The 52,083-nt window shown below is 36.7% G+C and carries 43 protein-coding genes, 1 tRNA gene, 1 riboswitch and 1 other annotated feature (1 of these 46 running past the window's edge); of the genes, 18 read left to right on the plus strand and 26 right to left on the minus strand.

Annotated elements, in window-relative coordinates; genetic code table 11:
• The 14 genes from LKE05_RS06580 to LKE05_RS06645 all read left to right on the plus strand — a co-directional run.
• Positions 1–399 carry the final stretch of an alpha/beta hydrolase gene (locus tag LKE05_RS06580; protein WP_308456316.1) on the plus strand. It extends 399 nt beyond the left edge of the window, so the window shows 399 of its 798 coding nt (coding positions 400–798); its start codon lies off the left edge, out of view; the stop codon is at positions 397–399.
• A 157-nt stretch (positions 400–556) separates the two neighbouring features.
• A complete protein-coding gene (locus tag LKE05_RS06585; RefSeq protein ID WP_147514896.1) occupies positions 557–1,195 on the plus strand; it encodes a redox-sensing transcriptional repressor Rex in 639 nt (212 codons plus the stop codon).
• Between the two features lie 12 nt (positions 1,196–1,207).
• Complete coding sequence (locus tag LKE05_RS06590; protein ID WP_308456317.1) at positions 1,208–2,023, plus strand: Asp23/Gls24 family envelope stress response protein; 816 nt, start codon at positions 1,208–1,210, stop codon at positions 2,021–2,023.
• A gap of 20 nt (positions 2,024–2,043) precedes the next feature.
• Entirely contained in the window at positions 2,044–4,008 is a 1,965-nt protein-coding gene (uvrB, locus tag LKE05_RS06595; RefSeq protein ID WP_022229053.1) for an excinuclease ABC subunit UvrB, read from the plus strand.
• Between the two features lies 1 nt (position 4,009).
• Entirely contained in the window at positions 4,010–4,390 is a 381-nt protein-coding gene (locus LKE05_RS06600; protein WP_022229052.1) for a hypothetical protein, read from the plus strand.
• 15 nt (positions 4,391–4,405) lie between these two features.
• Positions 4,406–7,228 carry an excinuclease ABC subunit UvrA gene (gene uvrA / locus LKE05_RS06605; RefSeq protein ID WP_308456318.1) on the plus strand — a complete coding sequence of 941 codons (2,823 nt, stop codon included), beginning with the start codon at positions 4,406–4,408 and terminating at the stop codon, positions 7,226–7,228.
• A 36-nt stretch (positions 7,229–7,264) separates the two neighbouring features.
• Positions 7,265–7,495: a binding site (T-box leader), on the plus strand.
• A gap of 62 nt (positions 7,496–7,557) precedes the next feature.
• The gene (gene thrS, locus LKE05_RS06610; protein ID WP_022229050.1) at positions 7,558–9,306 is read left to right on the plus strand and encodes a threonine--tRNA ligase; all 1,749 of its coding nucleotides are present in this window, start codon (positions 7,558–7,560) and stop codon (positions 9,304–9,306) included.
• A gap of 60 nt (positions 9,307–9,366) precedes the next feature.
• A complete protein-coding gene (yunB, locus tag LKE05_RS06615) occupies positions 9,367–10,017 on the plus strand; it encodes a sporulation protein YunB (protein ID WP_308456319.1) in 651 nt (216 codons plus the stop codon).
• 15 nt (positions 10,018–10,032) lie between these two features.
• A complete protein-coding gene (ligA, locus tag LKE05_RS06620; RefSeq protein ID WP_147514902.1) occupies positions 10,033–12,018 on the plus strand; it encodes an NAD-dependent DNA ligase LigA in 1,986 nt (661 codons plus the stop codon).
• Positions 12,015–13,190, plus strand: coding sequence for a M20 metallopeptidase family protein (locus LKE05_RS06625; RefSeq protein ID WP_308456320.1), 1,176 nt, complete (start codon positions 12,015–12,017; stop codon positions 13,188–13,190). Before ligA ends, LKE05_RS06625 begins: the two co-directional genes overlap by 4 nt.
• A gap of 51 nt (positions 13,191–13,241) precedes the next feature.
• Positions 13,242–13,940 (plus strand): DUF6873 family GME fold protein, encoded by a 699-nt coding sequence (locus tag LKE05_RS06630; protein WP_308456321.1) that lies wholly within the window; start codon positions 13,242–13,244, stop codon positions 13,938–13,940.
• Between the two features lie 46 nt (positions 13,941–13,986).
• Positions 13,987–14,062: riboswitch (Fluoride riboswitch) on the plus strand.
• A 49-nt stretch (positions 14,063–14,111) separates the two neighbouring features.
• Complete coding sequence (locus LKE05_RS06635) at positions 14,112–15,311, plus strand: cation:proton antiporter (protein ID WP_308456322.1); 1,200 nt, start codon at positions 14,112–14,114, stop codon at positions 15,309–15,311.
• A gap of 39 nt (positions 15,312–15,350) precedes the next feature.
• Entirely contained in the window at positions 15,351–16,109 is a 759-nt protein-coding gene (locus LKE05_RS06640) for an alpha/beta hydrolase (RefSeq protein WP_308456323.1), read from the plus strand.
• A gap of 80 nt (positions 16,110–16,189) precedes the next feature.
• Positions 16,190–17,605, plus strand: coding sequence for an aminoacyl-histidine dipeptidase (locus LKE05_RS06645; RefSeq protein ID WP_308456324.1), 1,416 nt, complete (start codon positions 16,190–16,192; stop codon positions 17,603–17,605).
• Between the two features lie 334 nt (positions 17,606–17,939).
• Here the strand turns inward: LKE05_RS06645 and LKE05_RS06650 are convergent, their stop codons facing one another.
• The 13 genes from LKE05_RS06650 to hcp form a co-directional block, all read right to left on the minus strand.
• Complete coding sequence (locus tag LKE05_RS06650; RefSeq protein WP_308456325.1) at positions 17,940–18,083, minus strand: hypothetical protein; 144 nt, start codon at positions 18,081–18,083, stop codon at positions 17,940–17,942.
• A 227-nt stretch (positions 18,084–18,310) separates the two neighbouring features.
• Positions 18,311–18,514, minus strand: coding sequence for a hypothetical protein (locus LKE05_RS06655; RefSeq protein ID WP_308456326.1), 204 nt, complete (start codon positions 18,512–18,514; stop codon positions 18,311–18,313).
• 54 nt (positions 18,515–18,568) lie between these two features.
• Positions 18,569–19,186: a J domain-containing protein gene (locus LKE05_RS06660; protein WP_308456342.1), complete on the minus strand. Its 618-nt coding sequence runs from the start codon at positions 19,184–19,186 to the stop codon at positions 18,569–18,571.
• Positions 19,187–19,930: 744 nt separating this feature from the next.
• Positions 19,931–20,158 carry a DUF7336 domain-containing protein gene (locus tag LKE05_RS06665; protein WP_308456327.1) on the minus strand — a complete coding sequence of 76 codons (228 nt, stop codon included), beginning with the start codon at positions 20,156–20,158 and terminating at the stop codon, positions 19,931–19,933.
• A complete protein-coding gene (locus tag LKE05_RS06670) occupies positions 20,158–20,502 on the minus strand; it encodes a hypothetical protein (RefSeq protein WP_308456328.1) in 345 nt (114 codons plus the stop codon). The genes LKE05_RS06665 and LKE05_RS06670 overlap by 1 nt, the downstream gene beginning before the upstream one ends.
• Positions 20,429–21,106 carry an RHS repeat-associated core domain-containing protein gene (locus LKE05_RS06675; RefSeq protein WP_308456329.1) on the minus strand — a complete coding sequence of 226 codons (678 nt, stop codon included), beginning with the start codon at positions 21,104–21,106 and terminating at the stop codon, positions 20,429–20,431. The genes LKE05_RS06670 and LKE05_RS06675 overlap by 74 nt, the downstream gene beginning before the upstream one ends.
• Positions 21,107–21,213: 107 nt before the next feature.
• Positions 21,214–21,375, minus strand: coding sequence for a hypothetical protein (locus LKE05_RS06680; protein WP_308456330.1), 162 nt, complete (start codon positions 21,373–21,375; stop codon positions 21,214–21,216).
• Between the two features lie 837 nt (positions 21,376–22,212).
• On the minus strand, positions 22,213–22,776 hold the full coding sequence (locus LKE05_RS06685; protein ID WP_308456331.1) for a nitroreductase family protein: 564 nt from the start codon (positions 22,774–22,776) through the stop codon (positions 22,213–22,215).
• Between the two features lie 19 nt (positions 22,777–22,795).
• Positions 22,796–23,770, minus strand: a complete 975-nt coding sequence (gene bsh / locus LKE05_RS06690; RefSeq protein WP_308456332.1) for a choloylglycine hydrolase — start codon at positions 23,768–23,770, stop codon at positions 22,796–22,798.
• An 83-nt stretch (positions 23,771–23,853) separates the two neighbouring features.
• Entirely contained in the window at positions 23,854–27,129 is a 3,276-nt protein-coding gene (locus LKE05_RS06695; protein ID WP_308456333.1) for a rhamnogalacturonan lyase family protein, read from the minus strand.
• A gap of 44 nt (positions 27,130–27,173) precedes the next feature.
• Entirely contained in the window at positions 27,174–28,619 is a 1,446-nt protein-coding gene (locus LKE05_RS06700) for an MFS transporter (RefSeq protein ID WP_308456334.1), read from the minus strand.
• Positions 28,529–28,858, minus strand: coding sequence for a hypothetical protein (locus LKE05_RS06705; protein ID WP_022229431.1), 330 nt, complete (start codon positions 28,856–28,858; stop codon positions 28,529–28,531). The genes LKE05_RS06700 and LKE05_RS06705 overlap by 91 nt, the downstream gene beginning before the upstream one ends.
• 101 nt (positions 28,859–28,959) lie before the next feature.
• Positions 28,960–30,555: a hydroxylamine reductase gene (hcp, locus tag LKE05_RS06710; protein ID WP_308456335.1), complete on the minus strand. Its 1,596-nt coding sequence runs from the start codon at positions 30,553–30,555 to the stop codon at positions 28,960–28,962.
• Between the two features lie 105 nt (positions 30,556–30,660).
• Between hcp and LKE05_RS06715 the strand changes: the two genes are divergently transcribed.
• From LKE05_RS06715 to LKE05_RS06725, 3 genes are all read left to right on the plus strand, one after another.
• The gene (locus tag LKE05_RS06715; protein ID WP_308456336.1) at positions 30,661–31,326 is read left to right on the plus strand and encodes a Crp/Fnr family transcriptional regulator; all 666 of its coding nucleotides are present in this window, start codon (positions 30,661–30,663) and stop codon (positions 31,324–31,326) included.
• A gap of 70 nt (positions 31,327–31,396) precedes the next feature.
• Entirely contained in the window at positions 31,397–32,467 is a 1,071-nt protein-coding gene (gene prfA, locus LKE05_RS06720) for a peptide chain release factor 1 (RefSeq protein ID WP_022229434.1), read from the plus strand.
• Positions 32,468–32,473: 6 nt separating this feature from the next.
• The gene (locus tag LKE05_RS06725) at positions 32,474–33,325 is read left to right on the plus strand and encodes an SDR family oxidoreductase (RefSeq protein ID WP_373367873.1); all 852 of its coding nucleotides are present in this window, start codon (positions 32,474–32,476) and stop codon (positions 33,323–33,325) included.
• A 46-nt stretch (positions 33,326–33,371) separates the two neighbouring features.
• Here the strand turns inward: LKE05_RS06725 and LKE05_RS06730 are convergent.
• The 13 genes from LKE05_RS06730 to rpsB form a co-directional block, all read right to left on the minus strand.
• Positions 33,372–33,461 (minus strand) — tRNA-Ser (locus tag LKE05_RS06730).
• A 67-nt stretch (positions 33,462–33,528) separates the two neighbouring features.
• A complete protein-coding gene (locus tag LKE05_RS06735; RefSeq protein WP_308456337.1) occupies positions 33,529–34,308 on the minus strand; it encodes a ZIP family metal transporter in 780 nt (259 codons plus the stop codon).
• Positions 34,309–34,525: 217 nt separating this feature from the next.
• The gene (gene rhaM, locus LKE05_RS06740; protein WP_022229437.1) at positions 34,526–34,840 is read right to left on the minus strand and encodes an L-rhamnose mutarotase; all 315 of its coding nucleotides are present in this window, start codon (positions 34,838–34,840) and stop codon (positions 34,526–34,528) included.
• 18 nt (positions 34,841–34,858) lie between these two features.
• A complete protein-coding gene (scfB, locus tag LKE05_RS06745) occupies positions 34,859–36,229 on the minus strand; it encodes a thioether cross-link-forming SCIFF peptide maturase (protein WP_022229438.1) in 1,371 nt (456 codons plus the stop codon).
• A gap of 87 nt (positions 36,230–36,316) precedes the next feature.
• Positions 36,317–36,460, minus strand: coding sequence for a six-cysteine ranthipeptide SCIFF (scfA, locus tag LKE05_RS06750; protein WP_117967162.1), 144 nt, complete (start codon positions 36,458–36,460; stop codon positions 36,317–36,319).
• Between the two features lie 114 nt (positions 36,461–36,574).
• Complete coding sequence (locus LKE05_RS06755; RefSeq protein WP_117967165.1) at positions 36,575–36,931, minus strand: TIGR04086 family membrane protein; 357 nt, start codon at positions 36,929–36,931, stop codon at positions 36,575–36,577.
• Positions 36,932–36,992: 61 nt separating this feature from the next.
• Positions 36,993–37,394 carry a preprotein translocase subunit YajC gene (gene yajC, locus LKE05_RS06760; RefSeq protein ID WP_022230525.1) on the minus strand — a complete coding sequence of 134 codons (402 nt, stop codon included), beginning with the start codon at positions 37,392–37,394 and terminating at the stop codon, positions 36,993–36,995.
• A gap of 99 nt (positions 37,395–37,493) precedes the next feature.
• Positions 37,494–38,096: an adaptor protein MecA gene (locus LKE05_RS06765; RefSeq protein ID WP_308456338.1), complete on the minus strand. Its 603-nt coding sequence runs from the start codon at positions 38,094–38,096 to the stop codon at positions 37,494–37,496.
• A gap of 151 nt (positions 38,097–38,247) precedes the next feature.
• Positions 38,248–40,323, minus strand: coding sequence for a heavy metal translocating P-type ATPase (locus LKE05_RS06770; RefSeq protein WP_308456339.1), 2,076 nt, complete (start codon positions 40,321–40,323; stop codon positions 38,248–38,250).
• Positions 40,324–40,325: 2 nt separating this feature from the next.
• Positions 40,326–40,562 (minus strand): hypothetical protein, encoded by a 237-nt coding sequence (locus LKE05_RS06775; protein WP_022230522.1) that lies wholly within the window; start codon positions 40,560–40,562, stop codon positions 40,326–40,328.
• A 301-nt stretch (positions 40,563–40,863) separates the two neighbouring features.
• Positions 40,864–41,544, minus strand: coding sequence for a formate/nitrite transporter family protein (locus tag LKE05_RS06780; protein WP_308456343.1), 681 nt, complete (start codon positions 41,542–41,544; stop codon positions 40,864–40,866).
• Between the two features lie 113 nt (positions 41,545–41,657).
• A complete protein-coding gene (gene tsf / locus LKE05_RS06785; protein WP_022230520.1) occupies positions 41,658–42,554 on the minus strand; it encodes a translation elongation factor Ts in 897 nt (298 codons plus the stop codon).
• Between the two features lie 33 nt (positions 42,555–42,587).
• Positions 42,588–43,325 carry a 30S ribosomal protein S2 gene (gene rpsB / locus LKE05_RS06790; RefSeq protein ID WP_022230519.1) on the minus strand — a complete coding sequence of 246 codons (738 nt, stop codon included), beginning with the start codon at positions 43,323–43,325 and terminating at the stop codon, positions 42,588–42,590.
• A 603-nt stretch (positions 43,326–43,928) separates the two neighbouring features.
• On the opposite strand from rpsB, the gene LKE05_RS06795 reads away from it, so the two are divergent.
• A complete protein-coding gene (locus LKE05_RS06795; protein ID WP_308456340.1) occupies positions 43,929–51,782 on the plus strand; it encodes an S-layer homology domain-containing protein in 7,854 nt (2,617 codons plus the stop codon).
• The last annotated feature ends 301 nt before the right edge of the window (positions 51,783–52,083 follow it).

Genomic DNA, 52,083 nt, shown 5'->3' on the forward strand with positions numbered 1-52,083 from the left:
TATGAAGATACAGATGAAATAGATAAAGAAAGCTGTAAGCCTGATGCGACAATTTTGTGTTACCCTGTAATAGATATGTTCGAATACAGACATGACGGTTCAAGAAAAAACTTGATAGGTGAAAGAGCATTACATTCTGATAAAGAGCTTATGTCGCTTTATAAACACGTCACACCTAATACACCGCCTACATTTATATGGCATACATCATCAGACCAGGCAGTACCGGTAGAAAATTCTTTGATGTACGCCGACGCACTAAGCAAAGTGCAAGTTTCGTATGAAATGCACATATACCCAATCGGTTCTCACGGCTTGGGCTTGGCAGACAGTATACCGCACGTTGCACAGTGGAAAGATTCTCTTGAAAAATGGATAAAACTTAATGATTTAATTTAAGTAACTAATGTCACAATAAGTCAGTATCGGCTTGTTGTGACATTTTTTTATATGTGTAAAATGTCAAAATACAAAAAAATACATTTAAAAAGACTATACAAAACGAAATGAGTGTGATATAATAAATGTTATATAATTAACAAGGGGTTTAGAGGACATGAGTGAAAATGAAAAGAAAGTTCCTACGGTCGTAGTTAAACGTCTGCCACGCTATTACAGATATTTGGGCGAACTTTTAAAGCAGGATATAAAGCGTATTTCCTCAAATGCACTTAGCGTAAAAATGAACGTGACTGCATCACAAATCAGACAGGATTTTAACTATTTCGGCGGTTTCGGTCAGCAGGGATACGGCTATAATGTCGAACATCTTTATAACGAAATCGGTGACATATTAGGACTTAATGACGGAGATACTACTGTTATAGTCGGAGCCGGTAATCTCGGCAGAGCATTGGCAAGTCACGATACGTTTGAAAAAAGAGGCTTTAAACTTGTAGGCATTTTTGATAATGACATTAATATAATTGGTACAAAAATCAATGGTATAGAAGTTATGTCAATAGATAAGCTTGAGGAATTTTTGAATTCGCATAGAGTTGACATCGGAATTCTTACCGTACCGAAAGCGGCAGTAATGGAAACGGCTGAAAAATTAGTTAATTGCGGAGTTAAAGGTCTTATGAACTTTTCGTATACCGAACTTAAATTCGATAAGGACGTAGCGGTGGAAAACGTTCACCTTTCAGATCCGCTTATGACATTGTCATACAAAATCAAGCAAAATCAGAATTAAGGTGTTATAATTATGAGAGTTATCGCATTTGTAGGTCCGAGTGGAACAGGAAAGAGTTACAGAAGTGTTATGGTTTCGCAACAATACGGAGCTGACGCTATAATTGATGACGGCTTGCTTATTTCTCATGGAAAAGTTATAGCCGGCACATCTGCCAAAAAAGAACCGACAAAAATTGCGTCTGTTAAACACGCACTTTTTATGAATCCGTCGCAGGTAAATGAAATAAAAAAAGTTCTTAAAAGGAATAAGATTAAGTGCCTTATGATTTTGGGTACATCTGACGGAATGGTAAATAAAATTGCTAAAAATATCGGTGTTCATGAGGTTGAACAAATTATAAGAATAGAGGATGTTGCAACACCCGAAGAAATGAATATGGCACTTAGAATGCGTACAGTTGAAGGGAAACACGTTATTCCTGTTCCGACATTTGAAATAAAGAAGGAATTTTCAGGATATTTCTTGCATCCGTTAAGAAGATTTCAAAAAAATCTTGATTCGGAAATAACAACCGCCGAGGCTGATAAATCAATTGTCAGACCCACATTCAGTTATATGGGTGACTATATTATCTCAGATAACGTTATAAATTCAATAGCAATACATGAGGCACAAAAGATCAATGGACTAATTAAGGTGCAAAATATAAACCTAAGAAAAACAGGACACGGTGTACATATAGATATGACAGTCATTTTACAATATGGCTGTGATATTTTTTCTGTATGTAAAAATATTCAGCTTGCAGTCAGAAATAATGTTGAACAATATACGTCGATAAATGCAAGAAGAATAAATATACTTGTTAAAAATCTAAGGAAATAACCAGTAAGAAGGGGAGCTGTATGGATAAATTTGAACTTGTTTCTGAATTTAAACCACAAGGAGATCAGCCGCAGGCAATTCAAACACTTGTTGACGGAATAAAAAAAGGCGAGAAATGCCAAACTTTGCTCGGTGTAACAGGTTCGGGAAAAACTTTCACTATGGCAAATGTCATTGCACAAGTGAACAAACCTACCATTGTACTTGCTCATAATAAAACCCTTGCCGCACAGCTTTGCAGTGAATTTAAAGAATTTTTTCCAAATAACTGTGTTGAATTTTTCGTGTCGTATTACGATTATTATCAACCAGAGGCATATATTCCGCAAACCGATACGTTTATCGAGAAAAATTCACTGACCAATGATGAAATAGATAAACTACGTCACAGTGCCACATTTGCTTTGCTTGAAAGAAAGGACGTTATAATCGTAGCAAGTGTATCTTGCATATACGGTTTGGGCGATCCTGAAGATTATAAAAATCTTATGCTTTCTTTGCGTGTAGGAATGGTAAAAGACAGAGATGAGCTTCTAAAAAAACTTGTTTCAATGCAATATGAAAGAAATGATATTAACTTTGTCAGAAACAAGTTTCGCGTCAGAGGTGACGTGGTGGAAATATTTCCGTCCAATAACGGTGAAAACGCTATTCGTGTCGAGTTTTTCGGCGACGAAATAGAACGTATTTGCGAAGTAAACGTAGTTACAGGTGAAATTGTAGGTGTAAGGCAACACGCAGTTATATCTCCGGCCTCTCACTATGTTACAACCAACGAAAAAATGATTGCGGCACTTGCAGGAATAGAGGCTGAAATGCGTGAACAGGTTAAGTATTTCAAAGAACGTGATTTACTTATCGAGGCACAAAGAATTGAACAGCGTACAATGTACGATATAGAAATGATGCAGGAAATAGGATTTTGTCAAGGTATAGAAAACTATTCAAGACATATAAGCGGTCGTGCTCCGGGAAGTGCACCGTATACGTTGCTTGACTATTTTCCTGACGATTATCTTATGATTATAGACGAGTCACACGTTACAATACCGCAGGTGCGTGCGATGTATAACGGTGACAGAGCCAGAAAGGAAACGCTTATTAAATATGGTTTCCGTTTGCCGAGTGCGGCTGATAACAGACCTTTGAAATTTGAAGAATTTGAAGATAGATTAAATCAGGTAATATTCACAAGCGCGACACCGTCAGATTATGAAAAAGAACATTCAACGGTTGTTGCGGAACAGGTTATCAGACCGACAGGACTTCTTGACCCTAAAATAACAATTAAACCTACCGAAAATCAAATTGATGACCTTATCGGTGAAATTAATAAGCGTACCGAACAAGGTTTTAGAACGCTTGTGACAACGCTTACAAAACGTATGGCGGAGGATTTGACCGATTATCTTACCGGTGTAGGTATTAAAGTTCGTTATATGCACTCCGATATATCGACAATCGAACGTGCGGAAATTATCAAAGATTTGCGTATGGGTGAATTTGATGTACTTGTCGGAATTAACCTTTTAAGAGAAGGACTTGATATACCCGAAGTTGCACTTGTTGCGATACTTGACGCGGATAAAGAAGGTTTCTTAAGAAGTGAAATGTCACTTATTCAGACTATCGGTCGTGCCGCGCGTAACAGTGAGGGACAAGTTATTATGTATGCCGATACGGTTACAAAATCAATGAAAAAGGCGATTGACGAAACAGACAGACGTCGAGGTATTCAGCAGAAGTTTAATGAAGAACACGGCATAATACCAAAGACAATTAAGAAAGACATCAGAGATATTATAGAATCATTAAAGCCTATTGAGGACGATACCGAAACCGCAGAAGAAAATATCATAAATTACGAAAAGACCATTGCCGAGCTTCAGGCTAAGATGATTAAAGCGGCTGAAAATCTTGAATTTGAAGAAGCCGCGGCTTTGCGTGACAGAATACGAAAATTAGAAAAAGAAATGAGTGAATAAAATGGATTATGAGCTTAAAAATAAGCTTGTTAAGATAATTTCAAAAAATATTCTCACTCCTGTTATATATATGATTGAAAACGATAATCTACTTGATTTTATATGTTTTTGTGATAGAAATATAAAAATGCAGGAAATATATAATGTAGAACAGCAAATAAAAGAGGTTACAAACAAAAATGTTGAGATAATCGACATTCGTGAATTCGGCGAATCGGAAAGAATTGAAGTGATAAATCAAGCGACTTTAATTTATTCCGAACATCCGCTGATCGAAAAAATATTTGCTCAATCAATGATGGAAGATTTTAAAATTGCTATGGATGAAAGAAAGGACGTTCAGCAGAGATATAAAGAATGCGGAACGTGCTATTTACAGTAAAACAGAGGTAAATCAATGGAAAAGGATATTATAATTAAAGGTGCAAGAGAGCATAATCTTAAAAATATCGATGTAAAAATACCACGAGAAAAGCTTGTCGTACTTACGGGGCTTTCGGGCTCCGGTAAATCATCTTTGGCGTTTGATACAATTTATGCAGAGGGACAAAGAAGATACGTAGAGTCACTGTCGTCATATGCAAGAATGTTTCTCGGTCAAATGGAAAAGCCAGATGTAGATTATATTGACGGTTTGTCGCCTGCAATCAGCATCGACCAAAAAACAACATCAAAAAATCCACGTTCAACAGTCGGTACAGTTACCGAAATATACGATTATTTAAGACTTTTGTATGCCCGAATCGGTATACCGCATTGCCCTAAATGCGGTAAAGAGGTTCAAAGACAGAGTATAGACCAAATTGTTGACAAAGTTATGTCATTGGGCGAAGGTACAAAAATTCAAATTCTTGCGCCTGTTATACGCGGTAAAAAAGGTGAGCAAAAAAAAGTATTTGAAAATGCAAGAAAAAGCGGATATGTGCGTGTAAAGGCCGACGGTGAACAATATGATTTAAGTGAGCCGATAGAGTTAAAGAAAACGCAAAAGCACAACATAGAAATTATCATAGACAGATTGATTATTCGTGAAAATATTGTTCAGAGACTTACCGATTCACTTGAAACAGCCATTGCATTGACAGGTGATGTTGTGCTTGTCGAGGTTATCGGCGGAGAGATTATGTCTTTCAGTCAGAATTTTGCGTGTGATGATTGCGGTATCAGTTTGCAGGAGCTTACTCCGAGATTGTTTTCTTTCAATAATCCATACGGTGCGTGTGATAATTGTGACGGTTTGGGTGCGTTGTCTAAAATCGACCCCGACCTTGTTATAGCAGACGAAAATTTAAGTATAATAAACGGTGCTATTTCAGCGACAGGCTGGGCAAATGCAAATAAAAAAGATTCGATGGCTTATATGTATTTTACAGCCCTTGCAGATTACTACGGATTTGATGTAAATACACCGTATAAAGATTTGCCGAAAGATATACAAAACATTATTCTTTACGGAACAGGCGATACAAACATTCCTATGAATTATGAACGCAGTTACGGCAGCGGTAAATACAGTGCACCGTTTGAAGGCGTTATAACAAACCTTGAAAGACGTTATAATGCCAACACATACGATTATGTAAAGAACGACATTGAACGTTACGTCAATGACGTAACTTGTCCGAAATGTCACGGTGCAAGACTTAATGATGAAGTGCTTGCGGTTACAATTAACGGAGTTAATATATATGAATTTACAACTATGTCTATCCAAAAAGAAATGGATTTTGTAAATTCATTGGAGCTTACCGACCGTGAAAAAATGATTGGCGAACAGATTTTGAAAGAAATCAAGGCAAGACTTAAATTCTTGCTTGACGTAGGTCTTGATTATCTTTCATTGTCACGTTCGGCAGGGACTTTGTCGGGCGGTGAGGCACAGAGAATACGTCTTGCAACTCAAATAGGCTCGGGACTTATGGGAGTGTTGTATATTCTTGACGAGCCGAGTATCGGACTTCATCAACGTGACAATGACAGACTTATCGAAACACTTAAACATCTTCGTGATTTGGGTAATACGGTAATCGTTGTTGAACACGACACCGATACAATGTATGCCGCAGATTATATTGTTGACATCGGTCCGGGAGCAGGTGTAAACGGCGGTGAACTCGTAGGAGAGGGTACCGTTGAAGATTTGATTAAATCACCTCGTTCAATAACGGGTAAATATCTTAGCGGTGAACTTAAAATTGAAGTACCTAAGGAACGCAGAAAACCGACGGGTTGGATTGAAGTGCGTGGTGCAAAAGAAAATAATCTTAAAAACATCAATGTAAAAATACCGACAGGTGTTATGACTTGTGTCACAGGTGTTTCGGGTTCGGGTAAGTCGTCATTGGTAAATGAAATACTTTACAAAAAACTTGCTCACGTTTTAAATCGTGCAAGAACTCATGCCGGCGCACATAAAGAGATAAAGGGCATAGAACAGCTTGACAAAATCATTGATATAAACCAGTCACCGATTGGAAGAACACCACGTTCAAATCCGGCAACATATACAAATGTTTTCGGTGATATTCGTGAAGTCTTTGCATCTACAAATGAGGCAAAAGTGCGTGGTTATAAATCAGGACGTTTTAGCTTTAACGTAAAAGGCGGACGTTGTGAAGCTTGTAGCGGTGACGGTATAAAGAAGATAGAAATGCACTTCCTGGCGGATATATTTGTTCCTTGCGAGGTATGTAAGGGTAAGAGATATAACAGAGAAACTCTTGAAGTTAAATACAAGGGCAAAAATATTTATGAAGTGCTTGAAATGACGGTTGATGAGGGTGTTGAATTTTTTGGAAACATTCCGAAGATAAAGAGAAAACTTGAAACTTTACAGGAAGTCGGTCTTGGATATATCAAACTCGGTCAAAGCTCAACAACTTTGTCAGGCGGTGAAGCACAACGTGTTAAACTTGCAACGGAGCTTTCAAAGAGAAGTACAGGGAAGACGATTTATATTCTTGACGAGCCTACAACAGGACTTCATACTGCTGACGTTCACAAACTTACGGAAGTGCTTGATAAACTTGTTGAGGGTGGTAATACCGTTGTTGTAATCGAACATAACCTTGACGTTATAAAAACCGCAGACTATATCATTGATATGGGACCTGAGGGCGGCGATAACGGCGGTACCGTGATTGCGTCAGGTACACCTGAGCATGTTGCAAAAGTCGAAAAATCTTATACCGGAAAATATTTAAAGAAAATGCTCGAATAAAACCTTGACAAAATAAAAAAAGAGTGTTAGAATAATTTTAAAGCGTAGATGAAGACAGTAGCATTAAGCAAAAGTCACAAGAGAGAGAACGTCATGGGCTGTAAGCGTTCTTTGATGGGCTTGATGTGAATACCACTTCGGAGCTGCGGACTGAACAATTTATATTAAGTAAGTTTTGCCGTATTCCTTACGAAACAAGGACGAACTAAGTGACAGCATTATATGCTGTAATTAGGGTGGAACCGTGTATATTTATGCACCCCTAAGGTATGGATATTATCCGTACTTTAGGGGTGTTTTTAGTTTATAAAAAGAAAGGACTAATAAAAATGGAAATGAATGAACTACAAACACTAAGACATTCAGCCTCGCATATGCTTGCACAGGCTGTAAAAAGACTTTATCCGGATACAAAACTTGCTATCGGTCCGGCTATTGATGACGGTTTTTACTATGATTTTGATACGGAGCATACTTTCACCCCTGAGGATTTAGAAGCTCTTGAAAAAGAAATGAAAAAAATCGCTAAAGAAAACCTTAAGATCGAAAGATTTGAATTGCCGAGAGCAGAGGCTCTTGAATTAATGAAAGATGAGCCATACAAAGTTGAATTGATTAACGATTTACCTGAAGATGCTACAATTTCTTTCTATAAGCAAGGCGATTTTGTTGACCTATGTGCAGGACCTCACGTAAATTACACAAGCAAGGTTAAAGCATACAAACTTCTAAGTGCAACAGGCGCATATTGGAGAGGTAATGAGAAAAACAAGATGTTACAACGTATTTACGGTACTGCTTTCCTAAATAAAGCCGACCTTGAGGCACATCTTGAACAGCTTGAAGAGGCAAAAAAACGTGACCATAATAAGCTTGGACGTGAACTTGAATTGTTTACAACAGTTGATTATATCGGTCAAGGTCTTCCTATTATGCTTCCAAAGGGTGCAAGAGTAATTCAATTACTTCAAAGATGGGTTGAAGATGAAGAACAAAAGCGTGGTTGGCAGCTTACAAAGACACCTCTAATGGCAAAGAGCGACTTGTATAAAATTTCAGGTCACTGGGATCACTATAAAGAAGGTATGTTCGTACTTGGCGATGAAGAAAAGGATAAGGAAGTATTTGCACTTCGTCCGATGACTTGTCCGTTCCAGTATCAAGCGTTTTTAAACAGAGGTCGTTCATACAGAGATTTGCCTATGAGACTTAATGAAACATCGACACTTTTCAGAAATGAGGCGTCGGGTGAAATGCACGGACTAATCCGTGTACGTCAGTTCACAATTTCAGAGGGACACTTGATGTGTACACCTGAACAGCTTGAAGAAGAATTTAAGGGTTGTCTTGAACTTACAAACTATATGCTTACAACTCTTGGATTAATTGAAGACGTTTCATATCGTTTCTCGCAATGGGATCCTGACGACAGAGAAAAGTATATCGGTACAGAAGAACAGTGGAACGAAGCACAAGATACGATGGAGAAAATCTTGAAAGATCTTAACATTGATTATAAAGTCGGTGTCGGTGAGGCTGCATTCTACGGCCCGAAACTTGATATTCAAATTAAGAATGTACACGGTAAGGAAGATACTCTTGTAACAATCCAAATCGACCAAATGCTTGCCGAAAAATTCGGTATGGAATACGTTGATAAAGACGGTACTAAGAAAAATCCGTATATTATTCACAGGACATCAATCGGTTGTTACGAAAGAACACTTGCACTTCTTATCGAAAAGTATGCAGGTGCATTCCCGGTATGGCTTGCTCCTGTACAAATCAAGCTTTTGCCTATTGCGGACAGACATCTGGATTATGTATATGAAATTAAGAAACAGCTTGAGGCAAACGGTATTTTGCGTGTAGAAGTTGATGACAGAAGTGAAAAACTTGGTTATAAACTTCGTGAGGCACAGCTTGAAAAAGTACCTTATATGCTTGTTGTCGGTGATAAGGATATTGAAAATAACACTGTATCTGTTCGTTCAAGAAAAGAGGGCGACAAGGGTGCTATGGCAATAGATGAATTTATCAAAGCAGTTAAAGAAGAAATCGACACAAAGAGAATATAATTGTTAATGTAACGTAAATTTGCTCCCCGACATACTATACAGTGTCGGGGAGGGATTTATATGAGGCTTGGACTTTCACGAACAAGAAACAGAAGTTTAAAAGGTGTAGGAATATTTTTTACACTGTTTTTTTTGATTTTTCTTATATGGCTTATATTCACAAAATTGCAACCGTCTTTTATCGAATATGCAAAGGTGTATTCAAATAACATTGCAAATGAGGTTGTAAACAGTGCAGTAGATGATGTATTTGTTAAAGAAGAATACCAAAGCCTTGCAAAAATTATGGAGAATTCCTCCGAAAATATAAAGGCAATCGAAACGGATACCGCAAAGATCAATCGCTTAAAATCGGCAATAATACAGTCAATGCAGAAAAATATTGATTCACATAAAAGCGATACGGTATATGTACCGCTCGGAAGCTGCAGTAATTTATATTTTCTTGCCGGACTCGGTCCTAAAGTGCCGATACGAATATATCCGGTCAGTATTGTAAATGCTGATTTTAAAGAGAGTTTTGACTCTGTCGGTATTAATCAGGTAAAGCATAAATTGTATTTAGACGTATCTATGAAAATGTCATTCGTGGGAATGATGTTTGCACAATCCGACACTGTGGAAACATCAGTGCTTTTAAATGAAACGATTATTGTAGGTGACACACCGACTTATTACGGAAATGGTGGAATGACTGCATCAGTCGAATAGAAAGGAATTTTATTAATGAACGATATTGAAAAACGTATTGAAGAATTGACAAATGAACTTAATTATCATAACCACAAGTATTATGTTGATGATGCTCCCGAAATTTCTGATTTTGCGTTTGATAAAATGCTTGTAGAACTTGAACAGCTTGAAGAAAAATATCCCGAATATAAAAAGAAAAATTCACCTACAGTAAGAGTAGGCGGAGAAGCTGTTAAAAGTTTTGGTGAAGTTCATCACGACGTGCCTATGTTAAGTCAGCAAAAGGCATTTTCAAAAGAAGAAATACTTGACTTTGACAGACGTGTAAGAGCCGTTGTACATGATGTAAATTACGTTGTTGAGCAGAAAATTGACGGCTTATCTGTTTCTCTTGAATATGTAGACGGTGAATTTACAAGAGGTTCGACGCGCGGTGACGGTATTAACGGTGAGGATGTTACGGAAAATCTGAAAACAATTAAGAGCATACCTCTTACCTTAAAAGACGATATACCTTTTCTTGAGGTAAGAGGAGAAGTATTTTTGTCAAGAGATAACTTTAATAAAATAAACGATATTTTAGAGGCGAGCGAACAACCGCTTTTTGCAAATCCGCGTAATGCAGCGGCAGGCTCACTAAGACAGCTTGATCCCAAAATAGCCGCAAAACGTAATCTTGACATATTTGTTTTTAATATTCAGCAAATACAAGGTAAAGAAATTTCAACACATATTGAAGGCCTTGAATTTTTGAAAGAACAGGGATTTAAAACTATTCTTGATAAAAAATCGTATTCATCTATAGAAAAGGCATATGAGAGAATATTGGAAATAGGTGAGGAGAGAGGTAACCTATATTTTGATATAGACGGTGCGGTAATTAAGGTAAATGAATTGACCGCAAGAGAAATGCTCGGAGATACCGCAAAATTCCCTCGTTGGTCTATTGCATATAAATATCCCGCCGAGAAACAGCAAACGGTTATAAGAGATATTAAAGTTCAAGTCGGAAGAACAGGTGTTCTTACACCTCTTGCAATACTTGATACAGTCCACATTGCAGGCTCAAATGTATCAAGAGCGACACTTCACAATCTTGACTTTATACGTGAAAAGGATATCAGAATAGGCGATACCGTTATTATTCAAAAGGCAGGCGATATAATTCCGGCTGTCGTTGAAGTTATAAAAGAAAATCGTGACGGCAGTGAAAAAGAATTTGAAATGCCTACACATTGTCTTGAATGCGGTGCTTTAATCGTGCGTGAAGAAGGCGAGGCGGCATATCGTTGCACAGGTGTGAATTGCCCGGCACAGCGACTTAGAAATATAATTCACTTTGTGTCTCGAAATGCAATGGACATTGACGGTCTTGGTCCGTCTATCATTGAACAAATGATAGAAAAAGATTTAATCGAAACCGCCGCCGATTTGTATTATGTAAAAGCCGAAGATATAGCCGAAATGGATAAAATGGGTGAAAAATCAGCACAAAATCTTATAAACGCTCTTGAAAAGTCAAAAACAAACCCATTATACAGACTGATAAATGCTTTCGGTATTCGTCATATAGGTGAAAAAGCTGCAAAGATTTTATCGGCAAAATATAAAACTCTTGATAATTTGAGAAATGCGTCTGTTGAAGAACTTACCGAAATAGCCGATATAGGCGGTAAAATGGCACAATCGGTTGTTGAATTTTTTATGCAAGAGCAGTCAATCGCTTTTATTGATAAGCTTGAAAAAGCGGGTGTAAACTGTATAGACGATAGTGAAGATTCTATTATCGACAGACGTTTTGAGGGTATGACATTTGTTCTGACAGGAACACTTTCTAAATATAAGCGAAGTGAGGCAGGAAAAATAATAGAAAATTACGGCGGTAAAACATCATCAAGTGTATCAAAGAAAACAACATATGTTCTTGCCGGTGAAGACGCAGGAAGTAAACTTGACAAGGCAAACAGCTTGGGTGTAACGGTTATCAGTGAAGATGAATTTGAGGAGATGATAAAATGATTGAAGAAAAAGCATTTCAAATAAAGGACGAGCTGATTTCCATACGACGTCACCTCCACAGTACTCCTGAAACTGATTTTGAAGAAATAAAAACATCTTCATTTATTCGCAGTAAACTTGACGATTACGGAATACCTTATACAACCTCAGCTAAAACAGGAACAGTTGCCTTGATTAAAGGTAAAAACAGTAACAAAACTGTACTTTTGCGTGCTGATATAGACGGATTACCTATAAAAGACGAAAGCAAATTTGAAATAAAATCGGAACGCGAAGGATATATGCACGCATGCGGACATGATATTCATGCAACGTGTCTTTTAGGTGCGGCTAAAATTTTAAACGATATTAAAGACGAGTTGAACGGAAATGTCAAACTTGTTTTCCAACCTGCTGAAGAGGGAATAGGCGGTGCATTGCCTATGATTGAGGACGGAATACTTGAAAATCCGCACGTTGACGCAGCTTTTGCACTTCACGTTGAACCGTTAGAAAAAACAGGAAATATCCAAATTAAAGACGGCTCAATTATGGCGTCACCCGACGATTTTAAAATTGTTGTCCACGGTGTCGGCGGTCACGCCTCCGCACCTGAAAAATGCGTAAATCCAGTTACTATCGGCACGGCAATTATAACGGAATTTGAAAAACTAAATGCAACTGTTCTAAAAGATAAGCCGTGTGTTATGACGGTTTGCTATTTTAACGGCGGAACTTGCAATAATGCCATTCCGCAAACTGCTGAAATTATGGGTACGGCACGTTCGCTTGACAATGAAACTCGTGAAATGCTCATAGAATTACTTGATAAAACGGCACATGAAACAGCAAAAAAGCATGGAACAACTATTGATTTTACATTCAATAAACTTTTTCCGCCTGTTGCTAATAACAGTGAAATGAATGATGTCATCAGAAACAGTGCAAAAAAGCTTACCTGCATAAACGAAGTAGTGACGCTTGATAAACCGGCAATGGCGGGTGATGATTTTTCATATTTTGGAGAAAACGTTCCGAGTGCCTATTTTAAATTAGGTGTAGGAAATGTAGAAAAAGGAGCTGTTTATCCGATACATAGTCCGAAGTTTATAGCAGACGAAGACGCTTTACCTATTGGAAGTGCGATTTTGTCACAAACCGCAGTTGATTATTTAGATACTTATAATAATTAGTTTACCATAAAAATATTATGTAAACTAAATTGCTTTTAAGAGGTTTTAAAATTGAAAAAAATAGCAATTATAGATTGCAGAGCAGATGATAAAACTGTATATACTCTTGAAAAATTAAATATCAAAGTAATTCCGACTTTAAAGATTGATAATCTGTATGACTCCGTTGCAACCCACGCAGATATTCAAATTCACTATATCGGAAATAATTGTTTTATATCTGCTCCCGAAACATATGAACATTACAAAAAATATATGCCTAAAAAGTGTACTTTAATTAAAGGACAAAACAATATAGACTCAAAATATCCGTATGACGTGTGGTATAATGCTACGGCTTTAAAAGATTATGTTATTTGTAACAAAGCATATACTGATAAAACGATTCTTGATAGTCACAATAAAGAAATTATTAACGTCAAGCAGGGGTACAGTAAATGCAATATTTGTATTGTAGACAACAATGCAATTATAACATCTGATAACGGAATAGCCAAGACAGTGGCACAAAAGGGGATAGATGTCCTAAAAATATCATCAGGTCATATTGAATTGCGAAAACTTGATTACGGCTTTATTGGTGGAGCAACGGGACTTATAGATAATAACACGCTTGCTGTAAACGGTGACATTAATTCTCACCCCGACAGTGAACAAATTAAGTTGTTTTGCCATAAATATAATGTTGATATTATTTCGCTTAAAGACGATAAATTAGTTGATATTGGAACAATTATAGTAAATATTTAAGTTAGGACTTGATTTTCACAAATAAATCTGATATAATATTCAAGAATTAAATAAAGGGAATGATGTTCTCCCTTAGTATAATACTAAAACCGCTTATTTAAGCTGATGACTTCTGCACTATTTTTTAATGCAGAAACATCAGCTTTTTCTGTATTTTATGGAGGAATATTTATGTTTTTTAGTTTAGCAATCATTTTATTGTTCGGTCTGTTACTTGGCGGAATATGCAAAAAACTGCGATTGCCGTCACTTATAGGAATGTTGGCTGTTGGAATTATAATAGGACCGTATGCACTGAATTTAATTGATACATCAATTCTTGAAATATCCGCACAATTACGCAAAATTGCATTAATTATAATTCTTGCAAGAGCCGGATTGTCGCTCAATATGTCGGAATTGAAAAAAGTCGGCAGACCTGCTATAATGATGTGCTTTGTTCCGGCTTGTTTTGAAATAATAGGTATGATACTTCTTGCACCTAAATTGTTAGGAATATCCGTAGTTGACGCAGCAGTTATGGGTACAGTGGTAGGTGCGGTTTCACCTGCGGTTATTGTGCCTAAAATGCTGAATTTAATAGAGAACGGCTACGGTAAAGATAAAAGCATTCCGCAACTTATACTTGCTGGAGCGTCGGTTGATGACGTGTTTGTTATAGTTCTTTTCTCTGCATTTCTCGGTCTGTCGCAAACAGGAGATATGTCTGCTGTCAGTTTTGTAAAAATCCCAATATCCATTGTATTGGGTATAACTGTCGGTATTTTTGTCGGAATAGTGTTAGGCAAATTTTTTGCTAAAGCACATATCAGAGATACGGTAAAAATAATCATTTTAATGTGCGTGTCGTTTTTGCTTGTTGCATTTGAAGATACTTACGGTGGGATTGTGCCGTTTTCATCGCTTATTGCCGTTATGTGCATAGGTATTTCTTTGCAAAAAGTCAGAAAAGAGGCGACTGAACGTCTTTCTCAGCGATACAACAAACTATGGGTTGTTGCGGAAATATTATTATTCGTGCTTGTCGGTGCAAGCGTTAATATTGATTACGCACTTAAAGCGGGAGTAGCCGCAATTATATTGATATTCTTAGTTTTGCTATTCCGTATGTTCGGCGTATTTATTTGTATGTTGAAAACAAATCTCAACTTAAAAGAAAGACTGTTCTGTATGATAGCTTATCTGCCAAAGGCGACTGTTCAAGCCGCAATAGGCGGAATACCACTTTCTATGGGATTAAATTGCGGTGCAACAGTTTTAACCGTTGCGGTTTTGTCAATAATAATCACCGCACCGTTGGGAGCATTTTTGATAGACTTAACATATAAGAAACTATTGACAAAAAACGCTTTACAAAAGCAAATAAAATGATATAATTGTATTATATTTTATTTTAAGGTGGTTTAGTTTATGAATGTAACATTAAAGCGTGACGGATTAACTTTGCGAGGCGAACTTTTAAAGCCGGACGTTGAAAAATGTCCGATACTTATTATATTTCACGGATTTATGGCGAATATAGGCAAAGATGATAAATCGATGTTTTATCAGATTGCACACGAATGTCTGAATAACGGTATCGCAACAATACGGTTTGATTTTGACGGTCACGGCGACAGTGACGGTGAATTTTGTGATATGAATGTATTAAGCGAAATACTTGATGCCGCTAAAATAATTGATTATGTCAGAGGACTTGATTTTGTTACCGAAATAAATATACTCGGTCATTCTCAAGGTGCTTTGATAGGCGGTATGATGGCAGGATATTATCGTGAATGTATCAGTAAACTTATAATGCTTGCTCCTGCCGCAACAATTAAAGACGATTCTTTAATCGGCTCGTGTTTCGGTACTCCGTATGATATGATAAACGTACCGGATAAATTTCCTGTAAAAGATAATGAGGGTAATCATTATGAAGTCGGCGGTATGTATTTCAGAGTTGCAAGAACATTGCCTATTTATGAAACTACATCAATGTTCTGTGGTAAAACACTGATCATACATGGTACTGCCGATGACGCAGTTGGAGTTATCGGTTCTCGCAGATATAAAGAATGTATGCCGCATAATACCGAACTTGTATTAATTGAAGGTGAAGGACACGGTTTGGATAATTCATTGGATGATATAAAGAAACGTGTTATCGAGTTTTTGAAGAAATAATTATAATCAGAGTTGAAATATACTCTGATTTTGTTTTGTTTATAAAATAAATGTGATATAATATAGTTGAGGTGAAAAAGATGGATTATAATGAATTAGAACCTAAGATAGTATTTCAATATTTCAAGGAAATATCGAATATTCCGCATGGTTCTGGAAATACAGAAGAAATATCAAAATATTTAATGAATTTCGCAAAGGAACATAATCTTAAAGCAATTTATGATTCCGGCAGAAATATTATAATTTTTAAAGACGGTACAAAAGGGTTTGAAAACAGTGGGCCTATTATTTTACAAGGTCATATGGATATGGTGTGTGACAAAGTACCGGATTGCACTATTGATATGTCTAAAGAGGGCTTGACATTGTGTACCGACGGTGAATATTTATGGGCTGACGGTACAACGCTTGGCGGTGACGACGGAATTGCAGTTGCTTATATACTTGCAATTCTTGCTTCAGACGATATACCTCATCCGCCTATTGAGGCAGTTATAACAAGAGATGAGGAAATAGGTCTTTTAGGTGCGGCTGAGCTTGAGACGTCATATCTGAAAGGTAAGCGTTTAATTAATATTGACAGTGAAGATGAAGGCATTTTTACCGCCGGTTGTGCCGGTGCAATGATTTATACTGCCAATATTCCGATAGAATTTGAAAACAGTGACAACAACACTTTGCGTATAGAAATAAGCGGTTTAAACGGAGGACACAGCGGTATTGATATTGGCAAGCAACGTGAAAATGCAATCAAATTATTAGGGAAAATACTTTATGAGTTATCACAAGATTGTAAATTTTCTGTTTGCGATATAAATGGGGGAGTTAGAGAAAACGTCATACCTAAGCAAGCATATGCCGTAATCTGTATAGAGGATACATCGAAATTAAAAGACATAGTCAAAAACATAAAATCAGAATTAATCAATACGGAAAAAGACTTAAAAATAACGTTTTCAGAAACTGAAATCAGCAAAAAACTTTCAAAGCAAAGTACCGAAAAAATAATAACGTTTCTTACAAATACAAAATCTACCGCATTAAAGTTTAACAATAAAAATGAAGTTCTTACATCTCTGAACTTAGGTGTTGTTTCGTTAGCGGATAATACATTTCGAGCAAGTTTTATGATTAGGTCCAATTTGAAGAATGAAAAAGAACAGCAATCGGACATTTTAGATGAATTAGTGTTATCACTTGGCGGTTCATTTGAACATTCCGCAAGCTATCCTGCATGGGAATATGCTGAAAATTCAAAATTAAGAGAAACTATGACTGCTGTATTTGAACGTTTATATGACAGAACGCCTAAAATCGAAACTATCCACGCAGGGTTGGAGTGCGGTATTATTGCCGATAAAATTAATAATCTCGATGCAGTATCAATAGGACCTAATATTTTAGAAATTCATACTCCGAACGAGAAACTTGATATAGCTTCTACCAAACGTACATGGAAATTTTTAATTGAAATTTTAAAAGAATTAAAATAGCTTTTAACAGACAGAAATTCAAAATGAATTTCTGTCTGTTTTTGATTAAGCAAAAATAAGTACAAAAAACATATCTGTGTATAAGAATAATTCTCCTTAAAAATATTTTGATACTGTTTAGACCCACAGGGGCTCTTAGCAATTGTAGCCTCGTTCTAAATAAACCGTCATGCGGTATCTAACTGATTAACAAACTGCAAAGAGTCTGTGACTGGAGCCTTTCGTGAACCGTCAAGCGGTAGGAGCGCACAACCAATCCACAGCATCTTAAACAGTATATCATAGTTCTTGGAGAGGAACTCTAAAAACTACGTAGGGGGTAAAATTCAAAATATCAATCTAAGTAAGATAAATGACGCTTTATTATACTTGGATGTGTATTTTCAAAATTACCTCTCATCAACGGTTTACCTATGCGGTTTCTGCGTTTATTGAAAATGACAAAAACTCCATTTTGACCACTTATTATATTTTTCAAAATGTTGTCAGCCTCCTTTAATGAACTTATTTTAATGAAGATTTCTACCTTTTCATAAGCAAATACCGTTCGTGATATAATTATTGATCAGTTGTCAATTCTTCCTGAATTACCTGCATTTAATTCTGTTAATGAAATCAAAAATACTATTAATACTATCCTAGAGTAAAATTAATTATATGAACACATTCAAAAAGGTCAGTACACATAATGTACCGACCTTTTTCTTATTTTGTTTCCACAAATGAAATATTACCGTTTTTGTACACGAACAATGGTTCGTTATTATTACGATAAACTTCTTTGTCCGGAGCTTTGCCTACGACAGTTTTAACATATAAAATGTTTATAATAGTCGTACCAAAGGGTTTGTAGCTATTTTGGCAGAAATAGCCGTGTTTTTCTCTGTTTGGGCGTTCATCATTATGCAAAATTCAGGATATTCCATCATATCCCACATTGCATCTTCTGATGTGCTTAGGAATTCAGCAATTTTTGAAAAAATAGCCTGCAAGGCATAATTGTTCTCCCGGTTTGATTCCTGCCGGTATTTCGCAATTCACTGTACCATAAGCTGTCGGCACATTAATCACTGCTCCCAAAACAGCTTGTGGAAATGAGATAGTCATATAGTAAACAACGTCTTGACCGGTCCTCGCAAAACCTTTCTTCTGTTTTACTTGAATATTGATAACCAAATCACCGTTTTCTCCACCATTGATTCCGACATTGCCTTTGCCTTTTATTTTTAATACCTGTCCACTGAATATGCCTCTCGGAATACTTATATCATATATGAATTTCTTTAATACCTTACCGGTATTATTACAAATTGTACAATTATCAGTACGATTTTCTTCATTACTGCAAGGACATATTTCTTCATGCTGAACAGTTATCTCCTTTCGGCAGCCGAGAATTGATTCCTCAAAAGCAATTTCTACTGTAGTATATACGTCAGAACCTCGAATACCTTTCTGCTCAGGCTTTTCTGATTTTGTTGTTTCTTTCTTCTTTTCTGTATTCGTCTTACTTCCGACATCACTGAATATAGTACCAAAGTTAAATATAGACTTATGTTTCTTTTCACGATTTTCTGATATAAGCCTATACGCCTCTGATACTTTTTCAAATTTAGCAGTTGCGTCTTTATCATATCTATGCTAAGTTAAAAAACATTTTCGTTTAGAAACACCGAACTGTTAATATTCTGAATAAAACAACTGATTTTATCACTAATACCCGATTCATTACATACATATTGCGTTACCGGAATAGCTAAACAGCGTGAAAGTATAGGAGGCTTAATATCATTGATATTAAGCCTCCTATACTTTTGATACCACCCTTTTTTAGTCCTATAAATCCGTACACAATAATAATACCAACAAATAACATACTTATAAGCATTTTTCTTCTCTCCTTTCTTTTAAACGTAAAAAAGCAGACAAAAATCAATTCAGATTCTTGTCTGCATAAATTTACTTTGTATTTTGTTGTCACTTCATACTTTAATGTTAGTATATCAGAGGTCAGAAATGAAGTCAAGTTATTTTATTGAGTTTGTTCAGGATATTCTTTATATGTATAAAGTATTTGAATATTATTTTTTAAGAGCAATAATGTGTATTTCCCATATATCGCTATTTGATTCAGAGGGTACTTGATAATATAAATTTCCATTATATATATATAGTTATATGTTTAATATCTTGCACAACATTTTTATTAATATTGGTAATGAAAATTTTATTTCCATTACTTTTTGAATAAATAGAGCCCTATCCCACTAAACTATCACCGTTTAATTGATAAGATAAAATCAGAACAACCATATTTTATTGGCTTTACTCTTCTTCAAATCCTTCTTGCCAATTACTGTCGCCTAAAATATATTTATCGATATGAAAACATGAAATATCATAATCTTTAAATCCAGGTAATAATTTATATTTTTCAATAATAGCAACAGCTTCTTCTCTTAGAGAGTATATGCCAATAATTTTTGTTTCTTCATATTCTAAATGTTTTCCATAACTATATGAATGTTGCAGTAAATAAACGCTTTTTTTCATTAGTTTCCACCTCTATCTCCATATTTTTTCAATTTGTTATACTCTGAACCAGGTCCTGTTCTATAGTTATCTTTTCCATATCGTTCGTCCATAACTCGTTTAGCAAATTCTTTACCACTCTCGCCTGCACGTGGTTTCTTACCTTTTGCCCAAGAAGGTATATCAGTAGCTTTTTCTTTGTTGCTAGATTTTGCTTTTTTTGCAAGATACATTACGCCTCCTACAACATCTATAACAACGCAAGTTCCTATTCCTCCAACATATATAATATCACCTATTGGCAAAGGTCCATCTAATCCAGCTAACCAGAATGTACTTCCGGCCCAAGTTTCTACGTCTATCATAATATGTTTTATATCCATATTCTACAGCATAATTTATTGTTTTTTGTTCATCTCCATATATCATATTGTCAACATTCCAAAATTGATCTTCACTTATAAAACGTCTAATGCTACTATCATAATATCTTGCTCTCAGATATGTCATACCGCTTTCATAATCGTAATATTGACCATAGTAGCGTAGTGGATTATTTTCAAAAGAACTTGATTCATTTTTGGTTTGTATTTCTCCCCACGCATCATATGTATAATCAGCGGCTTTATTGCTTGTACTTGTGTAAATAGAAAGTACATCGCCATGTGCATCTTTAAACAAATAACCGGTTGTACCATTTTGTCTCCTTGACACATATCCGTTTACTCCCATTACATTTGTTGCATAATTGTTATTATTTAACGTTTCATTAATAACATTATCACCGTCATAGTAATACTTAGTTGTATTGTCCCCTATTGTTTTACTTGCTCTTAATCCGTCTGAATAATAAGTATAACTTGCTGTTTCACCCACATCATTATTATAATTAACTAACTGTCCCCATGCATTATAAGAATATGTTTCTTTGCCGATATAATTATTAATACAATCATAGCCTTCAGTCAAATTAGTTAACAAGTTCCCATTTTTATCATATGTTAATGAAATCTCCCAATCCGCATAAAAGCTATTATTCCCCAGTTTTCTTGTAGCCCATTGATCAAGATAATACGTTAATCTATTATTTTGATGTCAATAAAGCTCCGATGTTGCAATATATATATATTTCCATCAAGAAATACTTCATAATATTTTGCTTTTTGAATAATAAAGAAAACGTGATCAAAAGTGCAAGTATTTTCTTTAAACTTGTACTTTTCATTTTTTTCTTTCATTTAATCAATTACTTTCCGTTCAATTGCTACATCAATCTGTGAATTTAGTTTACAACTCCTTTTTAATTCACATTTTGTATTATATATATTTTTTTATTTTAACGCACATTTTGTAACATCATTCCTATATTTTTATATTAACATACAAATATTAAATATACAATTAGGAAATATGTAGAATTGTTCTGTTATATTTTAGTTATAATTACTATGAAACAAGAAAATAAAAAAACAGATAAAAATCTCATAATACTTTTTGCATAATTACCTTAATTTGCAATCTGCCCTTTATTATACTTAGATTGATATTTTTTTGACAGGTCTAAAAAAAATAGCTTAACCATGCGTTTTTTAAGATAGGCTATTACCAACTCCTTTTTCTGATTATTTAATAAAATTATCATATAAGTGATATTCAGAATTCGTCCGAGTGTCCAATCTTCAACTAATTTACATATGTTATCAGATTCTACTCCTTTAAAACTCTCTCTGTTCCAACCTGCATTATTCGTTTTAACTTCACAAAAATAATCATCTTTTTCATAAATCTCACCTTTTATTGTAATTGTTTTAGATACTCTTTATAAGTTATTGAACATTTTGTATCAATCTGCACTGCTGATTCCGAAATAACCGTATACACTAAATATTTATACCGTTTTTGATGAAGTAGCCTTGCTTACAAACGTCATAATTGACTCCTCCTTCGTCAAAACTTTTTGCGACTTCTGCTTTATTGTCCGTAAGATTAAAATGCAAAATCTACACAAAATGTGGGTTTGTAGGTCAGATAACCGTCACAGTATATCTATTCAATCTTCGCTTTTGCGACATATATTATATAAAACTGACCGAATTGTCAAAATCAAATTCGTGCGGTTCTTTTTCGGTGTTTTTATGACCTACCGCAAATGCTATTGCGAATTCGTAATTTTGGGGAAAATCAAGTGCTTTTGCGTAGTAATCCTTTTTATCGCCGTACATTGCGTCATATATTATGCCTATAACAAGATTTCCAAGTCCCATTGACTGTGCCGCAAGCGTCATATTGGCTGTTGCAATTCCGGCGTCAAACTTGCTCCATTTAAAATTCTTGTCAGCACTCAATATTAAAACAGTCGGTGCATTATAATAAAAGTTGTTCGGATTACTTTCAATCTTCGCTTTCGTTTCTTCATCTGGAGCAGACGCAAGCATTTTTATTTTTCTGTCTGTGTCAATTTCCTTTAGTATCGGATTGTCACCGTCCACGACCGAAACATGAACCTCCTGCATATTTCTAGCGGTCGGTGCTTGAAGTGCAGCTGTTATAACCGCATTTATTTCTTCCTTTGTAAGTTTTTCGTCTGTGTACGCTCTTATTGAACTTCTCTCTTTTATTGTCTTTAATACTTCATTCATAATACATCTTCCTTTCTCGTTAGTTCCGTATTTTTATTTGTTCACCTTGAATTAACGGATAGCTTATAAGTATATCTGAATTCAAATTTTCTTTATTCATATCAACACCTGTAATTTGATGATTTTCATAAGTGGTGTAATAATATATTCCCTTGTCACCGTTGCAACAAGAAGTGTAAATAGTGTATTCGAACTTACCGTCTGTAACTTCACAACAGCCTTTTTGCTGTTCAACCGCACCAAGAATATGAAAAAACTGACTTACACTTTCCGATTCAGTTTCTCCCGACAATGAATTTGTTTTCACGAATGCCGCTCTTACGAATCTTGACTGTGACGATAAATCACCTGGCAAGCCGATTGCTCCCATACCACGACTGTACATATTCAAATTCAACTTATCCGAAAAATTGTTTTTAGGTGATTTCGGTGACAAATTCATATAGTTGTTAAGATTAAACATCTGCTTGTCAAAAGGCGGATTGTTCGTAAGCACACCGACAGGATTGTCATAAATTTTTATACCGTCTTTAATAGATTCAACGGTTATTGCCTCGTTTTTATCGGCGATTATCCAATGTAACTGTGCCAAAGTCATTTTTTCGTTAAAAGGAATGTTTGTTATATTAATTTTTCCAAGCAACACCCTTGCCTCTTTTACACTTGCACATTTACCTAAAATATACGGTATAAATTCAAATTGCGTGATATTATCCTTACCGTCAATCACTTCTTTATAATCCGCATTGCCGACAAAGTTAAGTCCTGCCATACCAAGACCTTTTTCATTAATTGCGTCATAATAAAGCGGATAATTTTCGGCAATATGAGCCATCCCTATCATCGCGTAATGAGTTTCCATTATGCCCATATTTTTTAGATTGAATTTATAATTTCGAGGTGTTATCGTAATTTCTTCACCATATGAAAATTCATAATCAAGCGTTCTTCCGAAATAAAAATCTTTTGTTTTATACGTTGCTGCAGTACACATAAAATGTTACCTCCGATAAATTATTTACTTATATTATAACACAAGACAACCCAAAAATTTCAGGTTGTCTTGTGAATTTTTTGTTAATTTGCTTTTATGCCGACTTTCATATTGTCAATGTCGGTTGCCCAAGTAAAGTTCTTTTCAACTCTTACCGCCAAGACTTCCATTGCATTAAAATCTGTTGCATTTTCAAAAGGCAAATCTGTTATTTTAGCTGTTTTACTGCCGTCAGAGATGGTGGCGTTGCATACTTTTTTATCAAAGTCAGCCTCAATAACCACGTTATAAACAGTGTCTTTATTAAAGCCTGTACCTACGTCCTTCCAATCTGTTTCAAGAAGTCCGTTTGCTATTCCGCCGTTTGCCGAATATTGCAATTCCGCACCTTTTTGAGTTTTCAATGCAAAGAATGTATTTTTTGATGAATCGGCAAATCTCAATTCACCATATGACTGTCCGCCTGTACACTCGCCGACTTTCCAATCAAGCTCAATTCTTACCGTACCGTTCATTTTATACGGAAGATTATAAATTGCATTTCTGTTTCCTTTTGTACTGTCCTCAAAATGCATTACTTTGCCGTTTGTTCCTTGTGCTACCGCGATATTTGCCAGTTCACCGGGCTTTTTCGTACCTGCCCATTCAAGTTTATCTCCTATATTATACTTTTCATAATCTTCGTTTATATACATTTTCCATGCTACATTATTAGAATCTGTATATTCCGTATAGTCCGCCGTTGCCAATAGGTCAGGTTCTTCTGTCGGAACCGTTGTTTCAATTATTTTCTGATCTTCCTCTTTGCCGTTTTTTAATGCAGCAGCATACTTTGCGGCATTTGCTTTATCATAGAATTGTACAGATCCGATATATATTAATCTGTTGTCTGCGTCCCACTCAACCTTTTTACCGATAGATTCAGCAATAACTCTAAGAGGTATCAACGTTCTGTCATTTACTACTTGTGCCGGAACGTCCATTTCAAACGGAATATCATTAATCGTATATTCGCTCTTATCCAAAGTCATATTTACTATATATCCGTTTCCAGAAAGTGTAACAGTCCTTGTCGAGTCATTATATCCAACGTCCATACCCAAGCTTTCAGCGATAAATCTAACCGGTACTAATGTTCTGTCATCAACAATTATCGGTGTAACGTCACTGTTTTCTGTATCAATTTGTACAATATTATTGCCGACATAGGCATTTGCACAGTCAACTGCCAATTTTACACTTAATGCACCTGTTTTTGCGTTAATGTCATAGGTACCGTGCGAACCTGTCAAATCAGGGTTTGTGATTTTTTTGCCGTCTTTTATAACATATCCCTCAAACATAGGTACTTTTGTTGTTTCAGCACCAAGATAATAGCTTAAATTCGGCGGTTGATTGTAGTGGTTATTTTGTACCGCAACAGACGCTCTGTAATATGAATCATGCATTAATGTATTCAATTTATATGATGTAGGAATTGAAGTCGAGTATATTCTTATTTCCTTTTCATCTGCGGTTTTCCATACAATTTCTTCACGCCAGTCACCGAACAAATCCGCACTGATACAAGGTACTGCCTTTGTACCGCTGTTTGACGCGCAATCATCTGCCGTCATAAGCACGTCAACAGACTTGTCCTCCCAGTTATATTTTGATACGGTTGTACCGTCAAGCAATTCGCTAAGTAAATCACCGTCCCAATAAACCTTGAAATTCATCGGAATAGTTGCGTCGCTGTCAACAGTACCGTCAATTTTTCTGAACTTAAAACCATTCCATGTATCAGCTATATTTTCACCGCTGATATTGGCAGGAATTGTTGCAGTTGAGCCCCATACTTCAAAGCCTTTGTGTGTAGGGTCTATATCCGCCGAACGACTTCTGCCTGTATCTTTATTTTTGCTGTAACCCCATTGAACTTCACCTGTTCTTGCATCGTGATACTCGATATTTGCCATAAGCTGTGATGTTTCGTGACAAGCCCACGCCATATAGCCGTTAAAATCGGGATCTGTTTTTGCAACATCAAACGCATCTCCATGAGCCAATTTTTGAGCATTGCCGTCATTATCATATACCTTTACGGCATACATTTCACTTCCGTCATGGTCAATAGCCATAGGTCCGGACAATATTTCGTCTTTTCCGTCAAAATCAACGTCTACCGTTACAAGATTATGGTTGCACGCACCCCATATACTGTTTACATCATCTTTGTTTTCGGTATTGTGTACCCAATCTTCTTTAAACTTTCCGTCCTCAATATGCCATGCTGCCGCTCTTACGTTATCCCACGCACCACGCACCATAACAACACTCGGTGTTACACCGTCAAGATATGCCAAGCCGAAAAGATAGTGGCTTGCTCTCTTTGTAAGACGTCCTGTATCACTGTATCTGTATGACCAGTCCGAAAGCGGTTCTTTTGACGGTTTTAGGTCTGTTCTGTCTGTTTCCTCAGCTGTTTCGCCGTCATATATCGAAAGAAATTCAGGTGTTGAAACTATGTATTGTCTGTCCTTAAATATTGCCAAATTGCTCTCCGACTTTGAATAATCGGTTATTCCGTCACCGTTCGTATCGCCTGTTGTATTGCCTTTTCCGTCTGTTGTACCCTCGAACGAACGCATTATAACTTCTGCTTTTCCGTCGCCGTCCATATCATATGCAAGGAAGTTTATATCAACTTCATTAATTTCGTTAGGACCTATATCGATTGTCCACATATGTGTACCGTCTGTTTTGTATGCCTCGATAACAGGATATGATGTTCTTGTGTTAACATCCATACTCGGCACTCGTCTTAACAAAATTTCGTATTCTCCGTCACCGTCAAGGTCTGCAACCGCACCGTCATCAATGTTGTATCCTTCACGCTCCGTTACTTTAAAGCCAATATAATTTTTATCCCATGCCGTAGTCGTATACTCTACTCCTGTTTCTTCACCGTTCTCTACTTCTTTGAAAGTATACTCTGCATTTGTACTCGCTCCGGTATGGAAAAAGTTTGTCGTAGTTATCGGCTTGTCATTCAGCTTTTCACCGCTACAATAAAGATTGTATGTCAAGCTGTTTGAATCCGTACCTAAAAAACGCCAGCTTACAAGCGTTCCGTTTTCTCCCGGTACTGCCACCAAACCTCTTGAAAGATTTTCAAACTGTCTTTCATTTTTTGGTCTTTGCTCATACAATTTTTCTGTATCGGCACGTTGTTCTTGATTTACTTCCGCCTCATAATGACCGAGTGTAAAACCGTCGGAATCATTATATGCGTCAAATTTTGCAAACGCACTTGCACTGCTTGCAAGCATTATCGCAGAAACCACCGCTGAAGTCACACGAATTTTGTTCTTCTTCATCTTCATAACACTTCCTTCATAATTTATTTATATTTAGAATTATATCACAAATATTTCGTGTTGTACAGACTTTTTTTGTGCAAATTCATTATTATTAAAGTGATTATAAGTGTTATAGGAAAAACAGTGGCGGCCAAAATGCCCATTTTCAAATTGTCGCCAAGCATACCTGCTATTTTACCTGCAAATGTAGGACCTCCTGCACAACCTACATCTCCGGCTAGCGCAAGGAATGCGAACATAGCCGTACCTCCGCCTTTTATAGAGGTTGACGCATCGCTGTATGTTCCGGGCCAAAGTATGCCTACCGAAAACCCTGATACCGCAATCCCGATTAAGCCGACAATCGCCGATGATGAAAACGATACCGTTAAATATGAAAGCACACATAAACAACCGCTGAAAACCATCATTTTATACAGATTGATTTTTTCTCCGAATTTACCGTAAATTGCTCTTGAAATACCCATAAGTACAGAAAATACCGTAGGTCCTACCAAGTCACCTATTGATTTTGATATTCCGAGTGCCTTTTCAACAAATGCCGACGCCCACTGGCTTACAGTCTGTTCACTTGCTCCGGCACAGCACATAATAAGTAAAAATCCCCAAAATGCCTTTTGCTTTATAAGTTCTTTTAAAGAAAGTCCGTTTTCTTCTTCGTTAATAAGCGGTGCAATAGGCACTTTTAGAAATGTCAATCCGTTTATAACAGGTACTGCCGCCCAAATAAGTGCAAGTATCTTCCAATTATCAATACCAAATACATTAAAGAATATTGTTGATATTACTACTACTCCCGCCGTACCCCAACAGTAAAATGAATGTAGCATACTCATAGTTTTGTCTTTATGTTCATTCGGACAAGCCTCAACTATCGGACTTACAACAACTTCAAGCAATCCTCCGCCGACTGCATAAAGCAACACCGAAATAAATATTCCCATAAAAGAATCATTCATCATATCGGGCAATATTGCTATCGAAATCAATCCCAATGCCGCGAATAAGTGTGCTATAAGTACAGATAGCCTGTATCCGATTTTATCGATAAAAAATGCCGACGCAAAATCTATTATAAGCTGTAAACCAAAGTTGATTGTAATTAATAAGGTTATCTTCGACAGCGGTATACTGTATTGCGATTGAAACGTAATAAACAACAGCGGTACGAAATTGTTTACTATCGCTTGAACTATGTACCCGATAAAGCACGACCGTATTGTACTGTTATAATTAACTTTCATACTTTCACCTCTTAATTTTTTATAATTATAACATAAATTATCATAGTCTTTATATGTCACCGTAACAGTTTGCGTTCCGACTTTCATATTATCAAAGCCCGATATTTTATATCCGCAGACTTCTTTTTCAGTGTTATCTTCATATAGCATCTTTACAGACAAACTGTTTTTATCAAATTCTTCACCGATTTTATAATTCGTCTTTTCTGTTGTCGTATATATTCTAAGTGCATTTTCAGCCACAATACATCAGTACCCATATTTATCGCTTTTGCTATCCACTCGTCATCATCACCGAATACCCAATCAATGTTGTTCTTTTCGTCGGGGTTCTCCACAGGTGTTATCAAATTATATCCGTTTTTCTTTAATTCATACGCAAGGTCTGAACCGCTGTCACTGTATCCGCCCTCTTTCATAGTCTTTCTGATATTACCCACCTGTGGCGGCTCTTTTACTTGATATAAAATTGCTATATTCATAATATTCATCCCTTTATCGTTTGATAATTTTATTATAATCTTCTTACAATACACTGTCAACACAAAAAAACTGCCGATTTTATGTCGGCAGTTTTTCTGTTTTAACCTAATATATTTTTTAAATCTTCTTCAGGTGTTGTAATTTTTGCAATATTGTAGTTTTCTACCAAGTATCCCAATACATTCGGTGATATAAATGCTGGGAGTGTAGGACCAAGACGGATATTTTTAATACCGAGATGAAGAAGTGTAAGCAGAATACATACAGCTTTCTGTTCGTACCATGAAAGTATCATTGAAAGCGGAAGTTCATTTACTTCACATTCAAATGCCTCCGCAAGTGCAATGGCTACTTTAATCGCACCGTATGCGTCATTACACTGTCCCATGTCCATAATTCTCGGCAAACCGCCTATTATTGTACCTAAATCAAGGTCGTTAAAACGATATTTACTGCAAGCAAGCGTTAATATAATGGTATCGTCAGGCGTTTGCTTTACGAAATCGGTATAATAGTTTCTTCCTACACGTGCTCCGTCACAGCCACCTACCAAGAAGAAATGCTTTATAGCGCCGCTCTTAACTGCGTCAATAACTTTATCCGCAACGCTCAATATTGTTCCGTGTCCGAAACCTGTTGTCACGCTTGTTCCGCCGTTTATACCTGTAAATTGCTTATCCTCGTCATATCCGCCCAGCTCAAGAGCCTTTTCGATAATCGGTGTAAAGTCTTTATCGTCACCGATATGTGTGATTTCAGGATATGATACAACTTCTGTTGTAAACACTCTGTCCGAATAGCCGTCCTTTGGCGGCATTAAACAATTTGTTGTAAACAATATCGGTGCAGGTACATTTGCAAATTCTTTTTGCTGATTTTGCCATGCCGTACCGAAGTTACCCTTTAAATGCTTATACTTCTTTAATTCCGGATAACCGTGTGCCGGTAACATTTCTCCATGTGTATATATATTAATACCCTTATCCTTTGTCTGCTCCAAAAGCAATTTTAAATCAAGCAAATCATGTCCCGAAATTATGATAAAAGGACCTTTTTCGACCTTTAAATCAATAGTAATCGGTGTCGGTGTTCCGTAAGTTCCCGTATTCGCTTTATCAAGCATTTCCATACACACAAGATTAACTTTTCCCAATTCCATAACTATCGGTAAAAGCTTATCCATTCCCCAATCTTCGCCAAGTGCAAACAATGCTTTCACAAAGAAATGGCTGACTTCATCATTTGTATAGCCAAGTACCATAGCGTGATAAGCATATGCCGCCATACCTCTTATACCGAAAAGTATAAGTGATTTCAAACTGCGAATATCTTCATTATCTGTCCAAATATGCGACAAATCATATTCGTTATTTGTTCCACACGGTGACGCACAAGCAAAACATTGCGGAACAAGTCTTTCTCTTTCTGTGCAAACTTTTTCAATCAATTCATTAAGTGTCTGCTCATTAAAGCTGACATTTGTAAGAGTTGTAAAAAGTCCTTCTATTATAAGTTTTAAAACGTTTCCTGTCGGTACAACATCACCTGTTGCACGAACAAGTCCGATAAGTTCACCTGTCAATTTATCCTGCAAAGCGGCAACATCTGCGTTTTTACCGCATACGCCTACCTTACCTGTACAACCGGAACATCCTGCTGTCTGTTCACATTGAAAGCAAAACATTTTATTCTCCATATATAAATCCTCCTCGCTAATACCTCATGTATTGACTTTGTGAATTCAGTATAATATAATCTTATAAAAAAATATGTTGTTGCAACAACAAAATAAGAGGAATTTATGAATTATTTATTTTTAACAAAAACAGCATTTTTTAACGGACTTTCCGAGAATGAAATTAAGACGATATTAAATTGTCTTGGTGCATATCAAAAAAGTTTTAAAAAATCTGAATTTATTTATCACAGCGGTGATACTGTCAGTGATATGGGGCTTGTTTTGTCGGGCAGTGTAAATATTGTCGTCAACTATTATTGGGGCAGCAGTAATATATTTGGTCACATAGGTCAAGGTGAAATTTTTGCCGAAACTTATGCGACCATTCCGAATAAAGAAATGCTATGTGATGTGGTTGCAGCAGAGAAAACGGAAGTTCTGTTTATTAATGTAGAGAAAGTTCTTTCCGTATGTGAAAATCAATGTTCTTTCCATAACCGACTTTTACGAAATCTTCTAAAAAATTCGGCACAGAAAAATATATCCCTCGCCACAAGAATGATGCACACTGCGTCAAAGTTCATTCGTGACAGATTATTGTCGTATTTTTCAGAACAGGCGATTTTAAACGGCAGTAATACATTTACTGTCCCATTTTCACGTCAACAGCTTGCCGATTACCTCGGAGTTGACCGCAGTGCAATGTCAAACGAGCTTTCAAAAATGAAACGAGACGGATTAATTGACTACCAAAAAAATGATTTTATACTTATAAGTAATGATTTTTAATTTTTGTGTTGACACCTATGGTAAAATATTATAAAATATTAGATATGTAGTAAAATAAGGAGTTTTAATTATGTTTGATAAATTAGAGGCGCTTGAAGAGCGCTTTCAGCTTGTATCAGAGAAGATAAGTGACCCTGATATTATCGCCGACCAAGAGTCATGGCGTAAATACTGTAAGGAACATTCGGACCTTACACCGATTATTGATAAGTACAGAGAATTGAAGTCAGCAAAGCAGACTGTTGCAGATGACAAGGAAATGCTTGACGCAGGACAAGACAAGGAATTTGAAGAAATGATACGTCTTGAAATGGCAGAGGCAGAAGAAACAATCGAAAGAGCAAGCGAAGAATTAAAAATTCTTCTTCTTCCGAAAGACCCTAACGACGAAAAGAACGTTATTATGGAAATCCGCGGCGGTACAGGCGGTGACGAAGCCGCACTTTTTGCCGCAGACCTTATGAGAATGTATTCAATGTATGCCGAGTCAAAAAATTGGAAAATCGATATTCTAAGCTCCAACCCAACTGACATTGGCGGTTACAAAGAAGTCAGCTTTTCAATCGAAGGTCAAGGCGCATACAGCAGACTTAAATTTGAAAGCGGTGTACACCGTGTTCAGAGAGTTCCGGAAACAGAATCAAGCGGAAGAATTCATACTTCTGCCGTTACGGTAGCTGTTTTACCGGAAGTTGAAGAAGTTGAAGTTGAAATTAATCAGAACGATCTTAGAATTGACGTATTCCGTGCAGGCGGACCTGGCGGACAGTGTGTAAACACAACTGACTCCGCGGTAAGAATTACACATATTCCAACAGGAATTGTTGTTTCGTGTCAAGACGAAAAATCACAGCACAAGAATAAAGATAAAGCTATGAAAATTCTTCGTTCGAGAATTTATGATGTTATGGAAGAACAACGTCATAAAGAAATTGCAGACGAAAGAAAATCGCAAGTCGGCAGCGGTGACAGAAGTGAACGTATCAGAACATACAACTTCCCTCAAAGCCGAGTTACCGACCACAGAATTAATCTTACATTATATAAACTTGAACAAATACTTGACGGTAATCTTGATGAAATTATTGATGCACTTGTTACGGCTGACCAAGCCGCAAAACTTGCAGGTCAGAATGATTAAGGAGATATAAAAATGGATTTACACGAAAATTTAAAAGGTAAAACAGTTGTTATAACAGGCGGCAGCGGTATTTTATGCCGTGAATTTGCTTACGCATATGCTAAACAAGGTATGAATGTCGCCGTTTTGGGACGTACACTTTCAAAACTTGAAGAAGTTCGTGATAAGATAAACGAACTTGGCGGTAACGGTCTTGCTGTTGTATGCGACGTTGTTGATAAGGACAGCGTTATCAACGCAAAGAAAGTTGTAAATGATACTTTCGGAAAAGTTGATATACTTGTAAACGGTGCAGGCGGTAATCACCCAAAAGGTACTACAACAAAAGAATATTTTGAAAAAGGCGATATTGAAAATCCTGATGTTGTTTCATTTTTTGACTTGTCAAAGGAAAACTTCAATTATGTATTTGACCTAAATATTGTAGGTACTCTTATTCCTACACAAGTATTTATAGTTGATATGCTTGATAATCCTGGTGCTAACGTGCTTAATATCGCGTCAATGAGTTCGTACCACGCAATTACAAAAGTAAGTGCATATTGTGCCGCAAAAGCCGCTATTTCCAACTTTACAGAATGGCTTGCAGTACATTTTGCAAAAAGCGGTATCAGAGTAAATGCTCTTGCACCGGGCTGGTTTGAAACAGTGCAGAATAAAACACTTTTGAGAAATCCGGACGGCTCACTTTCGGAACGTTCAAAGAAAGTTCTTGCTCATACTCCTATGGGACGTTTCGGTGTTCCGGAGGATTTGACAGGTACATTGTTATGGCTTACCGACAGTGCTCAATCAGGTTTTGTTACAGGTGCTACAATCCCTGTTGACGGCGGTTTCCAAGCATATTTCGGAGTTTAATAAAAAAGAAAAGCTTAAAACCTTTCGGTTTTAAGCTTTTTATTATTGGAGGAAGGGATGGGATTCGAACCCACGAACGGCGTAAGCCGTTACAGCATTTCCAATGCTGCGTCTTCAACCACTCGGCCACCCCTCCATACTTGCAGTATTCTATCATAAATTTCGATAATTGTCAATATTAAATAAAAGCAAGTAGTAAATATTTACCCAAGTGCCACATCAAGGATCATCATAAGTGTAAAACCTACTGCAAACATTACAGTACCGATATTTGAGTGGTCACCATGTGACATTTCGGGAATTAATTCTTCTATTACAACGTACATCATCGCCCCTGCGGCAAAGCTAAGGAAATACGGCAACACAGGTATTATAAATCCTGACGCAACGACAGTAAGCACTGCGCCTATAGGTTCAACCACACCTGAAAGCACACCGTATAAAAACGCTTTTCCTTTACTCATTCCCTCCGCTTTAAGCGGCATTGATATAATTGCTCCCTCCGGGAAATTCTGAATTGCAATACCGATTGCCAAAGCCAACGCACCCATAGCCGATATTTGCATATTTCCTGCAAGATAACCTGCATATACAACGCCCACAGCCATTCCCTCTGGAATATTGTGAAGTGTAACAGCAAATACAATCATTGTTGTCTTTTTCAATTTACTTTTCGGACCTTCAGCTTTATCGGTATCCATATGCAAATGCGGTATTATATGGTCCATTGCCAGCAAAAACAATATACCTATCCAAAATCCCACAACCGCCGGTACAAATGCAAACTTCCCCATTTCCGCTGCATAATCCATTGACGGTATAAGCAAGCTCCACACAGACGCGGAAACCATAATCCCTGCCGCAAATCCTGTTAAGGCACGCTGTACCATCTTATTCATCATTTTCTTCATAAACAGTACGCAAGACGCACCAAGTGTTGTACCGATAAACGGTATCAATATTCCTCTTATAACTTCGCCCATATATTCCTCCATAATAAAATTACATAGGTTAGTTTTAGCTAACCTTATTATCAGTTTATCATAATTCACACTATCTGTCAATACAAAAAGAACAGTTCATAACGAACTGTTCTCTCTGCAAATAAGGGGGTTATTTACCGACTGACTATCGGTTTTAATGTATTTTGTGAGGTCATTAAATATTATCGCCCTTATTTTCTAATTTATACACATTTTATCAATCCAAATGGAATACAAGGTGTAAATCTTCTGAAACAGGACTGTTATCAGGATTTGTTTCCATAATGTCAGCCATAAAGTCCCACCATTTTCTATTGATGGCGGTATCGGCACCCTTTGCCCAAAGTTCTTCATCTTCGATTTCGATATAACCGTAAAGAACCATTGTTTCTTTGTCAAGGAATATTGAATAATTCTTACCGCCGTGTTCGTGAATCATATCCTTCATTTCCGGCCATAACTCATTATGTCTTTTTTCGTACTCCTCAGCCATACCGTCGTAAAGTTTCATTTTAAAACCCTTGTGTATCATTTCTTTTTCCTCCTTAAATTAACTTAATTTTTTATGTGCCTCGATTGCTATTGAACATTCAAGACGCTTTTTTTCAAATTCACAAGCAAGCTCATAAGGCTTGTTTATATCACCGTTAAAGTTATACGCATTCGCACTGCAACCACCGCTACAATAGAATTTTGCAAAACAATTCTTACATTTTTCTTTAGTATACACATTTGAGCGTTCAAACATCTTCTCGATATTTTCATCAATTTTATTTTCATTGACATTACCCATAAGAAAATCCTTGTTACCGACAAATTGGTGACACGGATAAATGTCTCCGTTCGGTGCAACCGCAAGATATTCGTGTCCTGCACCACAACCTGAAAGACGCTTTATCGCACACGGACCTTGGTCAAGGTCAACCATAAAGTGGAAGAAGTTAAAACCTCTGCCCTCGTCATATCTCTTTACATATTCTTCAGTAAGCTTATCATATTCGGCACAAACCTTTTCGATATGCTCACTTGTAAGTGCGTAGTCCTCTGTTTCAGGTGCAACAACCGGTTCAACGCTTGTCTGCTTAAAGCCTAAATCCGCAAGGTGAATTACGTCCTTTGCAAAATCCACGTTATACGCCGTAAACGTACCGCGAACGTAGTAATTATTTTGATTTCTGCTTTCAGCCAAGTCTTGGAACTTAGGAACAATTGTATCGTAAGAACCGCTGCCGTCTACACGATAACGCATTCTGTCGTTAGTTTCCTTTGTACCGTCAATACTCAAAACAACGTTTGACATATTTTCATTAATATATTGTTTAATATCGTCATTTAACAATACACCGTTTGTTGTTACAGTAAATCTGAAATTCTTACCGTGCTTTTTCGCCTCTTCTTTTGCATATTCTGTAATTTCCTTAACAACGCCGAAATTCATAAGCGGTTCACCGCCGAAGTAGTCGATTTCTATATTTTTTCTGTTACCGCTGTTATTGATAACAAAATCAATAGCTTTCTTACCTACTTCCGCACTCATAAGACTTCTGCCACCGTGAAATTCACCTGTATCGGCAAAACAATACTTACATCTCAAATTACAGTCATGTGCAACGTGAATACAAAGAGCCTTTACAACAGATTGCTTATTCCAATTCTTCGCGATTTCATCATAGCAATCATCTGTAAACAACTGACCTGCATTTACAAGTGCACATATTTCAGCATAGCTTTCTTCCAATTCTTCTTCACTATACTTATCTTTTAAACCTTCTTTAATATAATCGGGACATTTTGCCTCTGCCATAAACGGCTCAAGAGTATAATCAAGCATATCGTACATTACATCATCAACAACGTGTACCGCACCTGAATATACATCCATTACAATATTAAGTCCCAACTGTTTATACTTATGTATCACTTCAAAAACTCCCTATATAAAATCAGAAAATCATCGACCTTAAAAAGCCGATGATTCATCTTTAATGTTCATTTATTCGGCAAAACATTAGTTTGCTTGTTCACATTTTTGATTTGCAACTGTGCAAGATGTCTTACAAGCTGATTGACATGATGTTTGACATTCTCCGCAACCACCGTGCTTTGCTGAATCCTTTAAATTAGCCTTGTTTAAAGTCTGTACGTGTTTCATATTAAAACCTCCTTATATTAATTCACTATGAATATATTATAACATACTTTCAAGTGATTGAAAAGGCTTTTTTACAAATATTTTGTATTTTTTCTCACAAAGCTTATTTTTCGGCTATTTTCCTATGATGCACCCCAATATTCCCGATGCAAATGTACCGCCTATTACAGCAAGAAAATGCGTGTTAAACATTATTCCATTGTTTACAATCAACGATATTCCGATAAGTACGATCAAATACAGCGCACATACAAGCATTGCGTGAACAAATGCTCTGCTGTTTGCCGCTTTTGATACCGCAATCGTTCCGAGTATCACGCCGATAATAACCGAGGCATACACTCCGGTTGTGATAATAGTTTCGTCTATGCCTGTAAAATACGAAAGCAGTGCCAATATCAGAATTATAACAAAAGTAACAAGAATTGCAAATATCGTCCCTTTTATCACACCCTTAAAATTAATACCCATAAAAAAACCTCCCTATATATTTACTATAAATATATTAGAGAGGTTTAAATTTTATAACCAATTAGTTTTTAGCTGTTTCAACAGTTCTGATAGCGTCTCTTTCCATCTTTACAACAGACTTTTGATCCGGTGTACCGATGTTACCTGTTTCAATAAAAACATATTCGTCTTTAATTTTAGCAACCTTACCGCAGATACCGCCGATTGTTACAACCTTATCGCCGACTTTCATTGCGTTAATCATTGCCTTTGTTTCTTTTTCTTTCTTTCTTTGCGGTCTTATCATCATAAAGTATAACAATACGATAATAAGAACAAGCGGAAGAATACTTACTATTGTACTCATTACAGGATTAACCTGTTGTGTAGCATTAGGGTCTGCTGCTGTTTGAGTACCTGTCGCCTGTTGTGTATTTGCTGTTTCGCCGTCTGCGAAAACGACTGTTTCTAAAATGTTTGCCATAATAGTTCTCCTTTGATAATTTTTTCTACCTATCTATTATACTATCTATATATGAACTTTGCAATAGATTTAACAAAATATTAACAAATAAAATCTCTCTTACATCAATCGTTTGACGTTTTCAGCCATTTCAACAAGTTTTTGACCTTTTGCGACAAGAAGAGCATGTTCTTTTATGTACTCATTCTGCAACGGGTATATCGACATTCTTTCCGTAAACTCTCTTATTACATTAATGCCTCTCATATTCTCATTATCGTTTCTTATGAGAATACAATATGTTTTATTCAGCTTAAAAAGGCTTGCTTTTGCAAGAATACTTTTATCCATTTCGCTTATAGCGCCGTACATATCATTAAAAGTTTCAAAATAAAATACACATTCCGTACCCGGTTCTTTCTTTTTAGGCTTGACCGAAACAACTTTTTTAAACTGCTCCTCGGTAATTTTTTTTATACCCTTGTTTAAACGTTTAACCAAAATACTTATACCGTCCTGTGACGGAGTAGCCTCAACGACCACTTGGCCGTTATACGGATTAAAACCTGTTTCTTCCCTTATCGTTTCCATAATATGAAATAAAAATGTATGTAATTCTTTTGAATCGGGCGAAAGCCTTTTCACGTCTATATCAAGATTAATTAATTCCGCAGTTGTAAGCGTTACCTTTATTTTGTCTTTGTTTAGCTTTTCAATTCTCACAACCTACCACCTACTTTCTATTTCTATTATACTATATATTTTTCGTTTTGGGAACACCGATTTTAATATTTATTCTTTTAAATTTATTCCATATGATAAAAAAAGCGGCAGTTTTTATACTGCCGCTCAACCGTCAAATAAATTAATACGATTAATTCTTGTCCTTCAATAACGGACGCATACTGTTCGCACTTATAAGCATAGTTGACGAATTATGCAAAAGTGATGATGCAGACGGAGTTATAGTACCTTTCAATCCAAGCAAAATAAGCAATGAATTAAATGCCATAATAAACGTATAATTACGTTTAATTCGTCTGAACAGTCTGCTGCTTAACTTGCGAAGAAGCGCTAAATCTCTCAAATCGCCCGAAAGCAATGTGACATCAGCCACTTCTCTTGCCAAATCGGCAGAATCTTTCATAGCGATTGAAACGTCGCTAAGTGCCAACGCAGGAGAGTCATTGATACCGTCACCGACCATTATAACCGTTCTTCCCTCGTTCTTCAATTCTTCAATAATTGTCGCCTTATCCTCAGGTAATACCTGTGCACGGAAATTGTCTATACCGAGCATATCGGCAGTGCGTTTTGCAGCACCTTCATGGTCACCTGTAAGCATAATAATATTATCAATACCGCTTTCACGAAGTAACTGAATTGCCTCATGAGCCTCACTTCTCGGCGGGTCGCTTATACAAATAACTCCCGACAACACGCCTCCGATTGCAAGGTATATAACAGAAAAGCCCTCACATTCGTTTTCAATAACAGACTTCTGTTCATCAGTTATCGGAATATTTTCGTCCTCAAGCACAAAATGCTCACTGCCTATAATTGCACGCTTGCCATGCAACATTGTAGCTATGCCGTGTGCAACTACATATTCAACTTCAGCATGTTCTTCTTCGTGGTCAAGCTGTTTTGATTTAGCGGCTTTAACGATTGCCTTTGCCACACTGTGAGGGAAATGTTCTTCAAGGCACGCAGCTATTTTAAGTATTTCATCTGATGTATACTCACCGAATGAAAGCACTTTTTCTACTGTCGGGCATGAATTTGTAAGTGTACCTGTCTTGTCAAATACAATAGTATCGGCATGAGATACACTTTCAAGATAACGTCCGCCTTTTACAACAAATCCTCTTGAGGATGCCTCACGCATAGCACTTATAATACTTATCGGTGTTGACAATTTAATTGCACAAGAATAGTCCACCATAAGAACAGACATTGCCTTTACAACATTTCTTGTTGTAAGATAAACAAGCAACGCCAATCCCAAACTGTACGGTACAAAACCGTCTGCAATTTTCTCTGCACGGCTCTGTACTCCGGCTTTCATACTTTCACCGTTTTCAATCATTTCAATAATATTTGAAATACGTGTATTATCAGCCGCAGCACTAACCTTAATTACTATATTTCCCGCCTCTACAACTGTACCGGCGTAAACAGTACTGTCCTTATCCTTTACAGCCGCAACCGATTCGCCTGTCATAGACGCTTCGTTTACACTTGCCTGTCCGGATACGACCACACCGTCAAAAGTGATCATTGCACCGTCACGGAATACGACAAAGTCACCCTCTTTAACGGTTGAAATTGGAACTTGTTCCTCGTTTTCGCCGTTCTTCTTCCATACAGTGTCAATCTTCATTGCAAGACTGTCCGCAAGTGCATTTTTTGTACGTTTTCTTGTATATTCTTCAAGAAGTTCCGAAACTCCAAGCAAGAATGTAATTGAATTAACTTCCGAATACATTCCTCTTGAAAGTGCCGTTCCGAGTGCAACACCGTCCAAAAGTGCCACATCGGCCCTTAAATTAAGTACACTGCCCACAGCTTTCTTCACATATGGGAATGCCTTAAAGTAAGCCATTGCAACTCGTACAGGATACGGCAATATTCTTCTAAGAACAAAACGCTTTATAAGCATTTTTATAATCTCATTCTTGAAATCAGCCTGTATATCCTCAGACTCATCTTCAACAGCCGCTAATTGATTTTGCTTGATTCCTTTTATGTAGTTCAAAAGCTCCTGTCTGTAATCGGATTGATAGGTAATTAAAATACCGCCGTTGACGCTTTTAGCCTTTACAGAATCAACATAATGTTCCGATAAAATTGTTTTCTCAAGAGATTTTTCTTGATTTTTATCAAAATAATATCCACCACAACGCAATCTGATACGACCCGGAGTATCATGTACGATTTTAAATTTCATTATTATTCTTCCTCGTCGTTTAGCTGTGACTTAGCCTCATAACACATATCTTCAGCCTCTTCACGCATATTTTGTAGTGTTTCTTTAGCCTCTTGCTGGAACTTCATACCCTTTGCAAGACCTGAAACGCACATACTTCTAACTTTTTCGCTTGTAGCAATCTTCTTACCTACTACTGCAGTAGCTATACCTGCTGCAAAGCACCAACATTTCTTATCCTTTAAAAAATTAAATTTCATAATTTTATCTTCCTCTCTGTGTATATTTTAGTGATTTATTTAATCAAATCTATTTTAGCACGCAATATATTTTTTGTCAATAAATGCCGAAAAATTTTTTTTACTTTTTTGCATGAAAAATATCGACTTTTTAATATTGTGGTGTTAATACAACAATGCCATAATGGAAAACATACAAGCAGTAAAAAGAATGCCACAGACGAAGATGTTATCGCTGTCGCAAAGTTGGCGAAATTCGATAAATTTGTGCATAATTGCTTATCAAAAAAAGTTGCGGTGAACAATCACCGCAACTTTTTTATTAAAACAATTTATTAAGCGATAATTTTTTAACCATTGGTACAGACATACAACCGACAGCATTACCAAGTACAGCACATAAGAAATATACTGCCGCCTGTGACGCATTAGCACATTTACTTATAAAGAAGTAACAAGTATCTGCGATACAGTGATTAAATCCGCAAAGTATGAACACCATAACAGGTAAAACCACTATAAACAGCGACATCACAAAGTCACCTTTTTCAGTCGCTCTTTTATTTCCGTCAACCGCCGTAAACATCAATATACCGCAGAACACCGCCAATACAAATATACTAAGCGGTGAATCGGCGAACTTTGTTGCCGTGATAGCAGCGGCCTTTTCCGATAAAGTCGCTTCCAAACGTGTAAGGTTAAGCAAGAAACCGCCTATCGCCGCACCTGTTGCATTACCGATAAAGGTAAGTACAACTTCCGGCACATACGACAACGGTTTTACCGCCATATATCCGGCTTTACCAGTAAACAAACCGAATTTAAACACAATAATTGCACACAAACCCAAGCTGAACAAGAACGCTCCCAGCGGTTTTGACTCAACCGACATACTCACACAACAGCCTACGCACAAAAATATTCCCGACAAAATACCGTCAGACAAAAATGATATAATCTTTTTCCCCATATCTTCTATTCCCTTTTCTTTTATCCTAAGCAGACAAAATTAGCTAACGCTAACTAATTCCACAAAATTAATCCACTTTCTAATTTGCACATAAAAACCACGATAAACTTATCGTCTACCGTGGTTTAATATACGGTTTAGTTAAATTACTTTACCATTGATGCAACTTCTGCTGCGAAATCGTCTTCACGCTTTTCAAGACCTTCGCCTGTTTCAAAACGTACGAATTGCTTAATAGTAATGTCGCCAACGCTCTTAACGTACTTAGCAACGTTTTCCTTATTTTCAGCCTTAACGTATTCTTGCTCAAGTAGGCAAACTTCCTTGAATTCCTTAGCAAGACGACCTGTGATCATCTTTTCGATGATGTTTTCAGGCTTAGATGCATTCTTAGGATCATTCTTAAGTTGCTCAATAAGAATCTTCTTTTCGTGTTCCTTATATTCTTCAGGAATATCATCGCTTGAAAGATACTTAGGGCTAAGTGCTGCAACTTGCATTGCAACGTTTCTTAGACACTCTTTTGTAGTGTCATTGTTTTCAGCGTCAGCCTCAACCAATACACCAATCTTACCTGCAGCGTGGATATAATCTACAACTGCACCTGTCGTTTCAATTCTTGCGAAACGTCTGATGTTCATATTTTCGCCGATCTTAGCAATCTTTTCTGTAAGCATTTCTCCGATTGTGCTGTCTCCGCACTTTAATTCTTTAAGTGCTTCAACGTCAGCAGGATTTTGTTCAGCGATTGTCTTGGCAACGTCTGAAACAAACTGTTGGAATTCATCATTCTTAGCAACGAAGTCTGTTTCTGAGTTTACTTCTACAAGTACGCCTACGTTACCGTCAACATAAGCCTTAACGATACCTTCAGCAGCAATTCTGCCTGACTTCTTAGCAGCTGTTGCAAGACCTTTTTCTCTCAAATATTCAACAGCCTTATCCTTGTCACCGTCTGTTTCTGTAAGAGCCTTCTTACAGTCCATCATACCGCAACCTGTCATTTCTCTTAATTCTTTTACGTCTTTAGCTGTAAATGCCATGTTACTTTTCCTCCTATATTAATTATATGAAAATTATTCTTCTACTGTATCTTCTTCAGCTGTTTCAGCATCTGCAAGAGCATCTTCGCCCTGTCTGCCTTCGATAATAGCGTTAGCCATTGTTGATGCGATTAGCTTTACGGCTCTGATAGCGTCGTCGTTACCAGGGATAACGTAGTCTACTTCATCAGGGTCACAGTTTGTATCAACGATAGCTACTACAGGAATGTTAAGTTTCTTAGCTTCTGCGATAGCAATCTTTTCTTTTCTTGGGTCAACGATGAACATTGCGCCAGGAAGTTTCTTCATATCTTTAATACCGCCAAGATACTTTTCAAGCTTATCTCTTTGAGCCTTTAGCTTAATAACTTCCTTCTTTGGTAGCATATCGAAAGTACCGTCTTCTTCCATTTGGTTGATTTGAGCAAGTCTTTCAATTCTCTTTTGGATTGTCTTGAAGTTTGTAAGCATACCGCCAAGCCATCTTGCGTTTACATAGTACATACCAACTCTTTCAGCCTCTTCTTTAATTGAGTCTTGAGCTTGTTTCTTTGTACCAACGAATAGAATATCTTCACCGCTTGCAGCAATATCTCTTACGAAATAATAAGCTTCTTCAACCTTTTTAACTGTCTTTTGAAGGTCGATGATGTAGATACCGTTTCTTTCTGTGAAGATGTATTCAGCCATTTTAGGGTTCCATCTTCTTGTTTGGTGTCCGAAGTGAACACCTGCTTCTAAAAGCTGTTTCATTGAAATTACGTTTGCCATTTTTATTTCCTCCTCGTTTTTTGATTATTCCTCCATTTGTTTCACCTTATGTGAAGACCCAGGCAAAACAGGCAACTTTCACACAATCCACAAATGTGCGTATTTTTCATACTAAAATAGTTTACCACATAAACCCTTATAAAGTCAACCCTTTTTTCATATTTTTTTATTTTATTTGATTTACATAACATAATATATGTTTTAATCGCATATTAACGTAAATTTTGTGTGGTTTTCAACTGTTTTTTTATTGATGAGTTTTCTATTTATTATGAAAGAATTCTTTAAAATTAAAACCGGGAACTTTAGATTTAAAGTCATTTCCGACACACATACAGTCAGAAGTGATTACAACCCGAAATTGCGCGTTCCCCATAAAATAATGCAGACAAAACCGCTGCGGTTTTGTGTAAAATATTGTTTTAACGTGATTTTGTGTCAAAAAAATGGCATTTGAGTTAGATTATATTGACATTTATTTAGATTATATTGACATTTATAATAATCATAATATATACTTTTATTATATATAATTATTTTTCTGTTTTGAAAGAGAAATTCTTTTACACTACCAATATTTCTAATATGAAAGGAAGGATTAAAATGAAAAAATTACTATCATTGCTTTTGTCGCTGTCAATGCTTACCTCTATGGCAGTTATGCCTGCAAAAGCAGAAGAAACGGTCATGCCGTTAAACGCATCACGAATTGATTCGGAAAAACTTCCAAGCGGCAATTTAATTTACCTTGGTACTGCGTCAGCAAACGTCAAGGAAGAAGATGCTGTTTATTCGTTCCCTATTTATCGTGAGGGCGATTTATCGGAAGAAGCAAGCGTCACAATCCACTCGCTTGACTTAACTGCGATATACGGCGAGGACTATGTAATTCTTGACGATAACGCAGAGAAAACCGGTGATGGGGTTTCAATACTTGAACGTTATGCCACGGCAGAAGCTGACACTGATGAAACATCGGATAACATTTCGGAAGAGAATACAGATATTGAAAATTATTCGGAATTTGATTCAGAAATGGCACAGCAATTTGCAGACGAAGTAGTGCCGGATGCAATGGCAGGAATTGAATACTCAAGCGGTACAACCGTTACTTTCGCACCGGGCGAAAACGAAAAAACGGTTAAATTCAAAATATTGGACGACAAAAAAAGCGAAGGCACAGAAGGGTTTTCTTTACTTTTGGTAAATCCCGATAATGCCGAACTTTATGAAGTAACATCACTTTCTGTAAATATCGAAGACGACGAGCCGAAAGAAAAAAGCGTTGTTTCTTTCAGCAGAAACAGTTACACGTCAAAAGACGGAAATGCCACTGTTACAATAAAACGAAAAAATGCAGAATATTCTCTTTGCGATTTCACTTTGCTGTCATCGAGCATTACCGCAGTAGCAGGAGAAAATTATGAAGAACAAATCAAAACAGTTACATTTATTCCTTATGAAACGGAAAAGACAATTGAAATTCCCGTATCCGGCGAGGGTGAATTTAAACTGCTGATGAGTGATATGACGGGCTGTGAAAGTGGTAAATATGCAGAAACCGTTGTCAAAATAAAAAATAACGCCGATGATGAGAGTGATATTTCTCTTATGGGCAATGAAAATCAGACAAATGACATCACCATAAACGGTCTTAAATACAACGTTAAATATACAATGCCGTCAGATAATACAAAAGATCCTGCCGAAGGTAAAATATACGCAACAGGTGACGGAACTCACAATTATGACATTCCTCCCGAAGTCGGTACATACTACTTTGCAACAGAAGTAAACCGCGACGGTCTGTTTTATTATGACGGATATTGGGGTGATAAGCCTTGGGGTTGCGGTCATTGGGATAACAAATATGAAATAGATACACGTGAAAGAAATATGGGTAGCTCTCATTACGGAAAACTTGAATATTACCATACAAGTATGTGGGATAAAGGCGGAGTATGGACACATTCCAAAACTGTACCGTCGGTATATTATCAATATATGACTCCAGATATGGAATCAACATCAAACGCCTTTGGCGGACAGCTTGCAAGATTTAAAATTGCAAATAATGACAGTATTGTTATCAATGAATCAAAAAGCGGAAAATTCGGCAGAACACTTGACGCAATGCCTGCAACTCTCTTGAATAACAACCAACCTTTAAACGGAAATATAAGCATGGAAATACATTCGGCTGATGAAGACAAATCAAAAACTCCGAAAAGTTATGTACGCTTTTACGGTGTTGCGGCTATGTATAAAAAGGTTAATGTAGAACTTAACCAACCCCCAACACAAGAATACTGTATCGGTAATGAAAAGATAAATGCCTTACCGATGCAGGTTGAACTTAACAGCGGTGCTCAAATCGCCGGAAGTAAAACGCGTGATTTCTGGACCAATCCGAATGAGGATGACTGCAATATTGTATTTACAATAAATGATACAGACATTAATGGTCACAAAGGTAAATACGGATATATTTCAGGCTATAAAATCACCATAGATCCGGGTACAACTGATGATAAAATAACTGTAAATTATCCCGAAGAATTCATTTCATACCTTAACTCAAAAAAAGGAACAAAACTTTCTGACGAAGTAAATTTCACATCGGATAACGTAAATAATGAGCTGAAGAAAACAGAAAAGCAAAATCTTTATTACATTCCATATGATAAATATTTCATATCATGGATTGAATCAGTTCAAAAAAATGTTGCACACGACACATACGGTTATCATCAAAATCTGAAGATAACACCTAAAGTATCATATGCTGATGTTACAGTCGAAGTATTACCGTCAGCCGGTGAAGGAAACGGCAGTTTTATATCAAGCGAGCTTGCCGCAGGTAAAACAGTTACTCGCCATGCAGGTGATACACTTGATTTAAGTGCAACAACTCCGGATGACGGATATCATGTTGTAGGTTATCAAGTTTCAACAAACAACACAAGTTTCAACACAATAACAGATACAACAAAATTATTCCTTGAGCCTAATACGAGTTACAGAATACGTCCTCTTATAGCGAAAAATTCAAACAAAATCGAAATTAAATTTGAAAACGGTGCTGAAAAGTATTTAACGGTACAGGGTCTTATCAGTGAAAATGATCTTAATTCAAGTTCCGATGAACAACTGAAAAAGGAACTAAGCGGTAAATATGTTATTAACGCAAATCCGTCAGAATCAAATCTTTCAGATAAAATAACACCGATTACAGGTAAGATATATACATTAAATTTTGCCTCCGTTGAAGATAAAGAATACATATACCGTCCCGTTATCAAGCAAGGCAATGACACGTTTACAACCAATTCTTATCACATCGTTGCGCAAGCACAAACAACAGACAATGTTGTAACTGTAAATTACAAAAAAGTTAAAAAGAGCGATTTAAAATCATTTAATATATCAGGTACTGTTGTTTCTAAAAATGCGTCTATCCGCGATAACGGCTTAGAACCGGAATCTCTTCCGCTTGTAGGATATTCCGTATCAGCCGGAAAAGGTTCACAGTCGCTAAACTCTGCAAACTCAAGCTATATGCCTGACAGTGCGACCGGTACAACTTCCGATACCGGTACTTATATATTGACAAACGTATTGGGTGACACAAACGACCTTATTACAATGTACATCTCAAACGGTGTTACGACAGGCTATGTAGCAAAAGTAAAGCTCACAGACGCACTTGGTCAAGCAGACGGCGCTTATACCGTAAATGCAGGTAACACAAATATCACCTACCCTTACGGTGCTCCTAAGGTTGCGTCAATTATGTACACATATGACAAGAACACAGCCGACTTAAACCAAAATCAAATAAGAATACTCGACGACAATCTTACAGTCACAGCCGTTATAGACAGTTATGGAAGAAGTGTCAGTGAGGCGGTATTCACCGTTCGCACATCAACCGGTCAGACAACCGAATACAAAGGTTATCCTCGTGAGGATGGCAGCAGTATTATAGAATGTACAATTCCTAAGATGACAGAAAATCTACATTCCGGTGACAGTCTTTCTGTACGTCTTGTAGATTCAAAAAAATTATCATCAGGTAACACTGAAATTGAAATTGTGTATCCCGATGTTGCAACAGGTCTTTCATTCTATACGGAATTTGCACTTACAACACCTCAAACTTTCGATGCGGATAAAAGCGGTACAATCGATATTCCGTTAGTCGGCTCAGCAATAGGCAAATGCCAATCCGGATTGATTACATTCGGCAAAACAAACTGGCCTGACAACACCGGTTATACTATTCAGGCAAATATTGACACAATACTCAATAGTATGGGTAAGAAAACCGTTTACGAGAAAAAAGAGTCTTATGACAAATTCCGCGGTGCAGTTCAAGAAAATCAAAATCACAGAAGTAATGCTATGAAAATAATGGCTGCGACATTCAACGGTGTTGCTCCGTCTCGTGACGATTACGAAGACGATGCCGAATATCAAGAAGCTTATGCAAATTATACCCAATTACTTAAAGATACAAAAGCTCCTTTTGCCGGTTTTAATAATCAAAGATACAGTGTCGAAGTAGCTGTTATTTTGGCTTTTGACTTTGTTAAAACGCCGGACAACGACTATATGTTCGCTTGCGGTTCGGTTTCTATCGGCGGAGCATATACATTTAATAAGACTATGTACACTACAATTTACGGTGTACCTGTATTTTTAAATATTATTGCCGGTATTCAGGTAGATTTAGTGACAAACTATGCTACAGATAATGGTAAAAATGCAATATCCGCAGATGAGTTTAACAACTATCAAGGCAATATAGCAAACAGATTAAGCAGCACCGATGTAACACTAAGCGTTGTCCTTTCAGGAAAATTACAAGTAGGTGTAGGTTTTTGCGATGTACTTTCAGCAAGAGGTTATGTTGCTACAACATTCCAATTTAATTTAAGTTTTGCAAACGGTCAGCCCGGTACCCTGATAACGGCAGCCGGAGGTGTGGGATTTGACTTATTGTTGTTCTCCGTTAATGTTGATATAGCCAAATATACACAAGGTTGGGGTACTCTCGAAAATGCCGCAGAAGGTGATTTCTTCAACGGACTTATAACCACAAACGACGATGATATTAAATTAACTCCATACAGTAACGGCACATCTGATTTATCTACTTTCGGAAAAAATGATGATATTCAGCTTACCGCAACAGAAGAAGTTGTAAGCTGTACACAATTAATAAATGATGCCGCAGACAGAACGAGACCTCATATTATCCCTCTTGATGACGGTAAGAAGATGCTTACATTTATAGCCGATTCGATAGATCGTGCCGAATACAACGGAGCAACTCTGTATTATTCGATATTTGACGGTACTTATTGGTCTACTCCTAAAGCAGTAGCAGACGACGGTACACCTGATTCAATTCACACACTTAAAAAGATAGGTGACAAAGTTATTATCGCATGGACCGATGTTAAAGACGCATTTGCGGGTGTGGAAACTTCAAGAGAAAAGCTTTCATCAATCGGTATTTCATGCGCAATATACGATACTAAAACCAACAAAATGGGCAAAGAAATCAGTATTGTACACGACAGATACCTTACTTTAAACCCACAAATTGATGTTGATGGAGATATGCTTTATATAAGCTATGTCAAGCTTGATGTGTCAAAATTAGGTAACAACAACAGCGACCTATTACAGCTTGAAAAATCATTCTCTAATATAGCCTATGTAAAATACGATATGAGTACAGGAGAGTCTTATGATGAAACCATAATTCCGATACCTCATAAAACAATCAGCTCTCCTATTGCATTGGATTATAATTCGGCAACAATAAATATAAATAACGAAAGTTATTTAATTTCAAGTTACACTATTGATGAAGACGAAGATTTACAAACAGGTGACGACAGAGAGCTTTATCTGCAAATTCAAAACCTAACAACCGGGCAAGCATATTTCCCGATACAAATTACAAATGACAGTATATCTAATTCATTACCTAAACTTACCAGCATCAACGGCGAATTGTACCTGACATGGTTGGATAACGGATATATGTTTAAAATTATGAATCTTTCAGATATGTTATCTTCAATGTTTAACGCAGATTCAAACGGAGATATGACAGACTTGATTAATGCCGATACGGTAAACAGTGCATACAAAAACGGCGAAATGACCGCTGATAATAAAAATGCCGATTGGTATAAAAAGACTGCATCTGAACTTGGTATGTCAGACGACGTATATGAAAACAGCATTTACGAAGCCTTGTACAACGGTACATTTAATGTCACAAGTGCAAACTTCCAAGGTAATGACGACCTTTGCACAAGTATAGGAAACTATATTGTAACATCCAACGGTGAAGATATTTATATTTATTACACAGAATTAAGTCAAGACAGTACAAAGAACGGTACTGAAATATACGGTGTACGTTATCAGCGTGGCACAGATAACGGTTATTGGAAGTTCGGCAATTCGGTACAAATTACCGATTTCGGTATGGTTATTGACGAACTTGACCTATATATGACTGATGATAATAAAATATCAGCTGTTTCAAACTACTACAAGCAATGGATTGATGAAAACGATGCAGATTCACCTATGAAATACAGTGCAAACACCCTTGTAACCATTGACTTTGAACCAGTAAGTTCTCTTGAAATTAAAGGCAACAATATTATTCTTCCGTCAAAGATTTATCCGAATTATTCGGAAGATATAACATTCACTATTGCGAACACAGGTTTGCTTGACGCAAAAGGTTATGATTTAAAAGTAACGGATAAAAACGGCAATACTCTTTATGAGGACAGTTCTGACAACATAATCGAATCCGGTAATTCGATAAATGTCAGTGTACCATGGACAATTCCGAGCAACTTGGAAAATGAAGAAGTTACAGTTACGGTAACTGAACGCGGAATTGAAAATGCAAAGCCTGTATCTGCCACAAAAGCCATTCCGTATGATACAAGACTTGATGTATCGAGCTTTGAAATCAAACACGATGATAACGATTATTATGCATCTGCAACGGTTACAAACAACGGTTCTAAACCGTCCGACGAAATAAATGTAACGCTAAATAATACCGCCGACAAAACTTTCGGCACTACTTCCCTACCTCAACTTGCGAGCGGTGAAAGTAAAGATATTACAGTTCCGTTTGAGATAGATAAAGCTGATTTCAACAATTTAGGATATATAGACTTTAAACTTTCAGCAGTAAGCGGTGAAAACACATCTAACGCATATACCATGTTTATCTCTCATAAACCACTTATTGCAGAAATCAACGATGGTGCCGAAAACGTTTCATTAAACGGAAAAAATGATACAACAACACTTCAAACAAAAGCTTTCCCTTGGAATAATTATGCGGGTGAAGTCAAGTATTATTCAACAGATAACAGCATAGCTGTTGTTACCGATGACGGTGAAGTTATTCCGCTAAGCAATGGTAATGCAAAGATATACGCATACTATCCAAAATACAGAATTGATGACAGTATTGATGTTCAAGTAACAGGTATAGAATCAGATGAACCTACTCCTACACCAATTCCTACTTCAAAACCAAGTAGCAGTGGCGGCGGAAGTTCTGCAAAATACGGTATTTCTTCTGCAAACAAGACATACGACAACGGAAGTATGAATATATCAAAGAAAAATGCCGCATTGGGTGAAAACGTAACGGTTAATACAAAACCGAATGACGGTTATGAGGTTGATACTGTAACAGTTACTGATTCAAAGGGAAATGTAATTGAAGTTACAAAGACAGCCGACAACGAATTTTCATTCGTAATGCCAGGAAGCCAAGTAAGCGTTGACGTAACATTCAAAGAAATAAACGACTCTCCGCAAAAAACACCTACACCGTCCAGCAAAGACGATTGGTGGTTTGATGATGTTGCAGAAAACGAATGGTATTATGCTCCGATAAAATCCGCATATGACAACGGATTAATGAGCGGTGTAAGCGATACGGAATTTGCTCCTGATACAGATATTACGAGAGGAATGTTTATAACCGTTCTTCACAGAATTGACGGCGAAACAAAATCAGATGTTGATTATACCTTCACTGATGTAAATGAAAATGATTATTTCTCAAATGCTGTTGCTTGGGGCAGTGAGAATAATATTATTTCAGGTTACAGCGACACGGAATTTGCCCCAAATGATAATATAACTCGTGAGCAGATGGTATCGATTTTAAAGAGATTTGCAGAATATAAACAAATTGACACTTCTATAAGTGATACACTCGACAGTTATTCAGATACGGAATACATTTCCGATTATGCTGTTTCTGCTTTCCAATGGGCTTGCGGAAATGAAATTATAAGCGGTTTCACGGATAATACCCTCCGCCCTAGAGCAAATACCACTCGTGCCCAAGCCGCAGCTGTATTTAACAAAATATACAGTATAAAATAATATCACTATAAAAATGAACCGACCACCAAATCTAACAATTTGGTGGTCGGTTTTTGAATTTTCCGGGTCGGGGGTGCAGACATATTCTTGAACTATTTTATGCCGATAATCCAGGACTGTGTCTTTGCTCTACCAGACTCATACGGCTATCTTAAGACAGTCCGACTTTCTCTTTATTTAATTCTTTGCGTACTGGAGAGTGTGAGAAAAAGTCTGTAAAAAATAATCCTTCTATGATAGAATATAAATAAATCATAGGAGGAATTTTTTTATGGCAAGACGTAGACGAGAAAGAATGAGT

This window comes from Hominilimicola fabiformis, from assembly GCF_020687385.1.
Taxonomy (GTDB): domain Bacteria; phylum Bacillota; class Clostridia; order UBA1381; family UBA1381; genus Hominilimicola; species Hominilimicola fabiformis.

What these genes read in the sequence shown, in the direction of transcription:
- LKE05_RS06585 (WP_147514896.1), top strand. Translation starts at nt 557, where the DNA reads ATGAGTGAAAATGAAAAGAAAGTTCCTACGGTCGTAGTTAAACGTCTG.
- LKE05_RS06590 (WP_308456317.1), top strand. Translation starts at nt 1,208, where the DNA reads ATGAGAGTTATCGCATTTGTAGGTCCGAGTGGAACAGGAAAGAGTTAC.
- uvrB (WP_022229053.1), top strand. Translation starts at nt 2,044, where the DNA reads ATGGATAAATTTGAACTTGTTTCTGAATTTAAACCACAAGGAGATCAG.
- LKE05_RS06600 (WP_022229052.1), top strand. Translation starts at nt 4,010, where the DNA reads ATGGATTATGAGCTTAAAAATAAGCTTGTTAAGATAATTTCAAAAAAT.
- uvrA (WP_308456318.1), top strand. Translation starts at nt 4,406, where the DNA reads ATGGAAAAGGATATTATAATTAAAGGTGCAAGAGAGCATAATCTTAAA.
- thrS (WP_022229050.1), top strand. Translation starts at nt 7,558, where the DNA reads ATGGAAATGAATGAACTACAAACACTAAGACATTCAGCCTCGCATATG.
- yunB (WP_308456319.1), top strand. Translation starts at nt 9,367, where the DNA reads ATGAGGCTTGGACTTTCACGAACAAGAAACAGAAGTTTAAAAGGTGTA.
- ligA (WP_147514902.1), top strand. Translation starts at nt 10,033, where the DNA reads ATGAACGATATTGAAAAACGTATTGAAGAATTGACAAATGAACTTAAT.
- LKE05_RS06625 (WP_308456320.1), top strand. Translation starts at nt 12,015, where the DNA reads ATGATTGAAGAAAAAGCATTTCAAATAAAGGACGAGCTGATTTCCATA.
- LKE05_RS06635 (WP_308456322.1), top strand. Translation starts at nt 14,112, where the DNA reads ATGTTTTTTAGTTTAGCAATCATTTTATTGTTCGGTCTGTTACTTGGC.
- LKE05_RS06640 (WP_308456323.1), top strand. Translation starts at nt 15,351, where the DNA reads ATGAATGTAACATTAAAGCGTGACGGATTAACTTTGCGAGGCGAACTT.
- LKE05_RS06645 (WP_308456324.1), top strand. Translation starts at nt 16,190, where the DNA reads ATGGATTATAATGAATTAGAACCTAAGATAGTATTTCAATATTTCAAG.
- LKE05_RS06665 (WP_308456327.1), bottom strand. Translation starts at nt 20,158, where the DNA reads ATGAAAAAAAGCGTTTATTTACTGCAACATTCATATAGTTATGGAAAA.
- LKE05_RS06670 (WP_308456328.1), bottom strand. Translation starts at nt 20,502, where the DNA reads ATGATAGACGTAGAAACTTGGGCCGGAAGTACATTCTGGTTAGCTGGA.
- LKE05_RS06680 (WP_308456330.1), bottom strand. Translation starts at nt 21,375, where the DNA reads ATGAAAGAAAAAAATGAAAAGTACAAGTTTAAAGAAAATACTTGCACT.
- LKE05_RS06685 (WP_308456331.1), bottom strand. Translation starts at nt 22,776, where the DNA reads ATGAATGAAGTATTAAAGACAATAAAAGAGAGAAGTTCAATAAGAGCG.
- bsh (WP_308456332.1), bottom strand. Translation starts at nt 23,770, where the DNA reads ATGTGTACTGCAGCAACGTATAAAACAAAAGATTTTTATTTCGGAAGA.
- LKE05_RS06695 (WP_308456333.1), bottom strand. Translation starts at nt 27,129, where the DNA reads ATGAAGAAGAACAAAATTCGTGTGACTTCAGCGGTGGTTTCTGCGATA.
- LKE05_RS06705 (WP_022229431.1), bottom strand. Translation starts at nt 28,858, where the DNA reads ATGAATATAGCAATTTTATATCAAGTAAAAGAGCCGCCACAGGTGGGT.
- hcp (WP_308456335.1), bottom strand. Translation starts at nt 30,555, where the DNA reads ATGGAGAATAAAATGTTTTGCTTTCAATGTGAACAGACAGCAGGATGT.
- LKE05_RS06715 (WP_308456336.1), top strand. Translation starts at nt 30,661, where the DNA reads ATGAATTATTTATTTTTAACAAAAACAGCATTTTTTAACGGACTTTCC.
- prfA (WP_022229434.1), top strand. Translation starts at nt 31,397, where the DNA reads ATGTTTGATAAATTAGAGGCGCTTGAAGAGCGCTTTCAGCTTGTATCA.
- LKE05_RS06735 (WP_308456337.1), bottom strand. Translation starts at nt 34,308, where the DNA reads ATGGGCGAAGTTATAAGAGGAATATTGATACCGTTTATCGGTACAACA.
- rhaM (WP_022229437.1), bottom strand. Translation starts at nt 34,840, where the DNA reads ATGATACACAAGGGTTTTAAAATGAAACTTTACGACGGTATGGCTGAG.
- scfA (WP_117967162.1), bottom strand. Translation starts at nt 36,460, where the DNA reads ATGAAACACGTACAGACTTTAAACAAGGCTAATTTAAAGGATTCAGCA.
- LKE05_RS06755 (WP_117967165.1), bottom strand. Translation starts at nt 36,931, where the DNA reads ATGGGTATTAATTTTAAGGGTGTGATAAAAGGGACGATATTTGCAATT.
- yajC (WP_022230525.1), bottom strand. Translation starts at nt 37,394, where the DNA reads ATGGCAAACATTTTAGAAACAGTCGTTTTCGCAGACGGCGAAACAGCA.
- LKE05_RS06770 (WP_308456339.1), bottom strand. Translation starts at nt 40,323, where the DNA reads ATGAAATTTAAAATCGTACATGATACTCCGGGTCGTATCAGATTGCGT.
- LKE05_RS06775 (WP_022230522.1), bottom strand. Translation starts at nt 40,562, where the DNA reads ATGAAATTTAATTTTTTAAAGGATAAGAAATGTTGGTGCTTTGCAGCA.
- tsf (WP_022230520.1), bottom strand. Translation starts at nt 42,554, where the DNA reads ATGGCATTTACAGCTAAAGACGTAAAAGAATTAAGAGAAATGACAGGT.
- rpsB (WP_022230519.1), bottom strand. Translation starts at nt 43,325, where the DNA reads ATGGCAAACGTAATTTCAATGAAACAGCTTTTAGAAGCAGGTGTTCAC.
- LKE05_RS06795 (WP_308456340.1), top strand. Translation starts at nt 43,929, where the DNA reads ATGAAAAAATTACTATCATTGCTTTTGTCGCTGTCAATGCTTACCTCT.